Raw genomic sequence first — 56,401 nt, 5'->3', positions numbered from 1 at the left:
CGTCGGGGTAGGACCCGGCCGTCATGTACCCCTCGGCCCCGCCGACCCGGAACGAGGTCGTCACGGAGGGCCGGGACTTGGGCAGCCGGCGGCGCACGGCGCGCGGCGGCTCGCCGGGCCCCGGCTCGGCGACCGTCTCCGCCGTCGTCGCCTTGCCGTGGGAGAGCGGCTGGCCCACCTTGCAGTTGTCGCGGTAGACCGCCAGGGCCTTGAGGCCGAGCTTCCAGCCGTCGAAGTAGACCCGCTCGATGTCCTCCACGGTGGCGGCCTCGGGGAGGTTGACGGTCTTGGAGATGGCGCCGGAGAGGAACGGCTGGACGGCGGCCATCATCGTCACGTGACCCATCGGCGCGATCGCGCGCCGGCCCATGGCGGTGTCGAAGACTTCGTAGTGCTCGGGCCGCAGGCCGGGGGCGTCGACGACGTGGCCGTGGCCGGCGACGTGCTCGACGATCGCCTCGACCGTCTCCGCCGGGTAGCCCAGGCGGCGCAGGGCGCGGGGCACCGTCTGGTTGACGATCTGCAGCGACCCGCCGCCGACGAGCTTCTTGAACTTCACCAGCGAGAAGTCGGGCTCGATGCCGGTGGTGTCGCAGTCCATCATGAAGCCGATGGTCCCGGTGGGGGCGAGCAGGGAGACCTGGGCGTTGCGCCAGCCGGCCTCGCCGCCCAGCCGCAGCCCGCGCTGCCACTCGGCGGTGGCGGCGTCGTGGACGGCGGCGTCCATGGCGTTGACCGTGCGCAGGTCGTCGTTGGCGGCGGCGTGCTTGCGGACCACCCGCTGGTGGGCGGCGGCGTCGCGGGCGTACCCGTCGTAGGGGCCCAGGGCCGCGGCGAGCTCGGCGGAGCGGCGGTACGCCGCCGCCGTCATGAGCGAGGTGATCGCGGCGGCGAGGGCGCGCCCGCCGTCGGAGTCGTAGCCGTGGCCGGTGGCCATGAGGAGGGCGCCGAGGTTGGCGTAGCCGAGGCCGAGCTGGCGGTAGGCGCGGGTGGTCGCGGCGATGGCGTCGGTGGGGAAGTCGGCGAAGCCGATGGAGATGTCCATCGCGGTGATGATCAGCTCGACGGCGGCGGTGAACCGCTCGACGTCGAAGGTGTCGTCCTCGCGCAGGAACGTCAGGAGGTTGATCGAGGAGAGGTTGCACGAGGAGTTGTCCAGGTGCATGTACTCGCTGCACGGGTTGGAGGCGGTGATGCGGCCCGCCTCGGGCGAGGTGTGCCAGGCGTTGATGGTGTCGTCGTACTGGAGGCCGGGGTCGGCGCACTCCCAGGCGGCCTGGGCGATCGTGCGGAACAGCGCCCTGGCGTCGACGGTCTCGACGACGTGGCCGTCCTGGCGGGCCCGGAGGTCGAACGTGCCGCCGGTCTCGACGGCGCGCATGAACTCGTCGGACACGCGCACGGAGTTGTTGGCGTTCTGGTACTGCACCGAGGTGATGTCCCGGCCCCCGAGGTCCATGTCGAACCCGGCCGCCCGCAGCGCGCGGATCTTGTCCTCCTCGCGCGCCTTGGTCTCGACGAACTCCTCGATGTCGGGGTGGTCGACGTCGAGGACGACCATCTTCGCCGCGCGCCGGGTGGCGCCGCCGGACTTGATGGTGCCGGCCGAGGCGTCCGCCCCGCGCATGAACGAGACCGGGCCGGAGGCGTTGCCGCCGGAGGAGAGCAGCTCCCTGGAGGAGCGGATGCGCGAGAGGTTCAGGCCGGCCCCGGAGCCGCCCTTGAAGATCATCCCCTCCTCGCGGTACCAGTTGAGGATCGACTCCATGGTGTCGTCGACGGAGAGGATGAAGCAGGCGCTGACCTGCTGGGGCGCGGGCGTGCCGACGTTGAACCACACCGGCGAGTTGAACGCGAAGACCTGGTGCAGCAGCAGCCAGGCGAGCTCGTCGGCGAAGACGGCGGCGTCGTCGGCGGTGGCGAAGTAGCCGTGCTCGCGGCCGGCGGCGGTGTAGGCGCCGACGACGCGGTCGATGATCTGGCGCAGGCTGTGCTCGCGCTCGGGGGAGCCGACGGCGCCGCGGAAGTACTTCGTCGCCACGATGGTCGAGGCGTTGACCGACCAGGACGCGGGGAACTCGGTGCCGTGCTGCTCGAAGATCGTCTCGCCGGTCTTCCAGTTGGTCTGGACGATGTCCCGGCGCTCCCACGCGACCTGGTCGTACGGGTGCGTGCCGGCCGTCGAGAACACGCGCGGGATCGTCAGGCCCCTCCGGCGGGAGGTGCGGGCCGATCCCTTGGGGGCGGGGGTCACGGACATGTCGTCTCCTTCGCGTCGCCCAGGACCCGAAATGGGCGTCTTCGTTCCCATTGTCCGCCTGTTCTGACGCCGTGTCACCACAAGATGTGGGGTGCTTCTGCTGACACCACCACCATATGTAGTGGTTGAGCCAGTGTGTGGGACCTCCGTCACACGCCTCGCCGACGCTTCCGTGCTGACCTCGTCCGTCCGGTGCGCGCGGGAGGCACCGGTGGCGTCGCGGGGTCGACGGTTCATCCGACGTCGCGGTCGGCACCGTCAGCACCCGCCACGACGGCTGCCGTTGCCGGGGCGACCCCGACCGCCGTGCTGCGACGGCGGTCGAGGTCGGCAACGAGCCGGGCTCAGGCGCCCGCCTGCCGCCGGGCCGCCTCCTGGCCCGCGAGGTAGCCGAACACGAGGCCGAGGGAGATCGTCCCTCCGGCGCCCCCGTAGAACCCCTTCGTCGGTGCGCCGCCGGCGTTGCCGGCGGAGTACAGGCCCGGGATGACCTGCCCCTCGGTGTCGAGCACGTGCCCTCGGGCGTCGGTCCTCGGGCCGCCCACGGTGCCGAGCGCGCTGGCCTCGACCTTGAGCGCGTAGTAGGGCGCGGTGGCGACCGGCCCGAGGACGCTGGACCGCGGGCTCTTCAGCACGGGCCGCATGATCGCGGCGAGCGGCCCGACGACGAGGGAGCGCAGCCGCTCGAAGTCGGCCTTCTTCGCCGTGGCCGCCGCGGCCTTGTTCACGACCGGCCCGATCGCCTTGGCGATCACCGTCCGCGCCTTGGCGGTGGCGGCGGGGAATCGCGCGTCGGGCGAGTTCTTGCCCAGCCGGGGGTAGAACGCGCCGAAGTACCGGTCGAAGAGGGTGCCACCGCGGTTGAACTGCGGGTCACGGCCGCGTGCGGCCTCGGGGTTGAACCGGTCGACGGTGCGCAGCAGCGCGACCTCGTCGACCCCGATCTGGCCCGCCAGCTCCGCCAGCGTGCTGGCGCGGTGGAGGTAGTCGGGCACCTCTCCGCCTGGCGTGACGCCGAAGATCCCGAACTTCGTCCAGTAGCTGTGGTCGAAGATGAGCCATGCCTCGGCGTTCGGCATCTCGCCGGTCTCCGGGTCGACCTCGCGCATGATCGCGCCGAACTGGTCGTACGCGAGCGCCTCGTTCGCGAAGCGCTCGCCCTTGCGGTTGACCATGATGCTGTGCGGCAGCGCACGCTCACCGAGGAACACCCGGGCGAGCGGACGGCCCTCGAGCGTCTCGCCGGGCAGCTGCACCCCGGGCATCCACCACGCGTCCTCCATCCCGGCGAGGTCGGCACCGATCTCCTCGCCCAGCTGGACCGCGATGCCCTCGTGGCCCTGGGGCGAGACCTGCACCCCGAACGGCGCACCGAGATGGGTCGTGGCACGCTCGTCCGAGCTCTCGAAGCCGCCGGTGGTGAGCAGGACTCCCTTGGTGGCACGGACCGTCCGCTCCACGCCGTCGGCCTGGACGACGACGCCGCGCACCCCCGACTCATCGGTGACGAGCCGGACCGCGGGCGCCTCGACCCGGACGTCGACGCCGTTGCGGAGCCCCGCGTCGAGCAGGGCGCCGACCAGCGCCGGTCCGGCCATCCACACGTCGTCGCTGCTCAGTCCGTTGAGCATCCAGAACGGGAGCGGGTTCTTCGCCATGCCGGTCGTCAGGGCCGGTCGCACGAACCTGGCGGCCTCCCCCAGCCGCTCGGGGGAGAAGGGGCCGGGGAAGAGCGCCCGCCCGATCGACGCGCCGTCGATGTCGGACCGGTAGTCCGGCCAGATCGCCGGGATCCACCCGAAGGCGGTGTGCTCCTCGATGTAGCGGGCGACGTGGGGCCCCGTCTCGAGGAAGGCCTCGATGATGTCGTGGTCGAGGGTCTGGTCCCGGCCCTGGCCGTACATGTAGCGCCGAGCCTTGTCCAGGTCGTCGTGCACCTTGAGCTGCTTGGTGGAGAAGCCGTGGTCGGGGATCCACGCGGCACCCGCCGAGATCCCGGTCGCGCCACCGACGATCTCCCGGGACTCCACGACGAGCACGCGCGCCCCCTGCTTGGCGGCGGTGAGCGCCGCCATCAGCCCCGCCCCGCCGGAGCCGACGACGGCGACGTCGACCTCCTCAGGGATGCCCTGCTGTGCCACGGTCCCGATGGAGCCACGGTGCCGCGTCGAGCTGTCAACCACGATTTCCTCCTCAGTGTCGCGAATGTCCCGGCAGGTCGCCTCACGCCCGGTCGGCCCCCACAGGAAGACGGCGCGCGCGGGGCCGTGCCGGCCACCGTTGCCACCAGACCATATATCTCACGCGCAAGCAACTTCCCGGCAAGGTAATATTGTTCCTCCGGAAGGAGCAGCCGCCATGACCACCCCTGCCGCGGGGCCCACCACGCCCGACGACGCGACCGCCGTCGCCCTCTGGGGCCGTGTCATCCAGGGCTTCCAGACCACCAACCGGCGCGTGCACGCCGCGATCAACACGGCCTGCAACCTCAACGAGGCTGAGGTCGAGACCCTGCTCAACCTGCACCGCAACCCCGAGCGCCGCGCCCCCATGGCGACGCTCGCCCGGGCGGTCGCGTACACCAGCGGCGGCTTCACCAAGGTCGCCGACAAGCTCGCCGCCCGCGAGCTGACCGCGCGGGTGGCGTGCGCCGAGGACCGCCGCGTCACCTACCTCGAGCTGACCCCCGCCGGCGAGCAGCTCGCCGGCGAGCTCGCGTGCCTGGCCGCCGACATCAAGCGCTCAGTGTTCGTCGAGGTCCTGGGCCCCGAGCGGGCCCGGCTCGTGGCCGACGCCATGACCGCGCTCTACCACGCCAACAAGGAGACCAGGCGCTGAGCCGTGCGGCGCCCGTGGGCACCTGTGCGTCCCGGCCTCCGACCGGGCAGCGCTGGGAGGGGCGCGACCGGCGAGCCGGGCGGCAGGCGGGGCGCGCTCCCGCCGGAGGGAAGGTCAGGACCGCCCGCCTGGGGCGAACGCCGCCCGCGCCGCCGCCCGCCGCAGCGTGGCGAGCACTGGACGCCCGAGCAGCAGGACGCCGAGCGCCGTCGTCACCGCCCGGCCCAGGTCCCAGGCGAGCGAGGTGGCCAGGCTGAAGAGCAGGAACCGGTGCAGGTTCGCCGCGGCCGGGTCGCCGGCGACGAAGGACAGCTGGGTGCCCAGGCCCAGCTGGACGGGCCAGAAGGAGAGGTTCATCGCCAGCCCGAAGGCCAGCGCGGCGACGACGGCGTAGCCGGCGAGCAGGGCCAGCTCGGCCGCGCCGCGCGGACGCCGCGGGAGCAGCCCCGCACCGAGGCCCACCCAGGCGGCGCCGAGCATCTGGAACGGCAGCCAGGGTCCCACCCCGCCGGTGAGCAGGGCCGAGGTGAACAGGGTGGTCGCGCCGAGGACGAACCCGAAGCCCGGGCCGAAGACCCGGGCGGCGAGCACGAGCAGGAAGAAGACGGTCTCCACCCCCGCGGTGCCGGCGGCGAGGGGGCGCAGCACGGCGCCGACTGCGGTGAGCAGGCCGAGGACGGCGACGGCCTTGACGTCGAGGTCCCCGGCGCCCAGGCCGACGAACAGCACCGCCAGCACCCCGGCGAGCACGAGCGCGAGCACCAGCGGCGCGTCCGCGCCCAGCGCGGCGGCGGCGTCGACGAGCAGCGGCCAGCCGAAGGCCAGCACGCCCACGGCCGAGGCGAGCGCGAGGGCCACGACGGTCCGGCGGCTGAGCGGCACGGCGGCGACCGTCAGGCGCGGCTCCCCGCCCCCGGCCGGCGTCCGCCGGCGCCACCGGCGGACCGGGCTTTCCGCCGGCCCGCTCACGGTCGCCTCCCGAGCCCGGCGCGCACGTCCTCGACGGTGAGCAGCGGCAGCGGGCGCAAGATCTTGGCGACCTGCGGCGCGAACGCGGCCGAGCCGGCCAGGACGTCGCGGGCCGGCCCGTCGGCGATGACCTCGCCCTCGGCGAGGACGAGGGTGCGGTGGGCGCACCCGGCGACGAACTCGACGTCGTGGCTGGCCAGGAGCACCGCGCGGCCCTCGGCCGCGAGCGCGCCCAGCGCCCGCGACAGGGCGGCCTTCGCGGCGTAGTCGAGGCCGCGGGTGGGCTCGTCGAGCAGGACGACCGCCGGGTCGCCGGCGAGCTGGACGGCCAGGGCGAGCGCGAGGCGCTGGCCCTCGGACAGGTCGCGGGGGTGGCGGCCGGCGGGCACCCCGGGCGCCAGGGCCTCGAGCGCGCCGGCCGCCGTGCCGGGCGCCGCGCCGGCCTGGGCGTCCGCGGCGGCGCACTCGGCGGCCACGGTGGGCAGGTAGAGCAGATCCGACGGCGACTGCGGCACCAGGGCGACGCACCGGCGCGCCTCGGCGGGGGCCAGCCGGGCGGGGTCGGGGCCGCGGTCGCGGTCCGGGCCGCCGCGGCCTCGGGCGCCACGGCCTCGGGCGCCGGGGGCCCGGGCGCCGGGGCCGGCGGCGACTCCGACCAGCTGCACGGTGCCGGCCCCGCGCGGGCCCTGGCCCTGCAGCGCCCACAGCAGGGACGACTTGCCCGCGCCGTTGCGGCCCAGGAGGGCGACCACCTCGCCCGCGCGCAGCTCGAGGTCCACGCCGCGCACCGCGTGCACCGCGCCGTGGCGCACGTGCACGCCGGCCGCGCGCAGCAGCGGCGCGCCGGGCGCCGGTGCGTGGACCGGCTGTGCCCGCGCGGGTGCGTGTGCCCGGTCCGGCCCGGACGGCGTCGCGAGCCGCTCGCGCAGCGGGCCGGCCGCGCGGCGGGCGTCGCGCACGGACAGGGGCAGCGGCTCCCACCCGGCGAGCCGGCCGAGCTCGACGACCGGCGGGGCGACGGCGGCGGTGGCGAGCACGGTGGCCGGGTCCCCGGCGGTGGCCCCGCCGTCGGTGTCGAGGGCGACCACCTGGTCGGCGAACTGGACCACCCGCTCGAGGCGGTGCTCGGCCAGCAGCACCGTCACCCCCAGGTCGTGCACGAGCCGGGCGAGGGCCGCGAGGACCTCCTCGGCGGCGGTGGGGTCGAGCGCGGAGGTGGGCTCGTCGAGCACGAGCACCCGTGGCTGGGCGGTGAGGACGGCGCCGATGGCCACCCGCTGCTGCTCGCCGCCGGACAGCGTGGCGAGCGGCCGGTCCCGCAGCGCGGCCAGACCGAGCAGGTCGAGCGCGTCCTCCACGCGGGTGCGCATGAGCCCGGGCGCGACGCCGAGCTGCTCCATGCCGTAGGCGAGCTCCTCCTCGACGGTGTCGGTGACGAACCCGGCGAGCGGATCCTGGCCGACGACGCCGACGACGTCGGCCAGGTCGCGCGGCAGGTGCGCGGCCGTGTCGCGGCCGTCGACGAGCACCCGCCCGGTGAGCAGCCCGCCGGTGAAGTGCGGCACGCGCCCGCACGCGGCGCCCAGCAGCGTGGACTTGCCGGCGCCGGTGGGTCCGACGACCAGGCACAGCTCGCCCTCGGCCACCGCAAGGTCCACCCCCCGCAGGGTGGGCGCGGCGGCCGCCGGGTAGGTCACCGAGACGTCCTCGACGCGGATCATCGGCCCGCCCCCGCGCCGGCCGGCAGCGGCACGAGCGCCAGCGCCGCGGCGAGGACGGCCACCGGCGGCAGCTGCCACCACAGGGGGCTGCCGCCGGCCGGGACCAGCGCGGCGGGGTCGGCGGCGGCCGCGAGGGCGACGGCGAGCCCGGCCGCGGCCCCGCCGGCGGCGATGACGCTCTCGCGGGCGCGCCACGGGTCGGGCCGGTAGCGGGTGCGGCGCACCCGCCGGCCCGCGACCACCGAGGCCTCGGCCGCCACCGCGGCGCCGAGGGCGAGCAGGGCGAGGGTCAGCGGCCGGGGCGCGGCGGCGTCGAGCAGGCCGTAGGTGCCCAGGGCCGCGGCGCCGAGCGCGACGACCAGGGCCGCGCCGAGACCGCGACGCCCGCCGGGGGTGGCGGTGCGGGCGTAGCCGCGCGAGTCCATGGACGCCGCCAGCGCGAGCGCGTGGTCCAGGGCGTCCTGGAGCACCGGCACGAGGCGGGCCGCGGCGGCGCGCGGGCTGCGGCCGGTCAGCCCGCGCAGCCGCTGGGCGCGCCGCACCCGCGCCACCGCCCCGACCAGCTGGGGGGTGACGGTCACGGCGACCACCACGGCGGTGCCGAGATGGTGGAGGGAGGCGGGCAGGCAGCGCAGCGCCCGCTTGGGGTTGGCCAGGGCGTTGGCGGCGCCGAAGCAGACGACCAGGGCGGCGAGCCGCAGCCCGCCCACCGCCGCGTCGAGCAGGCCCCAGGCGTGGACCGGGCCGAGCAGCTCGACCCCGCGCACCCAGCCGGGCAGGGCGATGGCGGGCAGCTCGAGCACCACGGGCCCGGCGCCGTCGACCCCGAGCAGGACGTAGAAGCCGACCCGCACGGCGACGATGACCGCGCCGAGGACGAGGTAGCCGGGGAAGGCGCGGGCCCAGGGCGAGTCGTCCCGGCAGGCGGCCACCACCAGGACGACGGCGGCCAGCAGCAGGGCGAGCACCAGCGGGTGCGTGGTGCGGGAGACGGCGACGGCGAGCCCGAGCGCCCAGGCCCACCAGGCCACCGGGTGCACGCCCCCGCGACCAGCCTGCCCCTGCGGCCGCGCTTCCGAGCGGCCCAGCCGCCCTGGCGGCGGCGCCTGCGCCGCCGCGGCTCTCGCCGTCGTCATGGCTCAGCCGCGGCCACGGCGGCGGGCCATCACGCCGGCCGCGGCGAGCAGGACGACGGCGGCCCCCAGCGCCAGGTACGCGGTGCGGGCCGGCTTGTGGTCCCCGGCGGCCTGCGGCGCGCTCGTCGGGGAGGAGGCGGTGCCGGGCGAGGGCGTGGGGCCCGGCGTCCCGGTCGCGGCCGCGGCCAGCGCGGCAGGGGTGACGCCGGGCGGGGTGGCGCCGTCGTTGTACCGCCAGCCCTCGAAGGACCCGGGGGCCGGGTTGGCGGTGTCGGCGCCCTCGGTGCGCGCGGTCCACTCCCCGCCGGGGCCGGTGGACCAGTACGCCCAGTAGCGCCCGTCGAACGCGGTGGGGCACGGGTCGGGCAGGTCGTCGATCGCGCAGATGAGGCCCGGCTGGGAGTCGGTGGTGGTGAAGCCGGCCCCCGTCAGCGCCTCCCGCCCGGTGGCCGGGTCGCCGGGGGCGCAGCCGGCGCGCACGTCCCCGCCGAGGTCGGTGAGGTCGACGACGACGGTGACCCCGTCCGTGTCCGCACAGGCACCGGGGGGCGCGGAGGCGGTGGGCGCGGACGTGGCGGGGGTCCCCGCGGCCGGACCGGTACTCCCGGCGGCCACGGCGGGCGCGGGGGCCAGCACCACCGCGGCCAGGCCCAGGGCGAGGGCGGCGGTCCGGGCGGGACGGGGCAGGGGACTCATGCTGCGATGCCTCTCAGGTGCGGCCGGGACGGGTCCGGCACCTGACCGCGCCGAGGGGGCACGGGTCGGGCTCCGGGCTCGTCCGCAGACCTCGACGGATGGAGCCGTACCGTCCCGGCCAGGCATTCCGGCTCGCCGGGCGGAGGGCCGCCGGGCCTACGGTTGCGGGTCAGCGCCGGGCTTCGACCGGCTTCCCCTGGTTCGAGACGTTCGTTCTGTTTTCACTACTGTCCTCCCGCCGGGGCGGGAGTGTCATGCGTTCCGAGCCCGGGCGCAGCGCCATGCCCGCCGCCGCCCGCGGGCCCCAGCGCCGTGCTCGCTGCCTCCCGCGGGCGGGAGTGCCATGCTTCGGCGGGTGAGCAGCAGGATCTACACCCGCACCGGCGACGACGGGACCACCGGCCAGTTCCTCGGCGGCCGCGTGTCCAAGGCGGACCCGCTGGTGGAGGCGTGCGGCGACGTCGACGAGACCGTCGCCCTGCTCGGCGTCGCGCGGGCCGGCTGCACCGACCCCGAGCTCGCCGACCTGCTGCTGCGGCTCCAGCGCGACCTGTTCGTCGTCGGCGCGGACCTCGCCACGCACCCGGAGCGGCGCCACCACCTCACCGACACGGTGTCCCGGGTGACGCCGGAGATGGTCGCCGACGTCGAGGCGCTCATCGACCGGCTGGTCGCCGAGCGGCCGCTGCGCCCGGTGTTCGTGGTGCCGGGCGCGACGCCGCTCAGCGCGGCCGTGGACCACGCCCGCACGGTGGCCCGCCGGGCGGAGCGGCACGCGGTCGGCGCCCGGACGGGCGGTCGCGCCGTGAGCGCGACGGCGCTGGAGTACCTCAACCGGCTCTCGGACCTGCTGTTCGTGCTGGCCCGGCGGGCCGCGGGCGACGCCGAGGAGCCGGCCAGCCACGACTGAGCCGTGGTGCTGCGCGCCATGGTGCTCCTGCCGCCTCGGCCGATGGGGACACCTGCGAACCTAGGACGTCCCCCCGAGCGCCCCGGGGACGTAGGTCCCGGCCTCGGCGGGGTGCCCGAGGACGGGACGTTCGTCCCTGGAGAGGCCGCGCCGCGGCGGCCGCGAGGGCGGGTCGTCGAGACCGATCAGTGACACACGTTATTCGGTCGTAACTTTCCACTTGAACTTTCCGGTAATGTCTCCCCTGCTTCGGGACTCCCCCGTCCCGCAGCCTTCGTGCGGAGTCCGAACCCTGCCGCCGCACGGAGCCGACCGAAACCCGCGGCAGGGACGGGGGAACCAGTGATCGTGGCCCACCAGGGCCTTGGGGTGAAGTGCGGCCAGGACGGCGCACCGGGCGGCTCCCGCCCGAACCCGACAGCTCACCCCGCAGGATGCAGGAGAGGTAGTCAGTGAAGTGAGTACGTCCGCGTCCGTCACCGCTCGCCACCGCCGTGCATGCCGTCCCTCCACCCCTCTGACCGAATTCGGTGAGCGCCTCTCGGGCACCGGTGCCCGCCGCGGCCTCGCCACCGTGGCCACCTCCGGCCTCGTGCTCTCCCTCGCCGCCACCTCGGCCTCCGCCGCCGAGACCAGCGCACTGCCGCGCGTCGACGTCTCCGCCGCCGCGGCCGAGGCCGTGACGGCGATGATCACCACGCCCAGCGTCGTCGCCCCGGCGGACGTGACGTGGAGCGTCGACGAGCTCGAGGTCGCCGTCCGCGCCCCGCGCGCCGTCGCCGTCGAGCGGCCCGAGGCCGCCGCCTCCCGCTCGGGTGAGCGTCCCGCCCTGTCCGCGGCGCTGGCGGCCGAGGCTCCCGCCCGCGAGGCGGCCCCGGCTCCCCTCGCCTCGGCCAGCGCCATCGTCAACTACGCGCGCCAGTTCACCGGCACGCCCTACGTCTACGGCGGCGTGACGCCGGCCGGGTTCGACTGCTCCGGGTTCACCCAGTACGTCTTCGCGCACTTCGGCATCAACCTGCCCCGCTCCTCCGGCGACCAGCGCTACGCCGGCACCGTGGTCTCGGCCGCCGAGGCCCAGCCCGGCGATCTCGTGTGGTGGCCCGGTCACGTGGGCATCTACACCGGCGGCGGCAACCACATCGCCGCCCGGCAGCCGGGCACCGCGCTGCACGAGGGGCCCATCACCCACTCCAGCCCCACCTTCATCCGGGTGGGCTGACACTCGCAGCAACGACGAGAGGGGCGACCACCGGTCGCCCCTCTCGTCGTCTGTGCGGCGGGGGCGAGCACGGGCGGCAGAGGTGGCATGAAGATGCCACGGCCGGTTCCGGTCTATTTCGGACGTTCCAATTCGGGTGTAGTCGACCCAAAATAGGGGGCATGAGCACCACAGGGGGAACCAGCACACCGGGCCGGGCCGCGGACCCCCGCGCCCGCCGCACCATCGCCGCGCTGCAGCAGGCGCTCCTCACGCTCTGCGCCACCACGTCACCCAGCGAGATCGACGTCTCGAAGCTGTGCCGGGCGGCGGGGGTGCACCGCACCACCTTCTACAAGCACTTCACCGCGGTCTCCGAGGTGGCCGAGACCATCGTCGCGGACCTGCTCGAGCGCATCGACTCCGCCCCGATGGACCCCGAGCGGGGCTACCGGGCCTGGCTGGACGAGGTCCTCGCCCAGGCGGTGCGCCGGCGCGGCACCTACTCGCACTTCCTCGGCGCCGACGGCGACCCCGCCGTGGTCCGCAACGTCTGCGACCGCCTCGTGCGGCGCACCGCCGAGGTGGTCCCGGCGTCGGAGGACCCGGGCAACGCCGACGTGCTGGCGCACACCCTGGCGTTCGCCTCCTACGGCCTCATCGAGGCCGTCATCGCCAACGAGGACCTCGACGTCGCGGCGTCGGTGGACGCCTTCGTCGGCCAGCTGCCACGGACGCTGCGGCAGCAGAGCGCCGCGGCCTGAGCGCCGTCCCGCTAGAGGCCGGCCTTCTCGCGCACCTGCCGCTTGATCCGCCCGAGCATGCCGGCCATGCCGCGCAGCCGCAGCGGGCTGACCACCTCGGCCAGCCCGAGCCGGTTGTACACGTCGGCCGGGACGTCGAGGACCGCGCGGGCGGTGAGCCCGTCGAGGCCCTCGTGCAGGATCCCGGCGAACCCGCGGGTGGTGGGCGACTCCGCCGGCGCGGAGAAGTGCAGGTGTACCGCGGCGTCGTCGCCGGTGCCGTCCACCTCGGTGAGGAGGAAGATCGGGGACTGGCACTCGGGCACCGGTTCGAGCAGCTCGGGGTGGTCGGCGTAGCGCTCGGGCAGCGCCGGCAGCCCCTGGCTGAACTCCAGCAGCAGCTGCAGCCGGTCGTTGGGGCCGAGGGCCGTGAAGTCCTCGACGATCGCCGCGAAGGCGGTGGGCAGCGCGGTCGTCTCGGTCATCGGGTGGGAACCTCCTCCGGGCCCGTGGCGATCGGGACGCGCACGGCGTTGCCCCACTCCGTCCACGAGCCGTCGTAGTTGCGCACGTCGGGGAAGCCGAGCAGGTGCTGGAGGACGAACCAGGTGTGGCTCGAGCGCTCGCCGATGCGGCAGTAGGCGACGACCGGCTCGCCCGGGTCCAGGCCCTTCTCGCCCTCGTAGATCGCCTCGAGCTCCTCGCGCGCCTTGAACGTGCCGTCCTCGTTGGCGGCGCGGGCCCAGGGCACCGAGAGGGCCCCGGGGATGTGGCCGCCGCGCAGCGTGCCCTCCTGGGGGTAGTCGGCCATGTGGGTGCGCTCGCCGGTGAACTCCTGCGGGGAGCGCACGTCGATGAGCTGGCCGCCGAGGAAGGCGAGGACGTCGTCCTTGTAGGCGCGGATCGTCGAGTCGTCGCGCTCGACCACCGGGTACTCCGTGGCCGCGGGGCTGGGGGTCTCGGTGGTCATCTCCCGGCCCTCGGCCTGCCACTTGGCGCGGCCGCCGTCGAGCAGGCGCACGTCCGGGTGGCCGAAGAGGGTGAAGACCCACAGGGCGTAGGCGGCCCACCAGTTGGACTTGTCGCCGTAGATCACCACGGTGGTGTCGCGGGCGATCCCCTTGGCGGACATGAGCCGGGCGAAGGCCTCGCCGTCGACGTAGTCGCGGGCGACGGGGTCGTTGAGGTCCAGGTGCCAGTCCACCTTCACCGCGCCGGGGATGTGCCCGGTCTCGTAGAGCAGCACGTCCTCGTCGCTCTCCACCACGACCAGCCCGTCCGCATCGAGGTGGTCGGCCAGCCACTGGGTGCCGACGAGACGCTCGGGGTGGGCGTAGCCGGCGAACTTCGGGTCGTCGTCGTAGGGCAGAGCCATGTCGGGATCCTCCAGGTTTCCGCGGTCCTTCTCCGATCCTCTCACTGGGGCGGCGAAAGCTCACCGGGCGGTGAGCCGGGTCTCACCAGCCGACCGCTCGCCCCGCACACCCCGGTTGCGGCACCGGGCATCCGTCCTACGTTGGACGAGTTGGCGCACGCACACCGGCGAGTGCGAGGGGGCCGCCATGACGTTCAGGGTCGGCGTGAACGTGGAGGACCTCGAACGCGACCTGCGGGACGCCGTGGACGGCGAGGTCCGCTTCGACGCCGGCACCCTGGGCGCCTACTCCACCGACGGGTCGAACTACCGCCAGGTGCCCCTCGGCGTCGTCGTCCCCCGCACCCCGGACGCCGCGGCCGCGGCGGTGCGGGTGTGCGCCGGGCACCGCGCCCCGGTCCTCTCGCGCGGGGGCGGCACGAGCCTGGCGGGCGAGTGCACGAACACGGCGGTGGTCCTGGACTGGACGAAGTACTGCCACGCGATCGAGCACGTCGACGTCGCGCGGCGCACCTGCCTGGTGCAGCCGGGGGTGGTGCTCGACGTCCTCAACGACCACCTCGCCCCGACGGGCCTGCGCTTCGGCCCCGAGCCGTCCACGCACCCCAACTGCACGATCGGCGGGATGCTGGGGAACAACTCCTGCGGGGCGACGGCCCAGACCTACGGCAAGACCGTCGACAACATCCGCCGGCTGGAGGTGGTCACCTACCGCGGCGACCGCTTCTGGCTCGGGCCTACCGACAGCGACGAGTACCCGGACCTGCGGTGGGACGCCGTCATGGCCGCCGGCGGCCGGCGTGCGGAGGTCTATCGCGAGCTCAAGGACCTGGCCGACGACTACGCCGACCGCATCCGCGAGGGCTTCCCGCACATCCCGCGGCGGGTGTCGGGCTACAACCTCGACTCCCTCCTGCCCGAGCACGGCTTCCACCTGGCCAAGGCCGTGGTGGGCAGCGAGGGCACGTGCCTGACGATCCTGCGGGCCGAGCTCGAGCTCGCGCCGGCGCCGAAGGCGACGTCGCTGGTGCTCCTGGGCTACCCGGACTCGGCGGCCGCCGCCGACGCGGTCCCGGCGATCCTGCCCTACCAGCCGTTCAAGCTCGAGGGCGTCGACCAGCGGCTCGTCGACCTCGAGAAGACCCGGGGAATGCACAAGCGGGCCATGGCGGAGCTGCCCGACGGCGGCGCCTGGCTCTTCGTCAGCCTCCCGGGCGAGGACGACGACGACGCGCGCGCCAAGGCACACGCGATGGCGGCGGACCTCCAGCGGGGCGACGGGTCCGGCGGCCGGGCGGGGGCCGGCGGCCCCTCCGTCCACCTCGTCGACGACGCCGACCACGCGGCGGCCCTGTGGCAGGTGCGCGAGGGCGGCCTTGGCGCCACCGCGCGGCCGGGTGGTCCCGCAGAGACCAGGCCGGACTGCTGGCCGGGGTGGGAGGACTCCGCCGTCGCCCCGGACCGGCTCGGCGACTACATCCGCGACCTGCGCGGGCTGCTGCAGCGCCACGGCTACCAGGAGGTCTCCCTCTACGGCCACTTCGGCCAGGGCTGCCTGCACTGCCGCATCCCCTTCGACCTCGTCACCGCCGCCGGGCTGGAGACCTTCCGGGCCTTCATGCACGACGCCGCCGAGCTCGTGGTCGGCTACGGCGGGTCGCTGTCGGGCGAGCACGGTGACGGCCAGGCCCGCGGCCCGCTCCTCGAGACCATGTTCGGGCCCGAGCTCGTCGAGGCGATGCGCCGGTTCCGCCGCATCTGGGACCCCGACGGGCTGATGAACCCGGGCAAGGTCGTCGACGCCCGCCCGCTCACCGCCGACCTGCGACTGGGGACGGAGTGGGCGCCGGCCGACCCGCAGGACCTGTACTTCCGCTACCCGGACGACGACGGCAGCTTCCAGCGGGCGGTGCTGCGCTGCGTGGGGGTGGGCAAGTGCCACGCGCCGGACAGCCAGGGGCGGGTGATGTGCCCGAGCTACCGGGCCACCCGCGAGGAGGAGCACGCCACCCGGGGGCGGTCGCGGCTGCTGTTCGAGGTGCTCGACGGGCACGCCGACTCCACCGTCAGCGGGGGCTGGCGGTCCACGGACGTGCTCGAGGCGCTCGACCTGTGCCTGGCGTGCAAGGGATGCCGCAGCGACTGCCCCATGCACGTGGACATGGCCACCTACAAGGCCGAGTTCCTCGCCCACCACTACGCCGGGCGGCTGCGCCCGGCGGCGCACTACTCCATGGGCTGGCTGCCGGTGTGGGCCCGGCTGGCGGCGCTGGCGCCGGGAGCGGTCAACGCGCTCGCGCACACCCCCGGGCTCGACGGGGTGCTCAAGGCCGCCGGCGGCGTCGACGCCCGCCGCACCCTCCCCCGCTTCGCCCGCACGCGGTTCACCACGTGGTTCCGCCGCCTCGACCGCCGCGGCCGCCTGCCGCGCGGGGACGGGTCGCGCGGGGAGGTCCTGCTCTGGCCGGACACCTTCACCAACCACCTCGGCCCCTGGATCGGGGCGGCCGCGGTGGAGGTGCTCGAGGCCGCCGGCTTCACCGTGCGCATCCCTGACCAGGAGCTGTGCTGCGGGCTGACGTGGATCTCCACCGGTCAGCTGGGCATCGCCAAGAAGGTCCTGCACCGCACCGCGGCCGCCCTGGCCCCCTGGACGGCCGCCGGCACCCCCGTGGTGGGCCTCGAGCCGAGCTGCACCGCGGTCTTCCGGGCCGACGCCGCCGACCTGTTCCCGCGGGACCGCGATGTCGAGCGGCTGCGGGCGCAGACGAAGACCCTCGGCGAGCTCGTCCTGGAGCGGGCCCCGGACTGGGACCCGCCCCGCCTCCAGCGCGCGGCCATCGTCCAGATGCACTGCCACCAGCACGCCGTCCTCGACGAGCACGCCGACGTCGAGCTGCTGCGGCGCGCGGGCGTCTCCGCGCAGGTGCTGGACTCGGGCTGCTGCGGGCTGGCGGGCAACTTCGGCTTCGAGGCCGGCCACTACGACGTGTCGATGCGGTGCGCCGAGGACGGGCTGCTGCCCGCCCTGCGCGCGGCCAGCACCGACACCGTCGTCGTGGCGGACGGGTTCAGCTGCCGGACCCAGATCGACCAGAGCGGCGAGCTCCCCGGGCAGGGCGACGGGCGGCGCCCCGTCCACGTCGCGCAGCTGCTGGCGACGGCGCTGCGCCACTCAGGCCGCCCCGTCGAGCACACGAGAGGACGTTGACATGGCGATGACGGTGGCCGCGTACCTGCTGTCCCGGCTGCGTGAGTGGGGCGTCGAGCACGTCTTCGCCTTCCCCGGCGACGGCATCAACGGCATCCTCGGCGCCTGGACCGACGAGTCCCTGCACGCGCCCGCGTTCGTGCAGGCCCGTCACGAGGAGATGGCCGCGTTCGAGGCCGTCGGGTACGCGAAGTACGCCTGGCCGGGCGGCCCGCGCCCGCGCCTCGGGGTCTGCATGGCCACGTCGGGCCCGGGGGCGATCCACCTGCTCAACGGGCTCTACGACGCCAAGCTCGACCACGTGCCGGTCGTGGCGATCGTGGGGCAGACCGCGCGCAGCGCGATGGGCGGGTCCTACCAGCAGGAGGTCGACCTGCTCACCCTGTTCAAGGACGTCGCCAGCGACTACGTCCAGATGGTCACCGTGCCCGAGCAGCTGCCGAACGTGCTCGACCGGGCCATCCGGGTCGCCATCGGCCAGCGGGCACCGACGGCGATCGTCATCCCCTCCGACGTCCAGGACCTCGAGTACACCGCCCCGGGGCACGCGTTCAAGGAGGTGCCCTCGAGCCTGGGCACCGCCTGGCCCGACGTGGACCCCGACGACGAGGCCGTCCGCCGCGCGGCGGACGTCCTCAACGCCGGCACGCGGGTGGCGCTGCTCGTGGGTCAGGGCGCCCGCGGGGCGCGCGCGGAGATCGAGCGGGTGGCGGACCTGCTCGGCGCCGGCGCCGCCAAGGCGCTGCTGGGCAAGGACGTCCTGCCCGACCACCTGCCCTGGGTCACCGGGTCCATCGGCCTGCTCGGCACCCGGCCGAGCTACGAGATGATGATGGGCTGCGACACCCTGCTCACCGTCGGGTCGAACTTCCCCTACACCCAGTTCATGCCGCCGCTGGACCAGGCCCGCGCCGTCCAGATCGACATCGACGCCCGCTTCATCGGCATGCGCTACCCCTACGAGGTCAACCTCGTCGGCGACGCCGCCCGGACCCTGCGGGCGCTGATCCCGCACCTGGCGCGCAAGAGCGACCGCGGCTGGCGCGCGGGCATCGAGCAGGACGTCGCCCGCTGGTGGGAGACCATGCACGACCAGGCGATGGTCTCCGCCGACCCCGTCAACCCCATGCGGCTGTTCTGGGAGCTCAACGAGCGGATGCCGGAGAACGCGATGCTGGCGGCCGACTCCGGGTCCTCGGCGAACTGGTACGCCCGCGACCTGCGGTTCCCCGACGGGGTCCGGGGGTCGCTCTCGGGCACCCTGGCCACCATGGGCCCGGGCGTGCCCTACGTCATCGGCGCGAAGTTCGCCCACCCCGAGCGCCCGGCGATCGCGTTCGTCGGCGACGGGGCCATGCAGATGAACGGCATGGCCGAGCTCGTCACCGTCAAGAAGTACTACGAGCGGTGGAGCGACCCGCGGCTCGTCGTCGCCGTCCTGCACAACGACGACCTCAACCAGGTCACCTGGGAGATGCGCGCCATGCAGGGGGTGCCGAAGTTCGTCGAGTCCCAGTCCCTGCCGAGCGTGGACTACGCCGGCTTCGCCCGGAGCCTGGGCCTGCAGGGCGTCGCGGTCGAGCAGCCCGACGCGATCGCCCCGGCGTGGGACGCCGCATTAGGGGCCGACCGGCCCACCGTGCTCGACGTGCGCACCAGCCCCAACGTCCCGCCCATCCCGCCGCACGCGACGTTCGCGGAGGTCAAGGCGCTGGTCTCGTCCATGGCGGCCGGCGACGAGGACCGCTGGTCGGTGCTGTGGGAGGGCGCCAAGACCAAGCTGCAGGAGTTCCTCCCCCACCGCGTCTCGTGAGGGGCCGATGACGCCCGACGTGCCGGTCGAGGGCCTGGACGTTCTGGTCTACACGATCCCCACGGACCAGCCCGAGGCGGACGGGACCATCGCGTGGTCGGCGACGACGATGGTCGCCGTCCGGGCCCGGGCCGGCGGCGCCGTCGGCCTCGGCTGGACCTACGCCGCGGCCGCGGCGGCGGCGGTGGTCCGCGACGTCCTGGCCGACGTCGTGCGCGGGCGCGACGCCCGCGACGTCCCGGCCGCCTGGGCCGCGATGCAGCAGCAGCTGCGCAACATCGGGCGGCCGGGCATCGCCTCGTGCGCGCTGTCCGCCGTCGACGTCGCGCTGTGGGACCTGGCCGCCCGGCTGCTCGACGTCCCGCTCGTGCGGCTGCTCGGCCGCGCCCGCGACGCCGTCCCCGTCTACGGCAGCGGCGGGTTCACCACCTACGACGACGCGACGCTGCGCTCCCAGCTGGGCGGGTGGGTGCACGCGGACGGCATCCCCCGGGTCAAGATCAAGATCGGCGAGTCCTGGGGCACCCGCACCGACCGCGACCTCGCCCGGGTGCGGCTGGCCCGGGCGACCATCGGGGACGCCGCCGAGCTGTTCGTCGACGCCAACGGCGCCTACTCCGTGGGGCAGGCGGTGCGCCTGGCCCGCCCGCTCGAGGACCAGGGGGTGACCTGGTTCGAGGAGCCGGTCAGCTCCGACGACCTGGCCGGCCTGCGCCACGTGCGTCGGCGGACCACGGCCGACGTCGCCGCCGGGGAGTACGCCTGGTCCCTGGTCGAGGCCCAGCGGCTGTGCGCCGCGCAGGCGGTGGACTGCCTGCAGGCCGACGCCACCCGCTGCGGCGGCTACACCGAGTGGCTGCGCATCGCCGCGGTGGCGGCCGCCCACCACCTGGAGGTCTCCGCGCACTGCGCACCGGCGCTGCACGCCCCTGTCGCCGGCGCCGCGCCGAACCTGCGCCACGTCGAGTGGTTCCACGACCACGTGCGCATCGAGCACCTCCTGCTCGACGGCGCCCCCGCCGCCACCGGCGGCGCGATGGTCCCCGACCTGGCGGCGCCGGGGCACGGGATCACCCTCGCACCCGCCGCGGAGCGCTACCGCACGGGCTGAAGCCCCGCGCCCCGCGCCCCTCGGGCCTCCGGGCCCCGGCGAAGGCGTCAGCCCCGGCCCAGCGCGCGGTGGACCTCGACGGCGACGACGAGGTCCTCCCACGGCATGCCGGTCCCCTTGAACAGCCGCGGGCCCGTCGGCGGCAGCTCCGCCCGCCCGGTGACCACCTCCGCCAGGGTGACGATCTCCTCCGCGCCCAGCACGCCCTCGGCCAGCGGGAGGACCACGTCCCCGCCCTCGCGCAGGGTGCTGGCGCGAGACTCCACCACCACGGCGGAGCGCACCACGAGGGCGTCGTCCGTCTCGCGGGCGTCGGGGTGGTGCGAGCCCATGGCGACGACGACGGCGTCGTCGCGCACCATCGCCCCGTCGAACAGCGGCTCGCGGGCGCTGGTGCAGCAGCACACGACGTCCGCCCCGGCGACGGCGGCGTCGCCGTCACCGGCGCCGAGGGTCCGCACCGGCACGCCCGCGGCGGCCACCTCGGCGGCGAGCGCGTCCAGCCGCCGCCGGTCGCGGCCCACCAGCGTCACCTCGGCGACCTCGCGCACCGCCCGCACCGCCGCCACGTGCCCGCGGGCCTGCGGCCCGGTGCCGAAGACGGTGAGCAGCACGGGCTGGTCCGCCGGGCCCGGCGCCAGGTGACGCACCGCCAGCGCCGAGAGCGCCGGGGTGCGCAGCACGGTGAGCGCCGTGCCGTCCAGGAGCGCGGCCGGCCGCTGGTCCGCCCCCGCGAAGAGCAGGTACATCCCCTGCAGCAGCGGCAGGCCGCCCGCGGGGTTGGCCGGGGTCGAGGAGAGCACCTTTACGCCCGACCACGCCCCGCTGGCGGAGGGCATGAGCAGCAGCTCCCCGTGCGCGGTCACCGCCCGCGAGCGCGGCGCGTCCGCCTCGGGGTCGAGCCCGCCGCGCAGCGCCGCCTCGAGCGCGTCGACGGCGGTCCCCACCGGCACGCTCGCCACCACCTCGGCGGCGGAGACCAGCCGCGCGCCCCCGAACAGCGACGGCCCGCTCCCGGGGGATGCCTTCTCGTCCGGGCGCACGCCGGGATCGAGATCGCTCACGGTGGACCTCCTTGTACCGTCACACGTTCTCACGCCGCGACGGCGTGTGGCGGGATGCACACCGACACCGGACGGCGCCGGGCGTACCCTCGGCCCAGCAACCCGCACGTCCCGCACAGGATCGGAGCTGTCCGTGGTCAACCTCGCCTATGTCATCGCCGGCTCGGAGGCCACCGGCGGCGCCGGCCTCCAGGTGGATCTCAAGACCTTCCAGGAGCTCGGGGTCTACGGGGTCGGCACCATCACCTGCATCGTGTCCTTCGACCCCAAGAACGACTGGGGCCACCGCTTCGTCCCGGTCCCGGCGGAGGTCATCGCCGACCAGATGGAGGCGGCCACGTCCGCGCACGCGCTCGACGTCGTCAAGATCGGCATGCTCGGCACCCCGACGACCATCGACGTCGTCGCCGAGGGCCTGCGCCGCCAGCCGTGGCGGCACGTCGTCCTCGACCCGGTGCTCATCTGCAAGGGCCAGGAGCCCGGCGCCGCCCTCGACACCGACAACGCCCTGCGCGAGGCGGTCCTCCCGCTGGCCACCGTGGTCACCCCGAACCTGTTCGAGACCAAGACGCTGTCCGACATGGACACCATCGAGTCGGTCGACGACCTGGCCGAGGCGGCCCGCCGCATCCACGACCTCGGGCCGCGGTTCGTCCTGGCCAAGGGCGGCGTCGAGCTGCCCGGCGAGGACGCGGTCGACGTGCTCTTCGACGGCGAGGACGTCACGGTGTTCGCGGCCCCCAAGGTCGGCCAGGAGCGGGTCTCCGGGGCCGGGTGCACCCTGGCGGCGGCGGTCACGGCCGAGCTGGCCAAGGGCGCCGACGTGCGCGACGCCGTCGACCTGGCCAAGCGGTTCGTCACGGCGGGGATCGAGGGCCGGGTCGCGGCCCGCACCCCCTTCGACACCGTCTGGCAGGGGGCCTTCGCCGGCTGACCCCTACGACCCTGGGGGGTCGGGAGGGGGCGCCGACAGGGGGGCATCCAGCGCGCCGCGTGCCTGGCGCCGGTGAGAGACTTTCGCCAACACTTGTCGACCTGCTCGGCGCCGCGGAGGTCGCGATGGCGCAGCCCCTGGGGATACCGCTCCTGCCTCCCGCCGGGATGCCGTTCCTCGAGGTGCTCGGCCCGGGGATCCGCGGGCGCCGCATCCCCCTGGTGCGCGAGGCGCTCGTGCTCGGTAACGCGCCCACCTGCGACGTGTGCCTCGAGGACCCGGACCTCAGCCCGCAGCACGCGGCCGTCCGGCGCGTGGGCGAGACGGTGCTCGTCGAGGATCTCGGGTCCCGGCTGGGCACCTTCCTCGACGGCGTGGCCGTGACCGCCCCGAGCGAGCTGCACGCCGGCGACGTCGTCACCCTCGGCGACGTCCGGCTGCGGTACGGGCAGGCACCGGCGGAGCCCGCCACGGCCGGCCCGGCCGACCCGCTCGCGGTCCTCGACTCCGCCGAGACGGTGACCACCATGGAGCCGGAGGTCTACGCCGAGCTGGTGGTGCACCACCGCGAGCAGCTCCTCGGACGCGCGGCGGTCTGGCTGGGGCGTGCCCGCCGGCTGTTCTGGGTCGGCGCGGCGGTGGTCGCCCTCGGCGGCGCGGCCTTCGCCGTGGGGATGCTCGCCTTCCTCGGCTGGCCCCCGGCGCTGCTCGACGTCGTCCCCCGTCCGCCGGACATGTTCGGCTGGGCGCTGGCCGGCCGCGTGCTCAGCGGGCACGTGGCGTGGGCGGTCGGGCTGGCCGGGCTGCTCACGGTGCTGCTCGCCCTCCTCGTGCACGTGCTCGCACGCTCACGGGCACGCCGGATCACGAGGACGATCCCGCCGCCGCCGACGTCCTGGCACCTGACGCCGCACCCCGACGGCCCGTGACGCCGCACGCCGCGCGCCGACGGGGCGTGACACCACACACGCACCCTCGGCGCGACAGTGCGGCCCGCCCCGTGCGACGGTGAACCGGCCGCACCACCGAAAGGAACCGCAGGACATCGTGAGCACGACCGGGACCTCCTCCACCCCCGCGAACGAGACCAGGACACCCGGCTCCGTGTCGGTGCTCCGCACCCGGGCCCGCACCCGCCTGGTGCTCGCGGGCGACGTCGACATCAGCCTCAACGCCACGCTCAACGACGCGGTCGAGCTGGCCGTCGGGCTCGGCCGGCCGGTCGACGTCGACACCGCCGACGTGACCTTCATGGACTCCGCCGTCGTCGCCATGCTCGCCCGGCTGGCCTACCGCGTGCCCGACCGGCTGCGGATGCTGCGGCCCCCGGACCTGGTCCGGTTCCTGCTCGACGTCACCCAGCTCGGGGAGATCGTCGACATCCTCGACGAGGACCCCGACGAGCCCGTCACCACCCACCGCCCGCCCGCCGCCTGAGCGCGGATCCGGCCGACGGCGCAGGCTACGTTGGGGGCCATGGCACCCACCGACGCCTTCCCGCCCGCGGCCCCCACCGGCGACACCCGCACCACGGCCGCCGGCGACGACCCGGCGGCCACCGACACCCGGACGATGCGCGAGCGGATGCTCGCCGGTGACCTCTACATCGCCGACGACCCCGAGCTGGCCGCGCAGAACCAGGCCGCGCTCGACCTCATGGACGCCTACAACGCCACGACGGTCCGGCAGGGTCCGCTGCGCCGTCGCCTCCTCGAGGAGCTGCTCGGGTCGATCGGGGAGGACACCGAGATCCGCCCGCCCCTCTTCGTCGACTACGGCACCCAGATCGCCCTCGGGGCCCGCACCTTCGCCAACTACGGCCTCGTGGCGCTCGACGTCGCCCGCATCACCATCGGCGACGACGTCCAGATCGGCCCGAACGTCCAGCTGCTGACCCCCACCCACCCGGTCGAGCCGGAGCCGCGCCGGGCGAAGTGGGAGGCGGCCGAGCCGATCACCATCGGGGACAACGTGTGGCTCGGCGGCGGGGTCATCGTGTGCCCCGGGGTGACGATCGGGGAGAACACCGTGGTCGGCGCGGGCGCCGTCGTCACCAAGGACCTGCCCGCCAACGTCGTCGCCGTGGGCAACCCCGCGAAGGTCATCCGGCACGTCGAGGGGTGATCCGGCGGTTCGCGACCGTCGGGGCATCTCACACGATCCGAACTCTCGGGTTGGGCTAGGGTTGCCGGGTCCGCCCGCGTGGTCCCCGCGCGGTGGCGGCAGCCCCTCTCCCGGTGCGATGGCGCGCCGCGCCATGACGTGACCATCGGGCGCCGCGCGCCCGCAGCCCCTGGGAGTCTGTGTGACCTCGCCCTTCGCCGCCGTCCAGCGCCCGCCGCGCGGTCCCGAGGAGCGCCGGCAGGCGCGGACCGAGGACGTCACCTCCGTCCGCGGCGCGCTGCGCGATCCGCGCCGCCTGCGCACCGAGGTCCTCGCCGGACTGGTCGTCGCCCTGGCGCTGATCCCGGAGGCCATCTCGTTCTCGATCATCGCCGGGGTCGACCCGCGGATGGGCCTGTTCGCCTCGTTCACGATGGCCGTCTCGATCGCGATCCTTGGTGGACGGCCGGCCATGATCTCCGCCGCCACCGGCGCGGTCGCCCTCGTCATCGCGCCGGTGGTGCGCGAGCACGGCATGGACCACTTCATCGCCACGGTGATCCTCGCCGGGGTCATCCAGGTCGCCTTCGGGGTCCTCGGGGTGGCGAAGCTCGTGCGGTTCATCCCGCGCAGCGTCATGGTCGGCTTCGTCAACGCCCTGGCGATCCTCATCTTTCTGGCCCAGCTGCCGCACCTGACCGGGGTGCCGGTGGTCGTCTACGGCATGGTCGCCGTCGGCATCGCGCTCATCGTCCTCGTCCCGCGGCTCACCACGGCGGTCCCGGCCCCGCTCGTGACCATCGTCGTCCTCACCGTCGTCACGGTGGCGTTCGCGCTGCACGTGCCCACCGTCGGGGACCAGGGCCAGCTGCCCGAGTCCCTGCCGTCCCTGTTCGTCCCGGACGTGCCGCTGAGCCTGGACACCCTGCGGATCATCGGCCCCTACGCCGTCGCCATGGCGCTGGTCGGGCTGATGGAGTCGCTCATGACGGCCAAGCTGGTCGACGACGTCACCGACACCCGGTCGGACAAGACGCGGGAGGCGTGGGGCCAGGGCGTGGCGAACGTCGTCACCGGGTTCTTCGGCGGCATGGGCGGGTGCGCGATGATCGGCCAGACGATGATCAACGTCAGGGCCTCCGGCGCCCGCACCCGGATCTCGACGTTCCTCGCGGGGGTGTTCCTGCTGATCCTCGTGGTCGGGCTGGGCGACGTCGTCGCCACCATCCCGATGGCCGCGCTCGTCGCGGTGATGGTCATGGTCTGCGTCGGCACCTTCGACTGGCACTCGATCCGGCCGGCGACGCTGCGGCGCATGCCGCGGTCCGAGACCCTCGTCATGCTGGCCACCGTCGCCGTCACGGTCGCCACCCACAACCTCGCCTACGGCGTCGTCACCGGCGTGCTGGTGGCCGCGGTGATGTTCGTGCGCCGCGTCGCCCACCTCACCGAGGTCGTCGAGGTCGCCCATCCCGACGAGCACACCCGGGTCTACGCCGTGGTCGGCGAGCTGTTCTGGGCCTCGAGCAACGACCTCGTCACCCAGTTCGACTACGCCGGCGACCCGGAGAACGTCGTCATCGACATGTCCCGGTCGCACATCTGGGACGCCTCCACCGTGGCCGCCCTGGACGCGATCACGACCAGGTACGCCGCCAAGGGCAAGACGGCCACCATCGTCGGGCTGGACGCGGACAGCGCGGAGCGGCACGGGCGCCTCGCCGGCCACCTCGCCGGCGGGCACTGACGCGCCGGCCGGCGGCGGCCCCGACGCCGCGCGCGGGCGCCCGCGCGGTTACTCGGCCACCACCCGCAGCGAGGTGAGCCTGGGGTCGGCGGCGTCGGGCACGAGCATCCCCGCCGCGAGCCCGGTGGTGAGGTACTCGACGATCTCGGCGTTGACCCGCTCCCCGGGCGCCAGCACCGGGACCCCGGGCGGGTAGGGGCTGATCTCCTCGGCGACGACGCGACCGACGGCCTGGGCGATCGGCACCTGCTCCACCCGGGCGAAGAACGCCTCGCGCGGCAGCATGACCATCTCGGTCTCCAGGGCGGACCCGGGTGGCAGCGCCACCGGCGGCGCCGGCTCGATGCCCCCCGCCTCCTCGGCGAGGCGGGCGAGGGAGTCGACGAGCACCTGCTCGGTGCGGTCGTCGTCGCCGACGGTGATGCGCGCGCTGAGCCGGCAGGTGTCCGCCGACCCGGTGTCGACGTGGCAGGTGGCGCGCAGCCACTCGGCGGCCTGGAACCCGGTGATCCCCAGCGGCCGGACGTCCATCGTGAGCACGAGCGGGTCGAGGTCGAACACTCCCTGCGGCCGGACGACCTCGCGCCCCATGAGCTCGATCCCGTCGATGCGCCCCACGGCCTCGCGCACCCGCCCGGCCCGGTCGATGGCGGCAGACAGCAGCTCCTCCCCCTGCTCGACCATCTGCCGGCGCCACCCGTCGAGGGTGAGGTAGACCAGGCTCGACGAGCTCGTCGTGCCGAGGAGGTCCTCGCGCGCCTTGAGCACGTCGGGGTCCACCCGGTCCCCCTGGAGGTGGAACACCGAGCTCTGCTCGATCGCGCCGCCCATCTTGTGCACGCTCGTGACCACGAGGTCGGCGCCGACGTCCATGCCCCAGGCCGGCAGGTCGTCGTGGAAGGGCAGGTGGGCGCCCCACGCCTCGTCGACGATGAGGGGGACGTCGTCGTCGTGGCAGACCCGGGCGACGCCGGCGATGTCCGCGCAGGTCCCCCAGTCGGTGGGCGAGACGAGCAGCATGCCCTTGGCGTCGGGGTGCGCCTCGAGGGCGCTGCGCACGTCCTCGGGCTCGGGCGGGTGGGCGATGTGGAGGTCCTCGTCGAAGTGCGGGTGGACCCACACGGGCCGGATGCCACTGAGGATGAGGCCGGAGACGACCGACTTGTGGGCGTTGCGCGAGACGAGCAGCTTCTCCCCCGGGCCGGCCACGGACATCATGGCGGTCTTGACCGACAGCGAGCTGCCGCAGGTGGAGAAGAACGCCTTGTCGGCGCGCACGGCGTCGGCCATGAGCTCCTGGGCCTGCTGGAGGACGCCCTGCGACTGGCGCCGGTCGTCCAGGCCGTTGAGGGAGAGCACGTCCGAGGCGTAGACCCCCTCGCCGACCACCTCGACCACCCGCGGGTCGGCCCCCCGGCCCTGCCGATGCCCCGGAGGGCCGTAGACGATGTCCCCCCGGCTGCGGAAGGCCTCCAACGCCTCCAGCACCGGCACGCGCGAGTGGTCCATGACGGCTCCCTCCCTGCTCAAGCGGCCCGTGACCGCCTGGGAAGGCCGATCCTGGGGGCGCTCCCGACGCCCCGCAACCGCAACGACCCCGGCCGGTCGGCCCGGCGGGTGTGGGTGGGGTGCCGCACACTGGCCCCATGTGTGGTCGCTACGCCAACGCCCGCCGCGACGCCGATCTGGTCACCGCCTTCGCGATCGACGAGGTGGTCGGCGAGGAGCTGCCGCCGTCGTGGAACGTCGCCCCCACCGACCAGGTGCGCGCGGTGCTCGAACGCGCGCCGCGCCAGGACCCCGAGGCGACGCCGGCGCGCCAGCTGCGCACGGTGCGCTGGGGGCTGGTGCCCTCCTGGGCCAAGGACCCCCGGGGCGGCGCCCGCCTCATCAACGCCCGCTCGGAGACGGTCACCGAGAAGCCGGCCTTCCGCAAGGCCGCCGCGCGTCGACGGTGCCTGCTGGCCGCCGACGGGTACTACGAGTGGGAGAAGACCCCCGAGGGCAAGCAGCCCTACTTCCTCCACGGCGACGGCGTGCTGGCCTTCGCGGGGCTCTACGAGCTCTGGCCGGACCCGGCCCTGCCCGACGACCACCCCGACAGGTGGCTGTGGACCAACACCATCCTCACCACCCAGGCCGCCGACGCCATCGGGCACATCCACGACCGGACCCCGCTTCTCGTGCCCGCGGACCTCATCGACGCCTGGCTGGACCCCAGCGTGGAGGACCTCGGCACCGTGCGCGAGATGGTCGCGGCGATGCCGAAGCCGGTGCTGCGCCCGCGCCCGGTGTCCGCGGCCGTCGGCGACGTCCGCAACGACGGGCCCGAACTGATCGAGCCGGTCGAGCCGTAGCGCCGGCCGGCGCACCGACGCCGCCCGCCGCGCCGCGGTCAGGCCGCCGACAGGTCGATCACGACCTTGATGTCGGCCTCCTGCGGCTGGAACGCCTCCGCCGCCCGCTGCAGCGGCACCCGCCGGGTGATCAGCCGGCGCAGCCAGTCCAGGTCGGCCTTGGCCAGGGCGTCGGCCGCGGCGGCGTAGTGGGCCAGGTTGGCGTTGACCGAGCCGACCACGACGTCGTTGTCCAGGACGATCTCGCGGTTGAGCGACCCGGCGTCGATGGTCAGGCGACGCCCGCGGGAGGAGACGCCGGTGAGGCACACGATGCCGTAGGCGCCGGTGTTCGCCATGGCCGCGACGACCACCGACACCGCCCCGGTCGCCTCGATCGTCACGTCGGGCCGGAGCTTGCCGGCGACGTCGTCGGCCGGGTCGCTGTGGTAGGTCGCGCCGAGGTCGGCCACGAGCTGGGGCTTGGGCCCGTCGGTGACCCGGTCGAGGACGTGCACCTCCATCCCGCGCTGGACCCCCAGCAGGGCGGCGAGCAGGCCGATGGGTCCGGCGCCGGTGACGAGCACGGTGCGCGGGTCGAACCAGGACCGCGCCCCGATGCGCTCGACCTGGTCCCAGGCCTTGGCGACGACGGTGGTGGGCTCGAGGAGCATCCCGACGTCGGCCAGCCCGGGCTCCAGGCGTACGGCGAACTCGTGCTCCACCCGCCAGCGCTCGCTGCCGTACCCGTCGCGCTCCTTGATCCCGCGCTCGGTGTACCTGCCGTTGCGGCACATGTCGAACTGCCCGCGGGCGCAGGCCCCGCACGGCACCGGGTCGGGGCGGCGCACGACGCCGACGACGAGGTCGCCGGCGCCGAAGCCGGACCCCTCCGGCGCCTCCCGGACCCGGCCCAGGGACTCGTGCCCGAGCACGAGGCGGTCGTGGCCCGCGGGCGCCCAGCCATACTCGCCGCGGGCGATCTCCCTGTCGGTGCCGCACACCCCCAGGGCGACGCCGTCGACCAGGAGGTCCCCGGTGTCCGGGCCGGGCTCGGGGACGTCGGTGACGTCGAGCGAGTCGCCCTGGAGCGGGACGACGGTCAGCGCGCGCATGGGCCCTCCTAGGCGGACCGGTTCGTGGCCTTCTTGGCTTCCTTCGCGGGATGGGTGCCGCTGAGGTGGCGGGCGGTGTTGACCAGGCCCACGTGGCTGAAGGCCTGGGGGGTGTTGCCGACCTGGCGGTGCGTGTCGAGGTCGTACTCCTCGCTGAGGATGCCGAGGTCGTTGCGCAGGCCGAGCAGGCGTTCGAACAGGTCGACCGCCTCGTCCCGGCGGCCCGTGCCGTGCAGGGCGTTGGCGAGCCAGAAGCTGCAGGCGAGGAACGCCCCCTCGGCGCCGGGCAGGCCGTCGACGCCGCCGTCGGCGTCGGGCCGGTAGCGCAGCACGAAGCCGTCCTCCATCAGCTCGCGGCGCACGGCGTCGACGGTGCCGACGATCCGGTCGTCGTCCCAGGGCAGGAAGCCCACCTGCGGCAGCAGCAGCAGCGCCGCGTCCAGGCCCCGGGAGCCGTAGAACTGGGTGAAGGTGCCGCGGTCGGCGTCGAAGCCCTTGGCGCAGACCTCGGCGTGGATCTGCTCGCGCAGCGCCCTCCACCTGTCCACCGGGCCGTCGAGCCCGAACCGCTCGACGGCCTGCACCGCCCGGTCGATGCCGGCCCAGGCCATGGCCTTGGAGTGGACGAAGTCGCGCCGGGGCCCACGCACCTCCCACAGGCTGTTGTCCTGGTCCTGCCAGTGCCCCTCGAGGTAGTCGAGCAGCGCGCGCTGGAGCTCCCACGCCGGGCTCTCCCGGGTCATCCCGGCCATCCGGGCCACGTGCAGGCCGTCGAGGACCTCGCCCCACACGTCGAGCTGGAACTGGCCGACCGCGGCGTTGCCGATGCGCACCGGGCGGGACCCCTCGTAGCCGGCCAGCCAGTCCACCTCGTACTCGGTCAGCCGGCGGGTGCCGTCGATGCCGTACATGATCTGCAGGTCGGCCGGGTCCCCGGCGACGGCGCGCAGCAGCCAGTCACGCCAGGCGCCGGCTTCCTTGACGAACCCGGTGCCGAGCAGGGCCTGGAGGGTGAAGGTGGCGTCGCGCAGCCAGCAGAAGCGGTAGTCCCAGTTGCGCGGGCCGCCGAGCCGCTCGGGCAGCGACGTCGTGGCGGCGGCGACGATGCCGCCGGTGGGCTCGTAGCTGAGCGCCTTGAGGGTGATCAGGGAGCGGTGCACGGGCTCCTCCCAGGAGCCCTCGTACTTGATGTTGGCGATCCATCGCCGCCAGAAGTCCAGGGTCCGGTCGAGCACCTTCCCGGCGTCGCGCCGGCCCGGCGCCGGCTGGTGGGAGGGGTGGTGGGTGAGCACGAACGGCACCCGCTCCCCCTCGCCGACCTCGAACTCGGAGACGGTCGTCATGTCACGGCCCTCGAGCCGTGCCGGGGTGTCCAGCCAGATCGCGTCCGGGCCCGCGATGGCCGAGAGCTGCTGCCCGCCTTGGCGCCGGACCCACGGGATGATGTGGCCGTAGTCGAAGCGCAGCCGCATCTCCATCCGCATCGGCACCCGGCCGGAGACGCCCTCGACGATGCGGACGATGTCCGCGGCATCGTCGCGCGGGGGCATGAAGTCGATGAGGCGGACGGTGCCGTCGGGTGTCTCCCACTCGGTCTCGAGCACGAGGCTGTCGCCGTGGTAGTGCCGCCGCGTGCACCGGCCGCCGGCCGCGGGCCCGATCTGCCAGAAGCCGGCGTCGTCCCCGCCGAGCAGCCGGGCGAAGCAGGCGCCGGAGTCGAACCGGGGCAGGCAGAGCCAGTCGATGGAGCCGTCGCGGCCCACGAGGGCCATGGTGTGCAGGTCACCGATCGGGCCGTAGTCCTCGATGCGCTGGCTCACCGGACCTCCCGCCCTCGGGCAGGCCGCGCGTGCGGCCGACGTCCCTGGTGTAGAGGACGCTCTCGTGCGCCGCAACCGGGAGCGCCGGCCCCCGCGCGCACCGGGTGCGGGCGTGCCTACGCTGGCGCCGATCGTCGACAGACCGCCGTCGGTGAGAAGGGGGGCGCCCCGTGCGCACGCCACCTGACCCGGTTCCGCACGGCTCCCGGCACGTCCGTGCCGCCGGCGCCGTGGCCCTCGCCGCGGCGGTCACCATGCTGCTCGGCGCGTGCGGTGGGGGTGCGCCGTCGGCGGCGCCCAGCACCCCGTCCCCCAGTCCGATGACCGCCGCCCCGTCATCGGCCGGCGCGTCATCGGCCGGTGCATCGATGGCCGCGGCGGCCGTGCAGATCAAGAACTTCGCGTTCGCACCGGCGTCCCAGACAGTGGCGGCCGGTCAGACGGTGACCTGGACGAACGACGACTCGACGGACCACACCGTCACCGCCGACGACAACTCGTTCGACAGCGGCCGGCTCGCCCCGGGGAAGACGTTCACGCACACCTTCGCCACGGCGGGCACGTACGCCTACCACTGCGCCATCCACCCCAACATGACGGGCACGGTCGTCGCCAGGTAGCCGCGGCTCGCCCGTCAGGTGTGCGCGGGGATGAGCGTCCTGGCCAGCCCCGCCACCGTGTCGGCGACGGCGGCGCGGGCCTGGGTGAGGTAGCGGCGCGGGTCTGTGACGCGCTCGTCGGCGGCGAGACAGGTGCGGACCGCGGCGGTGTAGCCGACGTTGAGGGCGGTGCCCACGTTGACCTTGCGGATGCCGGCCGCAATGGCCTCACGCAAGCCCTCCGCCGGGACGCCGGACGACCCGTGCAGCACGAGCGGCACCGGGACGGCAGCCGTGAGCCGCCGGATGAGCCCGGCGTCGAGCTGCGCCGTCGCGGACGTCATCGCGTGGGTGCTCCCGACGGCGACGGCGAGCCCGTCCACTCCCGTGCGGGCCACGAAGGCTGCGGCGTCCTCCGGGTCGGTGCGCACGCCCGGGACGTGCGCACCCCCCTTGCCGCCGATCTCGCCGAGCTCCGCCTCGACCCACAGACCGTGGGCGTGCGCGCGCCGCGCAAGATCGGCGGTGAGGCTGACGTTTGCCTCGTCGTCGAGGTGTGCGGCGTCGATCATGACCGAGGTCACGCCGAGGCGTCCGGCGGCGGCGACGCTCTCGAGGCACAGCTCCACGTCCTGGAGGTGGTCGAGGTGCACCGCGATCGGCACACCGGCCGCCTCGGCGACCTCCCGGCACGCGAGGACGAGCGGCCCGAGCCGGCCGCCGTGGAAGCGCACGGCGTTCTCGCTGACCTGGAGGATGCCGCCGACGCCGGCTCGTTCGAGCCCGGCGACGATCCCCTCCGCGTGCTCGAGCGTGATGACGTTGAAGGCCAACGCCGCGGAGCCGACCCGACCCGCCTCGGCCACCAGGGACGACGTCGTCGTGAGGGTCACAGGGACTCCGCGGGGACGAGGGCGCGCAGCGGCTCGGGGAGCAGCTCCCCGTGCGCGGAGCTCAGGGTGTCGCACATCTCCCAGATCTCGCGCGGCGTGAGGGTCGAGGAGGCGTTCGGGTCCATGAGCACGGCCTGGCGCACCAGCCGCGGGTCGCCCGTCCGCGCGGCCTCGACCGTGAGCCTGGCGACCGAGAGGTAGGGCTGGTTCTGCGCGGCGCACTGCACGGGCAGCGACCCCATGGCCACCGGGTGCAGCCCGTCGCGGTCGACCGCGGCGGGCACCTCGACGACGGCGTCCCGGGGGAGGTTGTCGATCAGGCCCGCGTTGGGGACGTTCACGTGCACCTCGCGCGGCGTGCCCGTCACGATCGAGTGGATGATCTGCGGCGCGTACTCGCTCGCCCCGTCCTCGAGCGGCAGCGGGGACCCGTCCGCAAGGAGCGCCTTGGCCGCCTCGAACTCGGCCACGTTCTCGCGGCTGATGCCGATGTACTGCAGAGGCTCGATGCGGAAGCGGGCGACCTGCGCGGCCGAGCGCAGGAACCAGCTCAGGTACTCCGACGAGTGCTCGCTCGTCTCGGTCGGGTAGTAGCCGAGGCGGCGGAACATCTCGACGCGAACGCGACGTTCCAGCCCGGGCTCGGCGCGGATGCGGTCCCGCAGCGCCGGGTACAGGTCGCGGCCCTGGTGCGTCCACTCGAGCAGCCACGCCTGGTGGTTGACACCCGCGGCACGGTAGCGCGTCTGGTCCACCGGGACCCCGACGAGTGCGGCGAGGTCGTGCGCGGTCCAGTACACGCTGTGGCACAGGCCGGCGACCTTGAGCTCGGGCGCGACGACGGACGCCCACCACACGTTCATCGCCATCGGGTTGGTGTAGTTGAGCAGCCAGGCGTCCGGGCACACGGCGAGCATGTCGGCCGCGATGCCGGCCAGCACGGGGAAGGTCCGGAGCGCGCGGAACACCCCGCCGACGCCCGTGGTGTCGCCGATGGTCTGGTTCAGGCCGTACGACGCGGGGATCTCGAGGTCCTTGATGGTCGCCTCGATGCCGCCGACCTGGATCATGCAGATCACGAAGTCGGCGCCGGCGAGGGCTGCGCGCCGGTCGAGCGTCGCCGTGACGGTCAACCGGCCGCCCAGCTGGGCGTCCAGCCGCCGGGCGGTGCCCTCGGCCACGGCCAGCCGCTCCGCGTCGATGTCGTGCAGCGCGAGGTGCGCATCGGCGAGCTCCGGAAAGCTCAGGAGGTCAGCGACGAGCTGACGGGTGAACACCACGCTGCCGGCGCCGAGGAACGCGATCGTGACCATGCGCCGATCCTCGACCGCTCCGCGCAAATCGTGCAAGAATACGGTCAGCGATATTTCAAAGTGCTCATTTTTATTGCGCGAATCGGCCACTGCAGCGCGTTCGCCGACGCTCCGATCCCGCCCCGAGCCTCTCCGTCCTACCGAGGAACAGCGTGATCACCGACCCGGACAGCGCTCCGCGCGCCATCTCGCACAAGCGCTCGACGCGCATGATGCGCGCGCTCGAGCTGATCAACCACGCCGGCACGGTGCGCCTGGCCGACCTGGTCCGCGAGCTTGGCGTCTCCCCGGCCACCATGCGCCGCGACCTCGCCGACATGGAGGACCAGGGCCTCGTCGTGCGCACGCACGGCGGCGTGCGGGCGTTCGACGCGGCGCAGGAGCTGCCGGTCCGGCTCCGCGACACGCACTACCGCGAGGCGAAGCTGCGCATCGCGGCGCGCGCCTCCGAGCTGCTCCCGCAGGGCCGCTACTCCGTCGCGATCAGCGGCGGGACCACCGCGGCCGCCGTCGCGCGTGTGCTCGCCACCCGACCCGGCCTCGCCATCGTCACCAACGCACTGACAACGGCCACCGAGCTCGCCTCCCGGAGCAACCTCCAGGTGATCATGACCGGCGGCGTGGTGCGCTCGACCTCCTTCGAGGCCGTCGGGGTGCTCGCCGAGCGCACCTTCAACGCGATCAACGTCGGTACCGCGATCCTGGGCACCGACGGCATCAGCGTCCGCGGTGGCGCGACCACACACGACGAGATCGAGGCCCGCACGAACCACGCGATGGTCGCGCACGCGGAGCGCGTCGTCGTCGTCGCGGACGGCTCCAAAGTTGGCCGCGTGACGCTCGCCAAGATGGCCGACCTCTCCGAGGTCGACGTCCTCGTCACCGACTCGAGCGCGGACCCGACCGCGCTCGAGGCGATCCGGGCCGCCGGCGTCGAGGTGCATGTGGCGGAGGGCTGAAGCGCTACCCGAGGGCCACGCGCGCCGCCCACTCCCGGGCGAGCTCGGGGTCGAGAACCGCCGCCCCCGGCACCTGGGCGTTGGCCGCCGCGGCCGCCGCGGCGAGCCGAAGCGCCTCCCCGAGCGAGCCGGTCTCCTCGAGCCCGACGAGCAGCCCACCGAGGAACGAGTCACCGCTCCCGACCGGGAACAGCCCGACGTGGCCCTCGAGCCGGACGTGCACCCTCGACCGACCGTCGCCGGCGGTCGCCCCGGCCGTCCCGTCGGTGACCACCACCAGCCCGCCCGTCCGGCGGCCCACCGCATCGACCAGGTCGGTGAGGGGAGCGTCCACGGGCAGGCCGGTGAGCTCGACGGCCTCGGCACGGTTGACCTTGACCAGGTCGGGCGCGGCGTCGCGCACCACGGCTGCCAGCGCGCGGCCATGGCTGTCGACCGCGAGCCGCGCCCCGGCGGCGCGGACGGTCGCCGCTACCCGGGTGAGCGCGTCGTCGCCGAGCGACTGCGGCGAGGAGCCCGACACGAGCCACCAGCCGGGACGCTCCCGGGCGACGTCGGCCAGGCGCTCGAGGACGGCGTCGAACGTCTCGGCCGCGACGGGCACGGCGGTCTCGTAGATCTCCGTCAGCTCACCCGTCGCCGCCGAGGAGATGGAGATGCATGTCCGGGTGAGCGCTCCACCGTCGAACGCCTCGACCACGACGCCGTCGGCCGTTGCCGCCTCCCGGACCACCTGCCCCGTGCCGCCACCGAGGACGGCGAGCGCGAGCACGTCCGCGCCGAGACGCGCCGCTGCGCGCGCGGCGTTGAGCGACTTGCCACCGCCCACTCGCCGCACCGCGAGCGGGCGCTGGATCCCGTGCAGCTCGCTCACGACGTAGGTCACGTCCAGGGCCGGGCTCAGGGCGACCGCCGAGATCACCGGGCCTCCGCGGGGTGGGACGCGAGCATCCCGAGCGGCCGCAGGTCGGCGAGCGTCGCCTGCCGGCCCGTGCCGCCCGCCCCGAGGGTCGACAGCGACCCGGTTGCCGTGGCCCAGCGCAGCCGGACCGCCTCCTCGTGCCGGCCGTGCGCCATGGCCGCCAGGTACCCGGCGTCGAAGCTGTCCCCGGCCCCGGTGGTGTCCACCACGTCGACCTCGAGCCCGGCGGCCCGAACCACGGGTCCTGACGCACCGACCGACCAGCCGCCGTCGGCGCCGTCCTTGACCGCCACCCGCGGACCGAGCGACGCGACCGCACGCGCTGCGGCGACGTCGTCGTCCGCGTCCGCCCCCAGGCGGCCCCCTCCCGGCCCCGGGCCGAGCGCCGTGGCGATCGCGCGCAGCTCGGCCGTGTTGGGCAGCAGCACGTCGACGTGCTGCAGCACGTCCGCCAGGCCCGTCCACCGCTCGGCAGGATCCCAGTTGGTGTCGAGGCTGGTCGTCCAGCCCGCACGGCGCAGGTCCGCGAGGAGGGCCGGCAGCTCGGCGGCGAGGGCGGGCTGCAGGAAGTAGGACGCGACGTGGACGTGGCCCGGCGGACGCCCCGCCAGCGCGTCCCGCACCCGTGCGGCGCGCAGCGTCGGGATGGTGCCCGGCACGGTGAGGATCGCGCGGTCGCCCGGCGTGGAGAGGATCACGGAGAATCCGGTCGGGAGGACGGTGTCGACCTCCGCCTCGACGACGACGCCACAGGCCTCCAGGGTCTCCACCGTGTAGCGACCGAAGGCGTCGTCGCCCACCCGGGAGATGAGCGTCGTCGGGACGCCGAGCCGCGCGAGCCCGGCCGCGGCGATGCTCGCCGAGCCACCCAGGACGAGCTCTCCGGACTCGACCAGCTGCTCCGCCTGCCCGAAGCGCGGCACGACATCGCCACGGAGCACGAGGTCGACGTTCGCGTCGCCCAGCACCACGACAGGGGTGACGGCACCGCCGGCGCTCATCCCTTCAGCCCGGAGAAGGTCATGGTGGCGATGAACTGCTTCTGCGCGACAAGGAAGAACACCACGAGAGGGAGCGTCGCGACCACGTTGCCGGCCATCAGCAGCGACCAGTCGGTGCGGCGCGCACCCTGGAAGTTGGTGATGCCGAGCTGAAGCGTGAAGGCGCTCGGATCGTTGATCGCGATGAGCGGCCACACGAGGTCGTTCCACGATCCGAGGAGCGTGAAGATCGCGAGGGTCGCCAGGGCGGGGCGTGCGAGCGGCAGCACGATGCGCCAGAAGACCTGGAACCGGGTGCACCCGTCGAGCACGGCGGCCTCCTCGAGCTCGACGGGCAGGGAGAGAAAGAACTGGCGCATGAGGAAGATCCCGAACGCCGAGGCGAGCCACGGCACCATCGCGGCCGCGAGGGTGTCGATGATCCCGAGCCTGGAGAACATCACGTAGGTCGGCACCATGAGCAGCTGCGTCGGGATCATGATGGTGCCCACGATCGCGAAGAAGCCGACGTCACGGCCGGCGAACTTCAGGCGCGCGAACCCGTACCCCGCGAGCGAGCAGAGCACGAGGTGGAACAGGATGGCGACGGCGGAGACCGCCACGGTGTTCGCCGTCCAGCGCAGGATGTCCGACTCGGCGAAGAGCTTGCCGAAGCCCGCGAGGGTCAGCGTGGAAGGGAAGAACCGGGGCGGGAACTTGTTGATCTGCGACTCGGGCGTCAGGGACGTCAGCGCCATCTGCACGAAGGGGGTCGCGAAGACCAGCGCGATGGGCGCGAGGACGAGGTGCCACCGCCAGGACCGGCGCCGCACGCGGCGGCGACCGTGGGGGGTGGTTCGAACCGGGGCGGGACCGGCCGTCGAGCGGGCTGCCGGGAGGTTCGTGGGCGGGGCAGTCATCAGAAGGCACTCACCTTGGTCCGGCGGGAGTAGAGCGTGATCGCGATCGTGATGAGCAGCGTCACGGCGAACAGCCCGTAGGCGACCGCGGACGCATACCCGAACTCGAGCTGCTTGAAGGCCGCGCTCCACAGGTAGTACACGATCGTCTCGGTCGCCTTGAGCGGACCGCCTCGCGTGGTGGTGTACACGAGGTCGAACAGCTGGATCGCGCCGATCATCTGCCAGATCGTCACGAACACCGTCACCGGCGCGAGCTGGGGGAACGTCACGTGCCAGAACGCCTGCCAGCGGTTGGCCCCGTCGATCCGGGCCGCCTCCACGAGCTCGGCGGGGATGTCCTGGAGGGCCGCCAGGTAGATCACCGTGGTGAAGGCGGCCTGCCCCCACAAGGACATCAGCGTGATGACCACCATCGCCTGGTGGGGATTCTCGAGCCAGCCCTGCTGCGGCAGGCCCACCACCCGCAGGACGTTGTTGACGAGGCCGAACTGGGGGTTGAACAGGTACGTGGTGAGGATTCCGGTCGCCGCCGCCGACACGACGAACGGCAGGAAGATCAGCGTCCGGTACACGCCGACCAGCACGACGCGCCGGTTGAGGGCGACCGCGAGCAACAGACCGAGCAGCACGGACGCCGGCACGAAGAGGGCCGTGTAGACGACCGTGTGCATGGTCGCGGCGCGGAGCTGTGCGTCGGTCACCATGCCCTGGTAGTTCGCGAAACCGATGTTCTGCGGCGCGGAGAAGCCGTTCCACTCCTGCAGCGACAGGATGAACGCCCACACGGCCGGAAACACCGACAGCCCGAGCACGACGAGCAGCGCGGGCCCCACGAACCCCCAGCCGAGCAGCCGGCCCCCCGGGCGGCGGGTGCGGACCCGCTGCCCGGGGGGTCGGCTCGACTCCGGCGGCGAGCGCCACCCGAGGGCCGGGAGTGCGCTCACTTGTTCGCCAGCGCCGCGGTCGCGGTCGCCGCTGCCCCGTCGAGCGCCGACTTCGGGTCGCCCTGGCCCTGCAGCACCTGGGAGATGGCGGTGCCGATGGCCTCGGAGAGGTTGACGTAGCCGGCGACCGTGGGCCGCGGCTCGGTCGCGTTCTCGCCGTTGGCGGCCATGACGTCGAGCCCGGGCATCTCCTCGACCTGAGCACGGAACTCCGGGCTCTCGATCTCGCTCGCCCGCAGCGGCAGGTTGCCGTAGGCGACGTTCCACCGCACGTCCTGCTCGGGGGACGTGAGCCACTTCGTGAACTCGTACGCCCAGTGCGCCCGGTTGAGGTCGTGGTGGTCGAACAGCACCCACAGGTCCGGTCCGGAGACCGTCGTGTGCTTGCCGCCGGTCCCGGGCAGCGGGACGACGCCGTACTGCGTGCCGGCCACGCTCAGGTCGTACAGCGTCCAGGGCCCGGAGGTGACCATGCCGATGCGGTCGCTCGCGAAGAGCTCGGTGAACTTGGTGTCCGTCTGGTCCAGGTACACCGACTTGTCCTCGACCGCCATGTCGCGCAGGAACGTCAGCGCCTCGACGCCGGCCGCGGAGTTGAACTCGGCCGTCGCGCCGTCCTCGGAGAGGATCTGCCCGCCGCCCTGCCACAGGTGCGGCCAGAACTGCCAGGTCGTCTCCTCGGAGCCGGACACCGAGTACGCGTACCCGTAGGTGTTGGTCGACGCGTCGGTCAGCTTCTTCGCCGCGGCGCGGAAGTCCTCCCACGTCCAGTCCTCGGTCGGGTACTCCACCCCGGCGGCGTCGAACACCGTCGTGTTGTAGATGAGGGAGAGGTTGTCGACGACGGCGGGGAAGCCGATGGTCGCCTCACCGGTGGGTTGCGCCGTCTGCCGCGCGGCGCCGGAGAACTCGTCCCAGGCGACGTCGGGCTCCGAGACCTGCTCGGTGATGTCGAGCGTGCGCTCCGACGCGGCCAGCTCGCTCGCCCAGGACCCGAAGGCGTAGGAGATGTCGGGGTAGGTGCCGCCGGCGAACGACGCGGAGAGCTTCTGCAGGAGGTCCTCGGTGGAAGGCGCCCCGGAGGACACCTTGATGGTGACGTTCGGGTGCTCCTGCTCGAACTCCGCAGCGAGCCCTTCGAGGATCGTCTCCGCCTGGTCGGCCTGGCCGGTCCACCAGGTGAGGGTCACGTCCGCGTCCGCGTCGAGCGTGGTGGCGCCGCCCTTGGACGAGGGCGAGCAGGCCGCGAGTGCACCTGCAGCGGTGAGGGCCACCACCGCTGTGAGGGCGGTCAAGGGGAGGGAGCGGCGCTGAGACATCGTTGTCCTAGTCTGTTGAAGGGTCAGGGGTCGGAGGGTCACCGGTCACATGAGGACGACGGATCGGGTCAGGCCGCGGGGGGTGTCCGGTGTCAGTCCGCGGCTCTCTGCGAGGTTCACCGCGAGCCGCTGGGCCTGGGCGAGCTGGACCAGCGGGTCGACATCGAGGTGCAGCACCGTCGCCCCCGTCCGCTCGATGTCGGCCGCGAGCCCCGCGTCGTACGCCCCCAGAACCATCACCAGGGACTGCTGACCAGCGACGGCAATGGGACCGTGCCGGTAGTCGAGGGCGGGATAGGACTCGGACCACGCCTGCGCGGCCTCACGGATCTTGAGCGCTGCCTCCTGTGCGAGGCCGTAGGTCCACGACGAGCCGAGGAAGACGAAGTGCTGGAAGGCGTCGGCCGTCACCGGCAGCGGCGCGGCGAGGGCGGTGCGCCCTTCCTCGACAAGGTGGCTCATGTCTTCGCCGAACGCCGCGCGGGCGGCGGCGATGACCGACGTCGGGAAGCGCGTCTGGACGACCGACTTCTCGTCGGCGTAGTCGAGCGCAAGCACCTCGTCGACAGCGGCGGCAACCGGGCTCCCGGGGACCCCGACGATCGCGGCCGTGGTCACACCGGCGGGGACGCGCCGGAGGGCATCGAGCACCTCGGTCGTCGTCCCCGAGCGGCTGATGACGACGACCCGGTCGTACTCGCGGCCCGGCCGCCACTCGGACGCGTAGGTGCCGGCGGTCATGCCGAGGCCCGCGCTCTCGCGCAGCGCGGCGACGGACTCGGCGACGAAGGCGCTCGTCCCGCACCCGAGGATGAGCACACGTTCGCCCGCGGCGCCGAGCAACGCTCCGATCACGGGCTCGGCCAGCGCCCGAGCCCACACATCGGGCTGGCTATGGATCTCACGGGTGGTGAGGCTGCTCACATCGCATCCTTCGATCGAGGATCAGGCCGAGGCCAGAACGTTTTCTGATGCGCTCATATTGCTCAGCAATTGCACGAAAGTCAGCGAAACTGAAGGAAGTGAGCAGTATGAATGCGCACTTGCGTGGGTGGCGTACCGATCCGCATCGGCAGCGGCCATTCTTCGAGCCATGTCCCAGCCGCCCCCCTCTCCCCGGCCGCAGCCCGCACATCCGCGGCCGACGACGTCCGCACCGGCACCGGCCGGGTCCGGTGAACGCACCCGTGGCCGGCTGCCGTCCGATCTCCGCGTCGCCGACTGGGCACCGCGGAGCCGGCTCGCCGCGACCACCACCACGGTCGGCCGCGCCGCGGTGCCGGCCATCGACGTGCACAACCACCTGGGCCGCTGGCTCACCGACGGTCAGTGGTGCACGCCCGACGTGGACGCCCTGCTGGCCACCATGGACGCCGCGGGGGTGGAGACCGTCGTCAACCTCGACGGCCTCTGGGGCGGGGAGCTCGAGGCCAACCTGGACCGCTACGACCGGGCGCACCCCGGCCGGTTCCTGACCTTCTGCCAGGTCGAGTGGGCCCTGCTGGCCCAGCCCGACGGTGAGCGGCGCGCCCAGGAGCAGCTGCGCGACAGCGCCCGTCGCGGGGCACGCGGCGTCAAGGTGTGGAAGGACCTCGGTCTCCACGTGCGGGACGAGACGGGCGCCCTCGTCCTGCCCGACGACCCCCGGGTGGTCCGGACCCTCGCGCTCGCGGGTGAGCTCGGCCTACCCGTGCTCATCCACGTCGCCGACCCCAAGGCGTTCTTCGACCCGGTGGACGAGCACAACGAGCGACTCGACGAGCTGCTCGCCGTCCCCGAGTGGTCGTTCGCGGACCGCGACCGGTTCCCCACGTTCGAGCGCCTCCTCGAGGCCCTCCAGGCGCTCGTCACCGCAACCCCGGGGACGCGCTACATCGGCGCGCACGTCGGCTGCGTCGCCGAGGACCTCGATCACGTCGAGCGGCTGCTGGACGCCGCGCCGAACCTCGTGGTCGACATCGCCGGGCGGCTGGCCGAGCTCGGTCGGCAGCCGCGGCGGTTCCGCCGGCTCGTCCTCGACCACCCGGATCGCGTGCTCTTCGGCACCGACGCCTACCCGCTGACCGCGGAGCAGCTCGAGGTGCACCTGCGCTTCCTCGAGACGGCCGACGAGGCCTTCGACTACGCGCCCGGCTGCGCCGTTCCGCCTCAGGGACGCTGGACGATCTCCGGCGTCCACCTGCCCGGGGAGGTGCTGCGCGCGGTCTACCGGGACAACGCCCGCCGGGTGCTCGGCCTCGGCTGACCGACCTCGAGGTCTGCGCTACAACCAGTGGTGCCGCTTGAACACGACCCACAGCACGACGCCCATGATCACCATCGCCACCAGCGCGGCCGGGTAGCCGTAGTACCAGCCCAGCTCGGGCATGTTGTGGAAGTTCATCCCGTAGATCGTGCCCACCAGGGTCGGGGCGAAGAGGATCGCCGCCCAGGAGGAGATGCGCTTGACCTCCTCGCTCTGCTGGTAGCTGGCCTCGGTGAGCCGGCGCATCTCGTCGTTCTGCCGCTGGGCCACGAGGGTGGAGTTCACCGTGAGGGCGTTCTGGAGCAGCGCCCGGAAGGAGTCGGCCCGCTCGACGATGCGCAGGGTGTGGTCGTAGACGTCCCGGAGCTTGTGCCGCAGCTCGACGTCGACGCCGAAGATGTCGAACCCCTGCTCGAGGTGCTTGAGCATCTGGACGAGCGGGTGGGTGGCCCGCTGGAAGGCGATGACCTCGCGGGTGAGCTCGTAGATGCGGCGCGAGACGGACTGGTCGCGCTCGAAGAGCTGGTCCTCGATCTCGTCGATGTCGTTCTCCAGGCCGGCCACCACCGGGGCGTACTCGTCGACCACCTGGTCGAAGATGGCGTAGAGCACCGCCTCCGGGCCGAGGCGGAGCGTGTCCGGGGCGCCCTCCATGCGGCGCCGCACCTGCGCCAGGTTCGGCGACTCGGCGTGCCGGACGGTGACGACGAACCCGGGGCCGATGAACACGTGCAGCTCGCCGAACTCCACCTTCTCCGCGACGTCCATGTAGCGCGCGGGGTGCAGCACGACGAAGAGGGTGTGCCCGTACCGCTCGAGCTTGGGGCGCTGGTGCGCCTTGTAGGTGTCCTCCTCGGCGAGCGGGTGCAGGTGGAACTCCTGGGCGACCGCGTGGACCTCCTCGGGGGCGGGCCGGTACAGGCCGACCCAGGCCATGCCCCCGGTCTCGTCGCGCAGGTCGAAGGTCTCCTCGAGGCTGGCAGGGCTCGCCGCGCGGGAGCCGTTGACGTAGATGACGTTGTCCACGACGGCCATGAGCGTGCCCCTTCCTCGCCGACGCCGGCGGAGCGGTCCGTGGGCGGCGCGGTCCGTGTCGTCGGAGCTCCCGGCGTCTGCGTCGGTCTCGTGCTCAGCATGGCACGGTGACGGCGCCGAGACGCGGGAGGGGCCGGCGCCGTGCCCGGGCTCGGGTCGGAGGGTCGCCCTACCCTGGGCCCATGACCCCCGACGACGACGAGATCACCTTCCGCACCCGCAAGTGGATCAAGCCCGAGGACCTCAACGCCAACGGCACGTTGTTCGGCGGCAGCCTCCTGCGCTGGATCGACGAGGAGGCGGCGATCTACGTGATGATCCAGCTCGGCAACGAGCGGGTGGTCACGAAGTTCATCTCGGAGATCAACTTCGTCAGCTCTGCCCAGCAGGGGGACGTCGTCGAGATGGGCCTGCGGGCGACGGCGTTCGGCCGCACGTCGATGACCATGCGCGCCGAGGTGCGCAACCTGTTCACCCGGCAGAGCATCCTCACCATCGAGAAGATGGTGTTCGTCAACCTCGGCCCGGACGGCCGGCCGACGCCGCACGGGTACACCGACATCACCTACGAGCGCGACCGGGTGCCGGAGCGCCTGCGGGTGGCCGGCTCCCCGACCCAGTGGTGACCGGGCCCGGCACGCGGCCGTAGCCCCGGCCGCCCCGGGGCTGGGGCCGGGGCTACGGGCGCGGACGGCAGGGAGCGGGACATGACGAGCTCCGCAGCGAAGGTCCTCCCGCTGGTGCTCGCGACGATGACCTCCCAGGCCCTGCTCGTGGTCCTGGCCCCCACCGTGGTCGCCGTCGGGGCCGAGCTGGGGACGACGGTCGGGGCCGCCGGTCAGGCCCGGTCGGTCACCGCCGCGGTCTCCGTCGCGGTCTCGCTGCTGCTCGGCACCCGGCCGGGCCTGCTGTCGGTGCGTCGGCTGCTCGTCGCCGGGTCCGTTCTGGCCGTCCTGGCCTCCGGTGCGGTGGCCGCGGCCGGGTCCACGGCGACGTTCCTCGCCGCGCACGTCCTCGTCGGCCTCGCCTTCGCCCTCCTGCTCTCCGGCGGCTTCGCCGGCCTGGCGGCGTTCGACGCCGACCGGCGCCCGTGGGCGACGGGTTACGTCGCCGGCTCCAACGCGCTGGCGTGGATCCTCGTCACGCCGGCGGCCGGGGTGCTGACGGAGGCCTGGTCGTGGCGGGCCGCGGAGGCGCTGCCGGCGGCGCTGGCGGTCGCCGCGCTGGTGGCCGCGCCCGCGGCCCGGCCGGCCCCGTCGGCGCGCGCGGGGGCCGCCCTGGCCCCGCTCCGGGTGGGGGTCGCCCGCCGCTGGATCGTCGCCGAGGTGGCCGGGTACGCCGCCTGGACGTCGCTGCTCACCTTCGCGGGCGCCTTCTTCGTCCAGCGCCTGGGGGTGCGCGAGTCCCTGGCCGGCTGGCTGCTCGCCGGCGGCGCCGGCGCCTACCTCCTGGCCTCGGTCCGCTCCGGGCGCCTGTCCCGCCGCGTGCCGCGGCGCCGGCTGGTCGCCACGGCGGCGCTGATCATGGCCGTCCTCCTGCCGATGATGCTCGCCGTCGCCCGCTCGGCGCCGGTGGCCGTGGCGCTCTTCTGCCTCCTGGGCCTGGCTGCCGGGATCCGCACGCCAGTGTCCGCCTCCCTGGGGCTCGACCAGCTGCCCGCCCAGCCCGCGGCGATGATGACGGCGCGCACCGGCGCCACGCAGACCGGCTACCTCGTCGGCGCCGTCGTCGGCGGAGCGGTGATCTCCGGCGCCGGCTACCCCGCGCTCGGACTGGTGCTCGCCGTCGTCATGGCGACGTCGGCGGCGCTCGTGCTGGGCGTCGACGACCCGGAGCCTCCACGGCCCTAGCGCCCGCGGCTGCGACGTCCTGCCCGGCACGACGACTTCGTCCGCGGCGGATGAAGGCCGCGGAGCCTGCATGGGCGAACGTGGCTGTCTCACAGCGGACTGAGAGGGGCTCTTCATGGCCAAGCAGGATGAGGACACCCTGTACGTGATCGCGGCCGCGTACGACGACGTCGACGCCGCGGTGGCCGACTACGAGGCGGTCAAGGAGCTGTACAAGGCGGTGAAGACATCCCACGACTTCGATGCCGCCGTCATCTCGAAGGACGCCGACGGCAAGGTCCACATCGTCAAGAAGCACGAGCAGCCCACCCGGCACGGGGCAGCGGTCGGACTGGGCTGGGGCCTGGCCGTCGGCGTGGCCGCGGCGCTGTTCCCACCCGTCGGCATCGGGCTCGCCACCGCCGGGGGTGCGGGGACGGCCATCGGCGCGGTGACCGGGCATGCCACCGGCGGCATGTCCCGCGACGACCTCAAGGAGCTCGGCGAGGCCCTGGACGCCGGCACCGCTGGGCTGATCGCCGTCTACGCCACCAACATGGCCGACCAGATCGCGGCGAACATCAAGGCCGCCAACCGGATCATCTCGAAGGCCACCGACATGGAAGCCGACCAGCTCGCCGCCGACCTGAAGACGTCGTAGCGGCGCGTTGCCCTCGTTCCGCCGCGGTGACGGGGTGTCCGACGGCGCGGGCGACGGGGTGTCCGACGGCGCGGGCGACGGGGTGTCCGACGGCGAGCAGGAGCGGCGTGACCCAGGCGAGGCGCACCGCACGACGATTCGAACGCATGTGCGATATCATGGGTTTCGTTCACGCCGCTCACGCCCGCGCTCGCCGGGAGCCGCCGTGCGATACGACCATGTCCCTACGCTCGCCGAGCTCACCCCGGCGACCCGCACGATCGCCGAGGCCTACTTCGAGATCGGCCGGTGCGAGGGCTGGTGCGCGGGCTACGCCGCCGCCGAGGCAGACGAGGAACGCCGCTGGGCCCAGCTCGCGCGGGTGCTGCGGGGCGGCGTCCCCTACGACGAGCTCTGCGAGCGCCGCGGCGAGCACGCCCGCGCCGTCCGGCACCGCGCCCTGATGCGCGTGCGCGGCATCAGGTAGCCGGCCCGGCCGCGCCGATCGCCGAGACGTCCGGCCGCGCCGGGCGGACCATCGCGGTGGCGTCCGGTGCCGCGAAGCCGAACTGCTCGTACAGCCCGTGCGCGTCGCCGGTGAACAGCGTCCAGCGGAAGTGGGCCCCCGGCCCCTCGTCGATCATCGCCGCGACCAGCCGCTTGCCGAGCCCGTGCCCGCGGTGCGCCGGCAGGATGAAGACGTCGGCGAGGTAGGCGAAGGCGACGCCGTCGGACACCGCCCGGGCGAAGCCCACCAGCTCCCCGTCCGGCGCGTAGGCGCCGACCACCCGCCAGGCCGTGCGGACCTGCTCCTCGACGTCGGCGCGGGTGCGCCAGCGGTTCCAGTACGCCTCGGCGGACAGGAACGCCCAGATCGTGTCGAGGTCGAGCCGGGCGGGGTCGTCGTCGATGTCGTACGTCATCCGTGCATCCTCGCGCCCCACGAGCGCCCACCCGTCCACCCGCCCGCCGGCGTGCCGGTGTGCCGGTGTGCCGGTGTGCCGGCGTGCCGCGAGGACCTCGGCAGCCCAAGTTGCGGCGCCTGGCGCCACCCACGACGTTGAGGCCCTGCCCGGGAGGTGACGATCGATGACCGAAGAGCTGCTGGGTCGCGTCGTGGCCGTGCTCGTGCGCCTCGTGGAGGCCGCGGGGGCCGCCGTGATCACCGTCGGAGCGGCCATCGCCTTCGCGCTCTTCGTCAGGGCGCTGGCCCAGCGCGACACCCGCGGGTTCGTCCGCGTGCGGCTCCTCCTCGGGCGCTTCCTCGCCCTCGGCCTGGAGTTCCAGCTCGCGAGCGACGTGCTGCGGACCGCCGTCGCGCCGAGCTTTGCCGAGATCGGGCAGCTGGCCGCCATCGCCGCCATCCGCACCGGGCTGAACTACTTCCTGGCCAAGGAGATCGCCGAGGAGCGGCGCCAGCTCGAGGGCGAGCCCGCCGCGAGCGGCGCTCCCCCACCCGCCGCGCCGCCGACCGCGCCCCCGCCGGCCCCGCCGTGAGCGCCGTGCTGAGCACCCTGGCTCTCGCGGCCGTCGCCGCGGGCCTGGTCGTCGCCGCCGGGGCGGTGCTCGTCGTCGGGGTGCGCGCGGCGATCGGGGTGCTGCTCGACTTCCTCCTCGCCGCCGGCCTGCTCCGGCTCGCGGCCGAGCCGGGCTGGTCGAGCCTGCTCACGACGGCGCTGGTGGTCGCCGTCCGGCACCTCATCACCGCCGGGCTGGCCGCCGGAGCGGTGTGGCAGCGCCGCGCGTGACCGGCGGGCGCCCTGTCATCGCACCAGGACGACGTCGAGGGTGCGGGGCCCGTGCACGCCCTCGACACGCTCGAGCTCGATGTCGCTGGTGGCGGACGGGCCGGCGATCCACGTCAGCGGCCGGGCGGGGTGCGCGTCGAGCACGGCCACCGCCTCCGGCACCGTCGCCACGACCTGCCCGGCGGTCACCACGCACACGTGCCGGTCCGGGACCAGCGTGATGGCGCGCCGGCCCTGGTCCGGCTCGGCGTCGAGCACGATGGTGCCGGTCTCCGCGATCGCGACGCGCGCGCCGGTGAGGACCGCCCCGGCGCCGTCGAGGTCGGCGTTCGACAGCCGGGCGCCGGGGGCGTCGATGCGCACCTCGACGCCGGCGGGCAGGGCGGCGAGCCACCCCTCGGGCAGGGCGGGCGGGACGACGACGGACCCGGCGCCGGCGAGCAGGTCGGCCAGGGCGGTGGGCAGCTCGGCGGGGGTGCACCGGTGCACCCGGGCCTTGTAGTCCTCCAGCCGGTCGACGAGCAGCGCCAGCGCCTCCGCCGAGCCGGGGGCGACGTCGGAGCGGGTGCGGTACTCGCGCGGCACGGGCGGCGGCGCGGCGTGCGGGGTGCGGCCGAGGGCGTCGCGGAGGCGGGCGAGCACGGCCTCGCGGGCGCCGGTCATGATCCCACCCCCTCCTCGCCGCGCTGGCGGGCCCACCAGGTGCGGAAGCTCTCGGGCGGTGGGGCGGGCAGGTCGCGGCTGTCCGTCCACAGCGAGGCGGGGAAGGGCAGCCGCCCGATCCGCTCGTCCCGCGCGAGCAGCCGGCCGGCGCGGGCGGCGGCCGCCGCGGCGCCGAAGCGGCGGCCGGAGGACATCACCGCCGAGGCGGCGCCCATGGCGGCCTCCCACCCGGTGGGCAGCGCGCGGCGCTGCTGGGCCTCGGTGACCCGGTTGCGCAGGTGCACGAGCACCGCGGGGATGTCGATCTTGACCGGGCAGGCCTCGAAGCAGGCCCCGCACAGGGAGGAGGCGTAGGGCAGGGTCGCGGTGGGGTCGTGCGGGTCCAGCGGGCCCGGGCCGGTGCCGGTGCCGCGCAGCAGCGGGGTGAGGATGGCGCCGATCGGACCGGGGTAGACCGACCCGTAGGCGTGCCCGCCTGTGTGCTCGTAGACCGGGCAGACGTTCATGCACGCCGAGCAGCGGATGCAGCGCAGCGCCTGGCGGCCCACCTCGTCCGCGAGCGCCTTGGTGCGCCCGTTGTCGAGCAGGACCAGGTGGAACTCCTGGGGGCCGTCGCCCGGGGTGACGCCGGTCCACATGGAGGTGTAGGGGTTCATCCGCTCGCCGGTGGACGAGCGTGGCAGCAGCTGGGTGAAGACCTCCAGGTCGCGGAAGCGCGGCAGCACCTTCTCGACGCCCATGACGGTGATGAGGGTGCGCGGCAGGGTCAGGCACATCCGGCCGTTGCCCTCGGACTCGAACACCGCCACGGTGCCGGTCTCGGCGACGGCGAAGTTCGCCCCGGAGATCGCCACCTCGGCGGCGAGGAACCGCGCCCGCAGGTGCGCCCGGGCGGCCATGGCCAGCTCGCGCGGCTGCGCCGTCAGGCCCGCGGGGGCGTCGCCCATGCGCTCGAGGAAGATCGCGCGGATCTCCTCGCGGTTGCGGTGGATGGCCGGCACGAGGACGTGGGAGGGCATGTCGCCGGCGAGCTGGACGATGAGCTCGGCCAGGTCGGTCTCGGTGGCGCGGATGCCGGCGGCCTCGAGGTGCTCGTTGAGGCCGATCTCCTGGGTGGCCATGGACTTGACCTTGACGACCTCGTCCTGCCCGGTCGCCCGGACGAGGTCGGTGACGATGCGGTTGGCCTCGGCGGCGTCGCGGGCCCAGTGCACGACGCCGCCGCGCGCGGTGACCTGGGCCTCGAGCTCGGTGAGCAGCTCGGGCAGGCGGGCCAGCGCCTCGTCCTTGATGGCCGCCCCGGCCGCGCGGAGCTTCTCCCAGTCGGGCAGCTCGGCCGTCACCCGCAGCCGCTTGTCGCGGATGGTGCGGGTGGCGTGGCCGAGGTTGGCCCGCATCTGGGCGTCGCCCAGGGTCTCGTGGGCCGCCTCCGGGAAGGTCGGGCCCCACCGCAGCGGGTCCTCGGGGTGGTGGGGCGGCAGGGGCCGGACCTCGGGCATGCCGAGGAACGTGGTGCTCATCGGTTTGCCTCCGGGCGGTTCTGCGGCGCCGGGGTGGCGGTCGCCGCCGTCGTGCCGGCCCGCTCCCCCGGTGCGGCCGAACCGGCCGGGCCGTGCGGGCCGGGCGGGCCGGCGGATCCGGGCGGGCGGGCGGCGCCGGGCCGGTCCACGGGCAGCACGGTGGGGGCCCACGGCTCCTCGCGGGTGGCGGCGAGGATCTCCGCCAGGTGGGCCACGTGCACCCCGGTGCCCCCGCGCGAGAGCGCCCCGGCGATGTTCATCAGGCACGAGTAGTCCCCGGCGGCGAGCACCTCCGCGCCGGTGGCGAGGACGTTGCGGACCTTCTCGGTGACCATCGCGGTGGAGGTCTCGGCGTTCTTCAGGGAGAAGGTGCCGCCGAACCCGCAGCACGAGGCCGCCTGGGGCAGCTCGGCGAGGTCGATCCCCGCCACCGCGCGCAGCAGCCGCAGCGGCCGGTCGCCGACCTTGAGCAGGCGCAGCGAGTGGCAGGTGGGGTGGTAGGTGACCCGGTGCGGGAACCACGCGCCGACGTCGGTGACGCCGAGGACGTCGACGAGCAGCTCGGAGAGCTCGTAGGTGCGCTCGGCCACGAGGGCCGCGTCCCGGGCCAGCGTCCGCTCGCCCTCCCGGTCGGCGACCATGGCCTGCTGGTGGCGCACCGAGCCCACGCACGAGCCCGACGGCGCGACGATCGCGTCCCACGCGCCGTCCAGCACCGGCGCGAAGGCCGTCACGTGGTTGCGGATGACCGGCACCGCCTGGCGGAAGTAGCCGGTGTTGACGTGCATCTGCCCGCAGCAGGCCTGCCCGGCGGGGAAGTCGACCTCGTGGCCCAGCCGCTCGAGCAGCCGGGCGGTGGCCGCCGGGGCCTGCGGGAACAGCGCCTCGTTCAGGCAGGTGGCGAACAGGGCGATGCGCACGTCACACCTCCAGCGGTCGTCCCACGAGCGTATCCGGCGGGTCGGGGGCCGTCACCGCGCCCGCCCCGCGCCGAGCCGGCGCCGGACCCTGCGCAGGCGCCGGGCGGTCGGGGGTGTCGCGCATCGGTGCCCCCCTTCACGCGGGGACGGCGACCAGGCGCCGCTCGGCGGCGGGCGCGGCGGCGAGGCGGGCGGGCACGTCCCGGCGGCAGGGAGGCCGGGTCGTCGACGTCGACGACGCAGCCCAGCGCGGGCACCTCGGCGGCGGCGCGACGAGCGCGGGCACGTCCACCTCGGCGTCCATCGGCTCGCCTTCTTCGCCAGCGACCGCTCGACGCTTCGCATCATCCTCCTGCGCAGCACCGCCCGCAGGGCGGCGGGGAGGCCGTTACGCGGGGTTGGGCGGGGCGGCGGGAGCGGCCTCCGCGGGCGGCGGCGCCGCCGGCGAGGGCTCCGCCGGGGCGGGGGCCGGGCCGGAGCTCGGCACCAGCGCGACCGTCGAGCCGGGCCGGGCCCGCACCCCCGGGCCCGGATCCGTCTCGGCCACCGTGCCGGGAGGCCACGTCGAGGCCACCGGGTCGGCGACGGTGACGTCGAAGCCGTGGTCGCGCAGGATGGCCCGTGCCTCGTCCACCGAGCGGCCGACGACGGCGGGCAGCGCCACGCGGTCGCCGTAGAGCTGACGCGAGCCCGGCTGCGCGAACCGCTCCACCGGCACGCCGTCGAGGGCCCGGGTCATGTACCGCTGCCAGGTCTGCGCCGGGTACGAGCCGCCGAAGACCCACGTGTTGTACCGGCCGTTGATGGTCGTGTACATCATCGACTTGTCGCCCTGCGAGTGCCCCATCCACACGGCGCCCGCCAGCTGGGGCGTGTAGCCGACGAACCAGGCGTGCGTCTCGTCGTTGGCCGTGCCGGTCTTGCCGGCGGCGGGCCGGCCCGGCAGCACGGCGTTCTTGCCTGTGCCCCGGGCGGAGACGACCTGCTGGAGGGCGTAGTTCACACCGTTGACGACCTCGGGCTCGAGCACCTTGGTGCAGCTGGACGGCGGGACGGGCACGTCGTTGCCGGCCCGGTCGGTGACCTTGGTGACGGCCACCGGGGTGCAGTAGGTCCCCCCCGCCGCGAGCGTGGCGAAGGCGTTCGCCTGGTCGAGCGGGGTGACGGTGTTGGTGCCCAGCACCGCCGCCGGGTTGGGCATGAGGGGCTCGCCGTTGCCCTGCTTGAGGCCCATGCTGGCGGCGTTGCCGACGATGTCGCACATGTCCATCTGGTTCGCCATGTCCAGGAACGTGAGGTTGATGGACTGGCGCGTCGCGTCCAGCACGGACATCTTCGAGGAGGTGGGGATGCCCTCGAGGTTGGTGGCGTTGTTGTAGTCCGCCTTGTACTCGGGCGCGCAGGAGATGTTCCACGACGCGCGTGGGTAGGTCTTCTTCGTCGCCGAGACCAGGTCCCCGAGGGAGTGCCCGGTCTCGAGCCACTCGATGAGGGTGAACACCTTGAAGCTCGACCCGGACTGGAAGCCCCGCCCGCCGCCGTGCGAGGTGCCCACGTTGAGGTTGAGCTGCATGGCCGAGGGGTCGGCCTCGCTGGCCTCGCCGTAGTTGGTGTTCTGCACCATCGCGACGATCTTGCCGGTGCCCGGCTCGACCGAGGACATCGCCATCTTGATGCCGGACGGGTCGTTGACCGGCACGGAGGCCACGACGGAGTCGTAGGCGGTCTGCTGCTTGGCGAGGTCGAGGGTGGTGTGGATGGTCAGGCCGCCGCGCATGAGCATCTGGGAGCGCTCGGCCCGGTCCTTGCCCCAGCTCTCGTTGTTCATCAGGTCCTTGACGACGTACTCACAGAAGTACGCCGCGATGCCGGCGGCGTCGCACCCGTTGGGGGTGTTCTGCACGTCGAGCATGTCCGGGACCGGGACGGCCACCGCCTCGTCGTACTCCTCCTGGGTGATGTACTCCTCGCGGAGCATGTCGCGCAGGACCTCGTTGCGGCGGCGCTCGGCGTTGTCGGGGTGGGCCACGGGATCGTGCCGGGCCGGGGACTGCGTGATGCCGGCGAGCAGGGCCGACTCGCCGATGCCCAGGTCGGCCGCGGACTTGTTGAAGTAGTGCCGGGCGCCGGCCTCCACGCCCCAGACGGACGGGCCGAACTGGGCGATGTTGAGATAGCCCTCGAGGATGTCGTCCTTGCCGACCTGCTCCTCGAGGCCGACGGCGAGGCGCGCCTCGCGCAGCTTGCGGCCCAAGGACGTCTCGGTCGCGGTCTTGATCGCCTCGTCGTCCCCGCTGACCCGACCGGCCTCGATGAGCACGTTCTTGACGTACTGCTGGGTCAGCGTCGACGCGCCCTCGAGCTGGCCGCCCGCCACGTTGTTCGCCGCCGCGCGGAGCATGCCCTCGGGGTCGATGCCCTTGTGGTTGTAGAAGCGGCGGTCCTCGACCGCCACCACCGCGTGCTGCACGTGCTCGGAGATCTGGTCCAGCCCGACGACGATGCGGTTCTCCAGGTAGAACGTCGCCATCGGCGAGCCGTCGGCGGCGAGCATGACGCTCTGCTGCGACGGCTGGGGGATGGCGAGCTCGCCGGGGAGGTCCTCGAACAGGTCGCTCGAGGCGGTGGCCACGGTGCCGACGGCGCCGACGGCCGGCATGACGAGACCGGCGACGAGCACGCCGCCCGTCGCGGCGGTCATGACGAAGGCGAGCAGGAGGGCCACGAGCTGCTTGGGCCTCACGGCACGCGTCGGCGACGGGAGGGGGGTCATAGCACGTACAGTACGGGGCCGCACGGTCTGAAAAAAGGTTACGGACAAGTGGGGTCTACTTGGCTTGCCACTCTGTAGCCCCACCGGACGGTCTCCAGTATCTATCGTGCTTCCCAGCCCACCTGGCAGCCTCCTGCCAAAACGGGGCGAAACCATTGCCTTTTCAAAAATGAACGCCATTATTGGGTTGCGTGGAGACCCTTACCCGCCCTCGCGACCCGCGATCCCAGCGGACGGTCTCGTCGCTCCAGCGCGCGCTGGCCTCCCTGGCACGCACGACGTCGCCCGCGCACATCGACGTCACGTCGCTCTGCCGCGCCGCCGGCGTCCACCGGACGACGTTCTACAAGCACTTCGACACGGTCTCCGGCCTGGCCCTGTCCCTCCTGACGGACCTCCTGGAGGGCGCCGACCCGCCGGACGTCGGCTACGCCGCCTGGCTCAAGGCGACGCTCGCGCGGGTGGCCGAGAACCGGCAGACCTACCGCTACCTCCTCACGGCGAGCGGCGACCCCGTCCTCATGCGGACGGTGTGCAACCTCCTCACGGCCCGCGCCCAGGAGGCGGTCGCGGCGGCGACGGCTGAGGGCCACGTGCCCAGGATGGACGAGCGCGCGCTCGGGCTCGCCCTGGGGTTCGCCTCCTACGGGCTCATCGAGGCGGTCATCGCGGACGAGACCCTCGACGTCGCCGGCTCGGTCGACGCCCTGCTCGCCAGCTTCCCCGTGCCGCTCGGCGCGGTGCTCGTCGCCTGACCTCGCCGAGGCTCGGGGCCGCTGACCGGGGCCGGGCGTACCGACCGGCCCACGCGTCGGTTATGCACTGATTGTGGACAAGACTGTGGGGAAAGTCTCCGCGCGCCCTGGGCGTGTTGGGCCGGGCCGCCGCCCGACTCAGCCGTGCAGCGGCAGCACCAGCTCGGTGGGGCCGCCCTCGACCACCCGCACCGGGATGCCCCAGTCCTGTGAGGCCAGGTGGCACGCGGGGAACTCCACGGCCGGGTCGGCGTCGCAGGAGGCCGCCTTGGCGGTGACGGACAGGACGACGGTCTCGGTGCCGTCCTGGGCCGGGTCGGCCGCGAGGGTGACGACGCGCTCGAGCTCGGTGCCCGAGCCGGCGCCGTCGAGCAGGACGCCGGGCCGGGAGGCGGCGACGTCGAGCTGGGTGGACGGCCCGAACCGGTCGTCGAGCTTCTGGCCGGAGGCGGGGGTGAACACCACCCGCAGCGCGAAGGTGGGCGCGACCTCGGTGACCGGCCGGCGGGTGCGGTGCGCGGCGCCGTCGTGCCGACGGCCCGCCTGGCCCAGGGGCAGCCGGGTGAGGCGGTGGGCGGCGGACTCGACGACGAGGAGGTGGGTGCCGCCGTCGACGACGAGCAGCCCGGACGGCTCGGCGAGGCCGGTGGCCAGGGTGGAGACCACGCCGGCCGCGGGGTCGTAGACCCGCACGGCGCCGTTGTAGGTGTCCGCGAGCGCGACGGTGCCGTCGGGCAGCGCGCAGACGCCGAGCGGGTGCTGCAGCAGCGCCTCGGAGCCGGGGCCGTCGCGGTGGCCGAACTCGAAGAGCCCCTGGCCGACGGCGGTGCTCACGGTGCCGTCGAACCGGCCGGTGAGGTCCACCCGGCGCAGCGCGGAGGTCTCGGCGTCGGCCAGCCACAGCCCGCCGTCGTCGGCGGCCAGGCCGGACGGCTGGGCGAACCAGGCCGGGCGCAGCTCGCCGTCCACCAGGCCCTCGTGCATCGTGCCGGCCAGGTGTCGCAGGGCGCCCTCGACGGGGTCGAAGGCCCAGAGGGTGTGGTTCCCGGCCATGGCGACGACGAAGGCGGCGGCGGTGGGCGACCAGGCGACGTCCCAGGGCGAGCTGAGGCGCAGGGCGAGGGGGGCGGTGCCGGTGCCGTTGTCCGGGCCGCCGACCATGTACTGCTCGCCGGTGCCCGCGAGCGTGGTGACGTGCCCGTCGGCCAGCCGGACCCCGCGCAGGAGGTGGTTGACGGTGTCGGCGACGACGACGTCGTAGCCGAGCGTGGCGCGCAGCTCCGCCGGCACCAGGGCCAGGCCGTTGGGCTCGCTGAAGCGGGCGGCGTCGGGGGCGCCGTCGGCCCGGCCGCGCTCGCCGGTGCCGATCGTGCGCACGAGCGTCTCGCCGTCGGCGGCGAGCTCGGTGAGGCGGTGGTGGCCGGCGTCGGCGACGAGCAGGTTGCCGCCGGGCAGCTCGACCGCCTTGGCGGGGAAGCGCAGGGTGGTGGCGGCCGGCTCCGGCGGGACGTAGGGGCCGTCGCCGCGGTGCAGCGTGCCGGCGGCCTCGTGCTGGGTGACGAGCTCCTCGACGAGGATCGCCAGATTTGTGGCGTGCCCCTCCCCCGCCATGGTGGCGACGACGTAGCCCTCGGGGTCGATGACGACGAGGGTCGGCCAGGCGCGGGCGGTGTAGGCCGACCACGTGACGAGCTGGGGGTCGTCGAGGACGGGGTGGGCCACGCCGTAGCGCTGGACCGCCGCCGCGAGCGCGTCGGGGTCGGCCTCGTGGACGAACTTGGGCGAGTGGACGCCGACGATGACGACCTCGTCGCGGTGACGCTCCTCGAGCTCGCGCAGCTCGTCGAGGACGTGCAGGCAGTTGATGCAGCAGAACGTCCAGAAGTCGAGGATGACGATCTTGCCGCGCAGGTCCGCCAGCGTGACGTCCTTGCCGCCGGTGTTGAGCCAGCCGCGGCCGGTGAGCTCCGAGGCGCGCACGCGGGGGGCGCGGGTGGGGTTCGTCGTCATGGCACGAGCCTGGCAGCCGCCACCGACACCGGCGAACGGCTTCTCAGATGGCGGGTGGACGACGCGCCACTTCTCAGCATCCGGACGAGGTCGCCGGGTACGCGTTGGTCCGAGCACGAGGAAGGGGCCGTCGGCGGATCGCGACCCGCCGACGGCCCCTCGGCCCTGCCCCCGGCTACTGAGCCCTGATCCACCGACGCTGAGCGGAGCCCGTTGGTCTGGCGGTCGCTGGGGTCGGGATGAGGTCGTGGGCATGGCGGGGCTGCCGGTCTGTGCCGGCCCTTCCACGTCGGGTTCCTCGGTCGTGC

Annotated in this window: 50 protein-coding genes, 1 pseudogene and 1 riboswitch (1 of these 52 cut by a window edge); of the genes and pseudogenes, 23 read left to right on the top strand and 28 right to left on the bottom strand. The window is 74.1% G+C overall.

Annotation, left to right across the window (positions count from 1 at the left end; translation table 11 throughout):
* Positions 1 to 2,260: the 5' portion of a vitamin B12-dependent ribonucleotide reductase gene (locus GD880_RS04735; RefSeq protein WP_152230478.1), read on the bottom strand. The gene continues 557 nt to the left of window position 1, outside the view; 2,260 of the gene's 2,817 nt are visible here — the first part of the coding sequence; its start codon is at positions 2,258 to 2,260; the stop codon falls past the left edge of the window.
* A 344-nt stretch (positions 2,261 to 2,604) separates the two neighbouring features.
* Complete coding sequence (locus GD880_RS04730; protein ID WP_152230477.1) at positions 2,605 to 4,443, bottom strand: FAD-dependent oxidoreductase; 1,839 nt, start codon at positions 4,441 to 4,443, stop codon at positions 2,605 to 2,607.
* Positions 4,444 to 4,618: 175 nt separating this feature from the next.
* On the opposite strand from GD880_RS04730, the gene GD880_RS04725 reads away from it, so the two are divergent.
* Positions 4,619 to 5,098 (top strand): MarR family winged helix-turn-helix transcriptional regulator, encoded by a 480-nt coding sequence (locus tag GD880_RS04725; protein ID WP_152230476.1) that lies wholly within the window; start codon positions 4,619 to 4,621, stop codon positions 5,096 to 5,098.
* Positions 5,099 to 5,212: 114 nt separating this feature from the next.
* Here GD880_RS04725 and GD880_RS04720 read toward each other — a convergent pair whose 3' ends face one another.
* From GD880_RS04720 to GD880_RS04705, 4 genes are all read right to left on the bottom strand, one after another.
* Complete coding sequence (locus GD880_RS04720) at positions 5,213 to 5,980, bottom strand: ECF transporter S component family protein (protein ID WP_226909384.1); 768 nt, start codon at positions 5,978 to 5,980, stop codon at positions 5,213 to 5,215.
* 83 nt (positions 5,981 to 6,063) lie between these two features.
* Positions 6,064 to 7,788 carry an ABC transporter ATP-binding protein gene (locus tag GD880_RS04715; RefSeq protein ID WP_152230475.1) on the bottom strand — a complete coding sequence of 575 codons (1,725 nt, stop codon included), beginning with the start codon at positions 7,786 to 7,788 and terminating at the stop codon, positions 6,064 to 6,066.
* Positions 7,785 to 8,828: a CbiQ family ECF transporter T component gene (locus GD880_RS04710; protein ID WP_193314359.1), complete on the bottom strand. Its 1,044-nt coding sequence runs from the start codon at positions 8,826 to 8,828 to the stop codon at positions 7,785 to 7,787. The genes GD880_RS04715 and GD880_RS04710 overlap by 4 nt, the downstream gene beginning before the upstream one ends.
* Positions 8,829 to 8,927: 99 nt before the next feature.
* Entirely contained in the window at positions 8,928 to 9,620 is a 693-nt protein-coding gene (locus tag GD880_RS04705) for a hypothetical protein (protein ID WP_152230473.1), read from the bottom strand.
* A gap of 355 nt (positions 9,621 to 9,975) precedes the next feature.
* Between GD880_RS04705 and GD880_RS04700 the strand changes: the two genes are divergently transcribed.
* The 3 genes from GD880_RS04700 (at position 9,976) to GD880_RS04690 (ending at position 12,495) form a co-directional block, all read left to right on the top strand.
* Positions 9,976 to 10,530, top strand: coding sequence for a cob(I)yrinic acid a,c-diamide adenosyltransferase (locus GD880_RS04700; protein ID WP_226909383.1), 555 nt, complete (start codon positions 9,976 to 9,978; stop codon positions 10,528 to 10,530).
* Between the two features lie 302 nt (positions 10,531 to 10,832).
* Positions 10,833 to 10,980: riboswitch (cyclic di-AMP (ydaO/yuaA leader) on the top strand.
* Positions 10,981 to 11,104: 124 nt separating this feature from the next.
* Entirely contained in the window at positions 11,105 to 11,752 is a 648-nt protein-coding gene (locus GD880_RS04695) for a C40 family peptidase (protein WP_226909382.1), read from the top strand.
* A gap of 161 nt (positions 11,753 to 11,913) precedes the next feature.
* The gene (locus GD880_RS04690; RefSeq protein ID WP_152230471.1) at positions 11,914 to 12,495 is read left to right on the top strand and encodes a TetR/AcrR family transcriptional regulator; all 582 of its coding nucleotides are present in this window, start codon (positions 11,914 to 11,916) and stop codon (positions 12,493 to 12,495) included.
* An 11-nt stretch (positions 12,496 to 12,506) separates the two neighbouring features.
* Here the strand turns inward: GD880_RS04690 and GD880_RS04685 are convergent, their stop codons facing one another.
* Together GD880_RS04685 and GD880_RS04680 are read right to left on the bottom strand one after the other, a co-directional pair.
* Complete coding sequence (locus tag GD880_RS04685; RefSeq protein WP_152230470.1) at positions 12,507 to 12,959, bottom strand: SufE family protein; 453 nt, start codon at positions 12,957 to 12,959, stop codon at positions 12,507 to 12,509.
* Positions 12,956 to 13,849, bottom strand: coding sequence for a sulfurtransferase (locus tag GD880_RS04680; RefSeq protein ID WP_152230469.1), 894 nt, complete (start codon positions 13,847 to 13,849; stop codon positions 12,956 to 12,958). The genes GD880_RS04685 and GD880_RS04680 overlap by 4 nt, the downstream gene beginning before the upstream one ends.
* 187 nt (positions 13,850 to 14,036) lie before the next feature.
* On the opposite strand from GD880_RS04680, the gene GD880_RS04675 reads away from it, so the two are divergent.
* From GD880_RS04675 to GD880_RS04665, 3 genes are read left to right on the top strand one after another with little or no spacing between them, the layout of a single operon-like run.
* Positions 14,037 to 17,060 (top strand): FAD-binding and (Fe-S)-binding domain-containing protein, encoded by a 3,024-nt coding sequence (locus GD880_RS04675; RefSeq protein WP_152230468.1) that lies wholly within the window; start codon positions 14,037 to 14,039, stop codon positions 17,058 to 17,060.
* A gap of 1 nt (position 17,061) precedes the next feature.
* Complete coding sequence (locus GD880_RS04670) at positions 17,062 to 18,873, top strand: thiamine pyrophosphate-requiring protein (RefSeq protein WP_152230467.1); 1,812 nt, start codon at positions 17,062 to 17,064, stop codon at positions 18,871 to 18,873.
* Positions 18,874 to 18,880: 7 nt separating this feature from the next.
* Complete coding sequence (locus GD880_RS04665) at positions 18,881 to 19,984, top strand: enolase C-terminal domain-like protein (protein ID WP_152230466.1); 1,104 nt, start codon at positions 18,881 to 18,883, stop codon at positions 19,982 to 19,984.
* A 47-nt stretch (positions 19,985 to 20,031) separates the two neighbouring features.
* Here GD880_RS04665 and GD880_RS04660 read toward each other — a convergent pair whose 3' ends face one another.
* Entirely contained in the window at positions 20,032 to 21,048 is a 1,017-nt protein-coding gene (locus tag GD880_RS04660; protein ID WP_226909381.1) for an ornithine cyclodeaminase family protein, read from the bottom strand.
* A 133-nt stretch (positions 21,049 to 21,181) separates the two neighbouring features.
* Here GD880_RS04660 and thiD point away from each other — a divergent pair, with 133 nt between their 5' ends.
* From thiD to GD880_RS04635, 5 genes are all read left to right on the top strand, one after another.
* Positions 21,182 to 21,982 carry a bifunctional hydroxymethylpyrimidine kinase/phosphomethylpyrimidine kinase gene (thiD, locus tag GD880_RS04655; RefSeq protein ID WP_152230465.1) on the top strand — a complete coding sequence of 267 codons (801 nt, stop codon included), beginning with the start codon at positions 21,182 to 21,184 and terminating at the stop codon, positions 21,980 to 21,982.
* Between the two features lie 125 nt (positions 21,983 to 22,107).
* Complete coding sequence (locus GD880_RS04650) at positions 22,108 to 22,911, top strand: FHA domain-containing protein (protein ID WP_152230464.1); 804 nt, start codon at positions 22,108 to 22,110, stop codon at positions 22,909 to 22,911.
* Between the two features lie 118 nt (positions 22,912 to 23,029).
* Positions 23,030 to 23,419 (top strand): STAS domain-containing protein, encoded by a 390-nt coding sequence (locus tag GD880_RS04645; RefSeq protein ID WP_152230463.1) that lies wholly within the window; start codon positions 23,030 to 23,032, stop codon positions 23,417 to 23,419.
* Between the two features lie 135 nt (positions 23,420 to 23,554).
* On the top strand, positions 23,555 to 24,106 hold the full coding sequence (locus tag GD880_RS04640; protein ID WP_152230651.1) for a sugar O-acetyltransferase: 552 nt from the start codon (positions 23,555 to 23,557) through the stop codon (positions 24,104 to 24,106).
* Between the two features lie 277 nt (positions 24,107 to 24,383).
* On the top strand, positions 24,384 to 25,832 hold the full coding sequence (locus tag GD880_RS04635; protein ID WP_226909408.1) for a SulP family inorganic anion transporter: 1,449 nt from the start codon (positions 24,384 to 24,386) through the stop codon (positions 25,830 to 25,832).
* A 48-nt stretch (positions 25,833 to 25,880) separates the two neighbouring features.
* Here GD880_RS04635 and GD880_RS04630 read toward each other — a convergent pair whose 3' ends face one another.
* Entirely contained in the window at positions 25,881 to 27,341 is a 1,461-nt protein-coding gene (locus tag GD880_RS04630; protein ID WP_152230461.1) for an aminotransferase class I/II-fold pyridoxal phosphate-dependent enzyme, read from the bottom strand.
* Positions 27,342 to 27,478: 137 nt separating this feature from the next.
* On the opposite strand from GD880_RS04630, the gene GD880_RS04625 reads away from it, so the two are divergent.
* The gene (locus GD880_RS04625) at positions 27,479 to 28,189 is read left to right on the top strand and encodes an SOS response-associated peptidase (protein ID WP_152230460.1); all 711 of its coding nucleotides are present in this window, start codon (positions 27,479 to 27,481) and stop codon (positions 28,187 to 28,189) included.
* Between the two features lie 38 nt (positions 28,190 to 28,227).
* Here GD880_RS04625 and GD880_RS04620 read toward each other — a convergent pair whose 3' ends face one another.
* Positions 28,228 to 29,283 (bottom strand): glucose 1-dehydrogenase, encoded by a 1,056-nt coding sequence (locus tag GD880_RS04620; RefSeq protein WP_152230459.1) that lies wholly within the window; start codon positions 29,281 to 29,283, stop codon positions 28,228 to 28,230.
* An 8-nt stretch (positions 29,284 to 29,291) separates the two neighbouring features.
* Positions 29,292 to 31,103, bottom strand: coding sequence for a glycoside hydrolase family 15 protein (locus GD880_RS04615; RefSeq protein WP_226909380.1), 1,812 nt, complete (start codon positions 31,101 to 31,103; stop codon positions 29,292 to 29,294).
* A 368-nt stretch (positions 31,104 to 31,471) separates the two neighbouring features.
* Here GD880_RS04615 and GD880_RS04610 point away from each other — a divergent pair, with 368 nt between their 5' ends.
* Positions 31,472 to 31,723, top strand: coding sequence for a cupredoxin domain-containing protein (locus GD880_RS04610; protein ID WP_264372267.1), 252 nt, complete (start codon positions 31,472 to 31,474; stop codon positions 31,721 to 31,723).
* A 14-nt stretch (positions 31,724 to 31,737) separates the two neighbouring features.
* Here GD880_RS04610 and GD880_RS04605 read toward each other — a convergent pair whose 3' ends face one another.
* Both GD880_RS04605 and melA read right to left on the bottom strand, forming a co-directional pair.
* Positions 31,738 to 32,595, bottom strand: a complete 858-nt coding sequence (locus GD880_RS04605) for a class II fructose-bisphosphate aldolase (RefSeq protein WP_152230458.1) — start codon at positions 32,593 to 32,595, stop codon at positions 31,738 to 31,740.
* Positions 32,592 to 33,908, bottom strand: coding sequence for an alpha-glucosidase/alpha-galactosidase (gene melA / locus GD880_RS04600; RefSeq protein ID WP_152230457.1), 1,317 nt, complete (start codon positions 33,906 to 33,908; stop codon positions 32,592 to 32,594). Before melA ends, GD880_RS04605 begins: the two co-directional genes overlap by 4 nt.
* A gap of 152 nt (positions 33,909 to 34,060) precedes the next feature.
* Here melA and GD880_RS04595 point away from each other — a divergent pair, with 152 nt between their 5' ends.
* A complete protein-coding gene (locus GD880_RS04595) occupies positions 34,061 to 34,867 on the top strand; it encodes a DeoR/GlpR family DNA-binding transcription regulator (RefSeq protein ID WP_226909379.1) in 807 nt (268 codons plus the stop codon).
* Positions 34,868 to 34,871: 4 nt separating this feature from the next.
* On the opposite strand, the gene GD880_RS04590 is transcribed toward GD880_RS04595, so the two are convergent.
* From GD880_RS04590 to GD880_RS04565, 6 genes are read right to left on the bottom strand one after another with little or no spacing between them, the layout of a single operon-like run.
* Positions 34,872 to 35,789, bottom strand: a complete 918-nt coding sequence (locus GD880_RS04590) for a 1-phosphofructokinase family hexose kinase (RefSeq protein ID WP_193314358.1) — start codon at positions 35,787 to 35,789, stop codon at positions 34,872 to 34,874.
* Positions 35,786 to 36,790: a carbohydrate kinase family protein gene (locus GD880_RS04585; RefSeq protein WP_152230455.1), complete on the bottom strand. Its 1,005-nt coding sequence runs from the start codon at positions 36,788 to 36,790 to the stop codon at positions 35,786 to 35,788. The genes GD880_RS04590 and GD880_RS04585 overlap by 4 nt, the downstream gene beginning before the upstream one ends.
* Positions 36,787 to 37,689 (bottom strand): carbohydrate ABC transporter permease, encoded by a 903-nt coding sequence (locus GD880_RS04580; RefSeq protein WP_152230454.1) that lies wholly within the window; start codon positions 37,687 to 37,689, stop codon positions 36,787 to 36,789. The genes GD880_RS04585 and GD880_RS04580 overlap by 4 nt, the downstream gene beginning before the upstream one ends.
* Entirely contained in the window at positions 37,689 to 38,636 is a 948-nt protein-coding gene (locus tag GD880_RS04575; RefSeq protein ID WP_152230453.1) for a carbohydrate ABC transporter permease, read from the bottom strand. The genes GD880_RS04580 and GD880_RS04575 overlap by 1 nt, the downstream gene beginning before the upstream one ends.
* On the bottom strand, positions 38,633 to 39,955 hold the full coding sequence (locus GD880_RS04570; protein WP_152230452.1) for an ABC transporter substrate-binding protein: 1,323 nt from the start codon (positions 39,953 to 39,955) through the stop codon (positions 38,633 to 38,635). The genes GD880_RS04575 and GD880_RS04570 overlap by 4 nt, the downstream gene beginning before the upstream one ends.
* A 45-nt stretch (positions 39,956 to 40,000) precedes the next feature.
* The gene (locus tag GD880_RS04565; RefSeq protein ID WP_152230451.1) at positions 40,001 to 40,879 is read right to left on the bottom strand and encodes an SIS domain-containing protein; all 879 of its coding nucleotides are present in this window, start codon (positions 40,877 to 40,879) and stop codon (positions 40,001 to 40,003) included.
* 352 nt (positions 40,880 to 41,231) lie between these two features.
* Here GD880_RS04565 and GD880_RS04560 point away from each other — a divergent pair, with 352 nt between their 5' ends.
* Complete coding sequence (locus GD880_RS04560; protein WP_226909378.1) at positions 41,232 to 42,200, top strand: amidohydrolase family protein; 969 nt, start codon at positions 41,232 to 41,234, stop codon at positions 42,198 to 42,200.
* Positions 42,201 to 42,218: 18 nt separating this feature from the next.
* Here GD880_RS04560 and GD880_RS04555 read toward each other — a convergent pair whose 3' ends face one another.
* Positions 42,219 to 43,235: a magnesium and cobalt transport protein CorA gene (locus GD880_RS04555; protein ID WP_152230449.1), complete on the bottom strand. Its 1,017-nt coding sequence runs from the start codon at positions 43,233 to 43,235 to the stop codon at positions 42,219 to 42,221.
* Between the two features lie 182 nt (positions 43,236 to 43,417).
* Here GD880_RS04555 and GD880_RS04550 point away from each other — a divergent pair, with 182 nt between their 5' ends.
* From GD880_RS04550 to GD880_RS04535, 4 genes are all read left to right on the top strand, one after another.
* Positions 43,418 to 43,861, top strand: a complete 444-nt coding sequence (locus GD880_RS04550) for an acyl-CoA thioesterase (RefSeq protein ID WP_152230448.1) — start codon at positions 43,418 to 43,420, stop codon at positions 43,859 to 43,861.
* 81 nt (positions 43,862 to 43,942) lie between these two features.
* Positions 43,943 to 45,085 carry an MFS transporter gene (locus tag GD880_RS04545; RefSeq protein WP_152230447.1) on the top strand — a complete coding sequence of 381 codons (1,143 nt, stop codon included), beginning with the start codon at positions 43,943 to 43,945 and terminating at the stop codon, positions 45,083 to 45,085.
* 115 nt (positions 45,086 to 45,200) lie between these two features.
* A complete protein-coding gene (locus GD880_RS04540; protein ID WP_152230446.1) occupies positions 45,201 to 45,725 on the top strand; it encodes a DUF1269 domain-containing protein in 525 nt (174 codons plus the stop codon).
* Between the two features lie 205 nt (positions 45,726 to 45,930).
* Positions 45,931 to 46,191, top strand: a complete 261-nt coding sequence (locus tag GD880_RS04535) for a hypothetical protein (RefSeq protein ID WP_152230445.1) — start codon at positions 45,931 to 45,933, stop codon at positions 46,189 to 46,191.
* On the opposite strand, the gene GD880_RS04530 is transcribed toward GD880_RS04535, so the two are convergent.
* Positions 46,184 to 46,627, bottom strand: coding sequence for a GNAT family N-acetyltransferase (locus GD880_RS04530; RefSeq protein WP_152230444.1), 444 nt, complete (start codon positions 46,625 to 46,627; stop codon positions 46,184 to 46,186). The genes GD880_RS04535 and GD880_RS04530 overlap by 8 nt on opposite strands.
* A 166-nt stretch (positions 46,628 to 46,793) precedes the next feature.
* Here GD880_RS04530 and GD880_RS04525 point away from each other — a divergent pair, with 166 nt between their 5' ends.
* Positions 46,794 to 47,201, top strand: a complete 408-nt coding sequence (locus GD880_RS04525; RefSeq protein ID WP_152230443.1) for a DUF1622 domain-containing protein — start codon at positions 46,794 to 46,796, stop codon at positions 47,199 to 47,201.
* 5 nt (positions 47,202 to 47,206) lie between these two features.
* Entirely contained in the window at positions 47,207 to 47,452 is a 246-nt protein-coding gene (locus tag GD880_RS04520) for a DUF1622 domain-containing protein (protein ID WP_226909377.1), read from the top strand.
* A 15-nt stretch (positions 47,453 to 47,467) separates the two neighbouring features.
* Here GD880_RS04520 and GD880_RS04515 read toward each other — a convergent pair whose 3' ends face one another.
* The 5 genes and pseudogenes from GD880_RS04515 to GD880_RS04500 form a co-directional block, all read right to left on the bottom strand.
* On the bottom strand, positions 47,468 to 48,115 hold the full coding sequence (locus GD880_RS04515; RefSeq protein ID WP_152230441.1) for a LutC/YkgG family protein: 648 nt from the start codon (positions 48,113 to 48,115) through the stop codon (positions 47,468 to 47,470).
* Complete coding sequence (locus tag GD880_RS04510; protein WP_152230440.1) at positions 48,112 to 49,635, bottom strand: lactate utilization protein B; 1,524 nt, start codon at positions 49,633 to 49,635, stop codon at positions 48,112 to 48,114. The genes GD880_RS04515 and GD880_RS04510 overlap by 4 nt, the downstream gene beginning before the upstream one ends.
* Before the next feature lie 155 nt (positions 49,636 to 49,790).
* Positions 49,791 to 50,555: pseudogene (locus GD880_RS04505) on the bottom strand ((Fe-S)-binding protein); the annotation flags it as partial.
* 136 nt (positions 50,556 to 50,691) lie between these two features.
* Complete coding sequence (locus GD880_RS20220) at positions 50,692 to 50,859, bottom strand: hypothetical protein (protein WP_193314357.1); 168 nt, start codon at positions 50,857 to 50,859, stop codon at positions 50,692 to 50,694.
* 84 nt (positions 50,860 to 50,943) lie between these two features.
* Positions 50,944 to 53,328, bottom strand: coding sequence for a transglycosylase domain-containing protein (locus GD880_RS04500; protein ID WP_152230438.1), 2,385 nt, complete (start codon positions 53,326 to 53,328; stop codon positions 50,944 to 50,946).
* A gap of 191 nt (positions 53,329 to 53,519) precedes the next feature.
* Between GD880_RS04500 and GD880_RS04495 the strand changes: the two genes are divergently transcribed.
* On the top strand, positions 53,520 to 54,083 hold the full coding sequence (locus GD880_RS04495) for a hypothetical protein (RefSeq protein WP_152230437.1): 564 nt from the start codon (positions 53,520 to 53,522) through the stop codon (positions 54,081 to 54,083).
* Between the two features lie 138 nt (positions 54,084 to 54,221).
* Here GD880_RS04495 and GD880_RS04490 read toward each other — a convergent pair whose 3' ends face one another.
* Positions 54,222 to 56,093, bottom strand: a complete 1,872-nt coding sequence (locus tag GD880_RS04490) for an NHL domain-containing thioredoxin family protein (protein ID WP_152230436.1) — start codon at positions 56,091 to 56,093, stop codon at positions 54,222 to 54,224.
* Positions 56,094 to 56,401: the final 308 nt, after the last annotated feature.

The organism is Georgenia ruanii (assembly GCF_009193175.1).
GTDB classification, from domain to species: domain Bacteria; phylum Actinomycetota; class Actinomycetes; order Actinomycetales; family Actinomycetaceae; genus Georgenia; species Georgenia ruanii.
The sequence above is the reverse complement of the archived record's forward strand: the minus strand, read 5'-3'. Positions and strand labels throughout refer to the sequence as shown.

Excerpts from the sequence above, each read along its gene's own strand:
- GD880_RS04620 (WP_152230459.1), bottom strand. The coding sequence starts at position 29,283 with ATGCGCGCGCTGACCGTCGTCCCGCTCCAGGGCGACTCGCTCGACGTC.
- GD880_RS04705 (WP_152230473.1), bottom strand. The coding sequence starts at position 9,620 with ATGAGTCCCCTGCCCCGTCCCGCCCGGACCGCCGCCCTCGCCCTGGGC.
- GD880_RS04530 (WP_152230444.1), bottom strand. The coding sequence starts at position 46,627 with ATGACGTACGACATCGACGACGACCCCGCCCGGCTCGACCTCGACACG.
- GD880_RS04585 (WP_152230455.1), bottom strand. The coding sequence starts at position 36,790 with ATGAGCGCCGGCGGTGCCGTCACCCCTGTCGTGGTGCTGGGCGACGCG.
- GD880_RS04640 (WP_152230651.1), top strand. The coding sequence starts at position 23,555 with ATGCGCGAGCGGATGCTCGCCGGTGACCTCTACATCGCCGACGACCCC.
- GD880_RS04510 (WP_152230440.1), bottom strand. The coding sequence starts at position 49,635 with ATGAGCACCACGTTCCTCGGCATGCCCGAGGTCCGGCCCCTGCCGCCC.
- GD880_RS04515 (WP_152230441.1), bottom strand. The coding sequence starts at position 48,115 with ATGACCGGCGCCCGCGAGGCCGTGCTCGCCCGCCTCCGCGACGCCCTC.
- GD880_RS04690 (WP_152230471.1), top strand. The coding sequence starts at position 11,914 with ATGAGCACCACAGGGGGAACCAGCACACCGGGCCGGGCCGCGGACCCC.
- GD880_RS04580 (WP_152230454.1), bottom strand. The coding sequence starts at position 37,689 with ATGACTGCCCCGCCCACGAACCTCCCGGCAGCCCGCTCGACGGCCGGT.
- GD880_RS04570 (WP_152230452.1), bottom strand. The coding sequence starts at position 39,955 with ATGTCTCAGCGCCGCTCCCTCCCCTTGACCGCCCTCACAGCGGTGGTG.
- GD880_RS04545 (WP_152230447.1), top strand. The coding sequence starts at position 43,943 with ATGACGAGCTCCGCAGCGAAGGTCCTCCCGCTGGTGCTCGCGACGATG.
- GD880_RS04625 (WP_152230460.1), top strand. The coding sequence starts at position 27,479 with ATGTGTGGTCGCTACGCCAACGCCCGCCGCGACGCCGATCTGGTCACC.
- GD880_RS04610 (WP_264372267.1), top strand. The coding sequence starts at position 31,472 with ATGGCCGCGGCGGCCGTGCAGATCAAGAACTTCGCGTTCGCACCGGCG.
- GD880_RS04715 (WP_152230475.1), bottom strand. The coding sequence starts at position 7,788 with ATGATCCGCGTCGAGGACGTCTCGGTGACCTACCCGGCGGCCGCCGCG.
- GD880_RS04670 (WP_152230467.1), top strand. The coding sequence starts at position 17,062 with ATGGCGATGACGGTGGCCGCGTACCTGCTGTCCCGGCTGCGTGAGTGG.
- GD880_RS04680 (WP_152230469.1), bottom strand. The coding sequence starts at position 13,849 with ATGGCTCTGCCCTACGACGACGACCCGAAGTTCGCCGGCTACGCCCAC.
- GD880_RS04630 (WP_152230461.1), bottom strand. The coding sequence starts at position 27,341 with ATGGACCACTCGCGCGTGCCGGTGCTGGAGGCGTTGGAGGCCTTCCGC.
- GD880_RS04490 (WP_152230436.1), bottom strand. The coding sequence starts at position 56,093 with ATGACGACGAACCCCACCCGCGCCCCCCGCGTGCGCGCCTCGGAGCTC.
- GD880_RS04540 (WP_152230446.1), top strand. The coding sequence starts at position 45,201 with ATGGCCAAGCAGGATGAGGACACCCTGTACGTGATCGCGGCCGCGTAC.
- GD880_RS04675 (WP_152230468.1), top strand. The coding sequence starts at position 14,037 with ATGACGTTCAGGGTCGGCGTGAACGTGGAGGACCTCGAACGCGACCTG.
- GD880_RS04650 (WP_152230464.1), top strand. The coding sequence starts at position 22,108 with ATGGCGCAGCCCCTGGGGATACCGCTCCTGCCTCCCGCCGGGATGCCG.
- GD880_RS04500 (WP_152230438.1), bottom strand. The coding sequence starts at position 53,328 with ATGACCCCCCTCCCGTCGCCGACGCGTGCCGTGAGGCCCAAGCAGCTC.
- GD880_RS04555 (WP_152230449.1), bottom strand. The coding sequence starts at position 43,235 with ATGGCCGTCGTGGACAACGTCATCTACGTCAACGGCTCCCGCGCGGCG.
- melA (WP_152230457.1), bottom strand. The coding sequence starts at position 33,908 with ATGGTCACGATCGCGTTCCTCGGCGCCGGCAGCGTGGTGTTCACCCGT.
- GD880_RS04725 (WP_152230476.1), top strand. The coding sequence starts at position 4,619 with ATGACCACCCCTGCCGCGGGGCCCACCACGCCCGACGACGCGACCGCC.
- GD880_RS04665 (WP_152230466.1), top strand. The coding sequence starts at position 18,881 with ATGACGCCCGACGTGCCGGTCGAGGGCCTGGACGTTCTGGTCTACACG.
- GD880_RS20220 (WP_193314357.1), bottom strand. The coding sequence starts at position 50,859 with ATGGACGCCGAGGTGGACGTGCCCGCGCTCGTCGCGCCGCCGCCGAGG.
- GD880_RS04525 (WP_152230443.1), top strand. The coding sequence starts at position 46,794 with ATGACCGAAGAGCTGCTGGGTCGCGTCGTGGCCGTGCTCGTGCGCCTC.
- GD880_RS04685 (WP_152230470.1), bottom strand. The coding sequence starts at position 12,959 with ATGACCGAGACGACCGCGCTGCCCACCGCCTTCGCGGCGATCGTCGAG.
- GD880_RS04550 (WP_152230448.1), top strand. The coding sequence starts at position 43,418 with ATGACCCCCGACGACGACGAGATCACCTTCCGCACCCGCAAGTGGATC.